Origin of the sequence: Nonomuraea typhae (genome assembly GCF_009760925.1) — a bacterium.
Classification (GTDB): domain Bacteria; phylum Actinomycetota; class Actinomycetes; order Streptosporangiales; family Streptosporangiaceae; genus Nonomuraea; species Nonomuraea typhae.
In genome coordinates this window covers 741348-797770 of the sequence record NZ_VRLV01000003.1, presented here as the reverse complement: position 1 = coordinate 797770, position 56423 = coordinate 741348, and the positions used below count along the sequence as shown (strand labels likewise).

The following is a 56423-nucleotide window of genomic DNA, read 5'->3' as shown; positions in this document are numbered from 1 at the left end:
GGGAAATAGCGATTATCGACCACGTTGACGTGGACCGGGTCAGCGCGGAGGCGCTCGTCGCGTGCGGAGTCGCGGCTGTCGTCAACGTCGCGGCGGGCATCAGCGGGCGTTATCCGAACCTGGGTCCGCAGATCCTGGTCGAGGCCGGGATCCCGTTCGTGGACAACGCCACGCCCGAGTTGTTCGAGCGGGTGGCCGACGGCGAGACGATCCGCCTGTGCGACGGGATCGTCTATGTCGGCGACGAGATGGCCGGCAAGGGCGACGTGGCCACCGAGGAGTCCGTCGAGGCCGCCATGGCCGAGGCCCGCGCCGGACTTTCCGTGCAGATCGAGGCTTTCGCCGTCAACACGATGGAGTACGTTCGTGGTGAGGGCAGGCTTCTCATCGACGGAGTCGGCGTGCCGGAGATCCGTACCCCCATCGAGGGCAGACACGTCCTCATCGTCGTGCGCGGATACCACTACAAAGAGGACATCGCCACGCTGCGGCCGTACATCCGCGAATACCGCCCCGTCCTCATCGGCGTGGACGGCGGCGCCGACGCCCTCCTGGAGGCCGGCTACCTGCCCGACGTCATCGTCGGCGACTTCGACTCCGTCTCCGCCAAGGCCCTCACCTGCGGCGCCGAGCTCGTCGTGCACGCCTACCGCGACGGCCGCGCGCCCGGCCTGGAGCGCGTGCACCAGCTCGGCCGTGAGGCCGTCCTCTTTCCGGCCACCGGCACCAGCGAGGACATCGCCATGCTGCTGGCCGACGACAAGGGCGCCGAGCTCATCGTGGCCGTCGGCACCCACTGGACGCTGGAGGAGTTCCTCGACAAGGGCCGCTCCGGCATGGCCAGCACCTTTCTGACCCGGCTGCGCATCGGCAGCAAGCTCATCGACGCCAAGGGCGTGAGCCGCCTCTACCGCAGCCGCATCTCCACGCCCCAGCTCCTGCTGCTGGTCGGCACCGCGCTCGTCACGATGGGCGTGGCCCTGTTCAGTTCACCCATCGGCAAGACCTGGCTCAACGGCCAGCAAGACCTGTGGAACGCCTTCATCTTCTGGCTGGTCGGACTCTTCTCGTGATCGATTTCCGCTATCACCTCGTCTCCATCGTCGCCATCTTCCTCGCGCTGGCGGTCGGCATCGTCATGGGCACCACGCTCCTGCAGAGCCCGGCCGTCGACTTCGCCAAGAAGACCTCGGACGAGCTGGCCAAGAGCAACGGCGAGCTGCGCGCCGAGAAGGAGGACCTGGCCAGACGCCAGGCCGGCAACGACTCCTTCGTCAAGGAGATGACCCCGGTGCTGTCGAAGGTCGAGGGCGGTCTCGGCGGGCAGAAGGTCCTGCTGGTCGACGCGCCCGGCGTCACCGCCGCCCTGCGCGAGGCCCAGCAGCAGGTGCTGGAGCTGTCCGGGGCGACCGTCATCGGGCGGGTGACGATCAGTGAGAAGTTCCTCACCGCCGACAGCGAGGCCGTCCTCGACGGCCTGGCGCTCCAGCTCAAGCCGACCGATCTCACCTACGCGACCACGGCGACGGTCTACGACAAGGTCGCCCAGCTCCTGGCCGACACGCTGATGACCACCGACCCCGCGCAGACCCTGCCGGCGAGCTCCGAGACCGTGCTGGGCGCCTTCCAGAAGGGCGGATTCCTCAGCGTCGAGGGCAAGCTCACCGAGCCGGCCACCCTCGCGGTGATGTTCGCGCCGGACAAGCCCTTCGAGGGCGAGCGCGCGGAGACGCAGGCCGCGGCGTTCGTCTCGCTCGCCGCCGGTCTCGACATCGGGAGCAGGGGCGCCCTCATCGCCGGCGCCGAGACGGCCGCGGCCCCCGGGGGCGTCATCACCGAGCTGCGCGACTCCGGCGAGATCACCCAGCGCGTCTCCAGCATCGACACGCTCGACATGCCCGCAGGCCGGGTCGTGACCGTCTACGCGCTGCGCGAGCAGCTGGCCGGGCGTGCCGGCCAGTACGGCATCGGCGCCGGAGTGACCGGTTTCCAGCCGCCGGTGCCCAGCCCCACCCCCGTCCCCTCCTCATCTGGGAGTTGAACCATGGCCCGTGCCCTGCTGTGCGCACTCGCCGGAGCCGCGCTCGGCGCCGTCGCCGCCCGCGCCGCCTACTCCGCCTTCACCGCGCGCGTGGCCGAGGCGCCGGAGAAGACGGCCACGCCGTCCGGAGAGGTCGTCGCCACCAGCGGGCTGCGCGCCGCCGCCACCTGGACCCGCACCAACCACCGCGGGGAGCCGATCACGCTGCTCGAAGGGCCCGCGTTCGTAGCGGGCGCGAGCGCCGCCGCCGCGCTGTCGCCCGGCCTGGAGCCCCGGGTACGGCTGGCCGCCCTGCTGGCCGGAGCGGGCAGCGGCGCGCTCGGCGCCTACGACGACCTCTACGGCACCACCTCCTCCAAGGGTTTCAAAGGCCACCTGACCGCGCTGGCCTGCGGTGAGGTGACCAGCGGCGCCGTCAAGATCTTCGGCATCGGCGCCACCGGCCTGGCCGCCGCCGCGCTCGTCTCCCGCGGCCCGCTCGACGTCATCGCCAACGGCGCCACCATCGCCGGGGCCGCCAACCTGGCCAACCTCTTCGACCTGCGGCCGGGCCGGGCCATCAAGGTCGCGCTGCTGACCGGCGGGCCGCTGCTGGCCGCCGCGCTGCTGCGCGGCTCGCCGTCGGGCGCGGCGCTGGCCGCCGTCCCGCTGGGCGCCGCGGCCGCGCTGCTGCCCGACGACCTGGGCGAGCGCGCCATGCTCGGCGACGCCGGCGCCAACGCGCTGGGCGCGCTGCTCGGGCTGGCCGCCGTCACCACGCTGGGCCGCCGGGGACGGCTGGCCGTGCTCGGGACCGTCGCCGTGCTGACGGCCGCCTCGGAGAAGGTCAGCTTCACCAAGGTCATCGCGGGGAACCCGGTGCTCAACCGCCTCGACATGCTCGGCCGCCGACCCGCACCGTGACGGGACGGCTGGCGCGGGGCGTCGCGGGCGGGGCGGTGCTGATCGGCGCGATCACGATCCTCGCGCGCGTCGCCGGATTCGCCAAGCAGTACGCCTTCGCCCAGACCGTCGGGACGACGTGCCTGTCCAGCGCGTACTTCACCGCCAACCAGATCCCGAACATCGTCTTCGAGGTCGTGGCCGGTGGCGCGCTGGCCGGGATGGTGGTCCCCGTGCTGGCCGGCGCCGCCGCCCGCGCCGGCGAACCGCCCCTGGAGGAGCCCGGCTCGCCGGAGGCCGCACGCGGCGCCTCCTCGCTCGCGCCCGGCGCGGACCTGTCCGGCGCCGAAGCCCACGCCTACGTCGGCCGGGTCGCCTCCGCGCTGCTCACCTGGGTGCTCGTGACGCTGGTGCCGCTCGCCGTCGCCGTCGCCGTGCTCGCCGGGCCGATCACCGGGCTCTTCTACGGCGCCGCGGTCAAGGGCTGCGGCCCAGGCGAGGACGTGGTGGCCGCCACCGCGGACATGCTCGTCGTCTTCGCCCCCCAGATCCCCCTGTACGGCGTGGCCGTCGTGTTGTACGGCGTGCTCCAGGCCCACCGGCGCTTCGCGGCGCCCGCGCTGGCGCCGCTGGTGTCCAGCATCGTGGTCATCGTCGCCTACCTGGTGTTCGTCCCGGTCAGCGGCGGCGACAGGCAGGCGGTCAGCCCGCTGACCCCGGGCGAGCTGGTGCTGTCCGCCGGTACCAGCCTGGGCGTGCTCGCGCTCGTCCTCACCGTGGCCGGTCCGGCGCTGCGCCTCGGGCTCCGGTGGCGGCCCTCGCTCCGGTTCCCCGGCGGCGTGGCCGTACAGGTGCGCGGGCTCGCGATGGCCGGGATCGCCGGTCTGCTGGCGCAGCAGGCGGCCATGATCGTGGTGGTACGGCTGGCCAACGAGATCGGGTCGGGGGCCATCGCGGTCTACAACTACGCGTGGGCCATCTACCTCGTGCCTTACGCGGTGCTGGCCGTACCGATCGCGACGAGTGCCTTTCCCGGGCTGTCGGCGCGGGCGGAGAGCGGCGACGCGGCCGGGTTCGCCGAGCTGGCGGCGCGCGGCACGCGGGCGGTGGTGCTGGTGTCCGGGCTGGCGGCCGGGGGGCTGGCGGCGATGTCCGGGCCGGGGGCCGCGGTGTTCCTGCACGGCTCCGGGACCTCGGTCGACGCGGGAGAGCTGGCGAGCACGATCGCGTGGTTCGCGCCCGGGCTGCTGGGCTATGGGCTGATCGCGCAGCTCAGCCGGGTGTTGTACGCCGCGGGCCGCGGGCGGCAGGCGGCGGCCGGGACGGTGGCCGGATGGCTGGTGGTGATGGTGGCGCAGGTCGGGTTCGTGCTGCTGCTGCCGGATGACTGGAAGATCGCGGGGATGGCGCTGGGGATGAGCGCCGGGATGAGCGTGGGCGGGGTGTGGCTGCTGGTGTCCGTGGCCCGGGCGCGAGGCCGGGGCGTGCTGGCCGGGCTGGGCCGGGCGGTGGGCGCCGCGGTCGCGGGCGGGCTGGCGGGGTTCGCGGCCGGGGCGGGCGTGGTGCGGCTGCCGGCCGGGGGCGAGGGCCTTTGGGCGCTGCTCGGGACGACGGCGCTGGGCGGAGTGGCCGCCCTGGCGGTGGGCGCGGCGGTGGCGGTGATCCTGGACCCCCGGGACGCCCGCGCGCTGGTCGGGGTGATCGGGCGCCGCGGGCCATGAGGCGTGCGGGGCAGGACAGGATGCGCCGCGGCGCGGTGTGCGGGTGGAGAGGGGAACGATCGTGCGGGTGGCCTTCGTGCTCGGGACCACGTCCGGTGGGACGGGGCGGCATGTGCTCATGCTGGCCGAAGGGCTGGTGCGGCGCGGGCATCAGGTCGTGGTGGCGGGGCCGCGGGCGGTCGAGGAGGCGTTCGGGTTCGGGGCGGCCGGGGCGCGGTTCGCGGAGGTGGCGGTGGCCGACCGGCCGCATCCGGTGCGCGACCTGGCGGCCGTCGCGGCGATCCGGCGCATCGTCCGGGGCGCCGACGTGGTGCACGCCCACGGGCTGCGGGCCGGGGCGCTGGCCGTGCTGGCCCGGGCCGGGCGCGGGCGCCCGCCGCTCGTGGTGACCCTGCACAACGCGCTGACCACCGGCGGGTTCGTGGGGGCCGTCCACGGGGCGCTGGAGCGGATCGTGGCCCGGGGCGCCGACCGGGTGCTGGTGGTGTCGCCGGACCTGGGCCGGCGGATGACCGGCCTGGGCGCGAAGGACGTGCGCGCGGCCGTGGTGCCCGCGCCGGCGCTCAGGCCGCCGCGGCGCACGCCCGAGCAGGTGCGCGCGGAACTGGGCGCCGGCGACCGGCCGATCGTGCTCACGCTCGCGCGGCTGGCGCAGCAGAAGGGACTGGAGTTCCTGCTCGACGTGGCGGCCGGGGCCTGGGGCGAGCGGGAGCCGCTGTTCGTGGTCGCGGGCGAAGGGCCGCTGCACCGGGAGCTCCAGGAGCGTATCGATCAGGACAAGCTGCCCGTGCGGCTCCTCGGCGGGCGCGACGACGTGCCCGATCTGCTGGCCGCCGCCGACGTGGTGTTCTGGCCGAGCCGCTGGGAGGGCATGCCGCTCAGCCTCAGCGAGGCGCTCATGGCGGGCCGTCCGGTGGTCGCCACCGACGTGGGCGGCATCCCTGACCTGCTGGGCGGCGCCGGGACGCTGGTGCCGTACGGAGACGCGGGCGCCGCACGCTCCGCCGTACGGGCTCTCGTGGACGATCTGGAGCAGGCCGCGCGCCAGGCCGGGGCGGCCGCGGACAGGGGTGCGGAGCTGCCGCGTGAGGGGGATGCAGTTGACGCGGTTTTGGTCGTATACGTCGCAACAAGATCCACGGGATGATTAGGCCGTGCCCAGGCGTTCTCCTATACTGCTTTGGTTAGGGGAGGGGAGTATCCCTTCGCGGCAGCCTCGTCATCACGGTGTAGCCCCGCTCCACGGGGCCCCCGGGGCTGCCGGTCGGCTGTTTACGGCCGGCGGGAGAGACCTCCGGCTGTCAGTCATGCGTGCCGGAGGTAGACAACCGTGACCGTACCCGTGTGGGCCTGGATCGCCGTGATCGGCGGATTGCTCCTGGTAGTCGCCATCGACCTATGGATCGTCGACCGGGGTGAAGCCCGCGAGTTCACCATGCGTCAGGCCACGTTCTGGGTCACCCTCTACATCGCACTCGCCGTCGCCTTCGGCGTGCTGCTGTGGGTGACCGAGGGCGGTGCGAAAGCCGGCGAGTTCTTCGCCGGATACATCACCGAATACAGCCTCAGCGTCGACAACCTGTTCATCTTCTTCATCATCATGAGCAGGTTCGCGGTGCCGAAGGAGTTCCAGCACAAGGTGCTGCTCGTCGGCATCCTCATGGCGCTGGTCATGCGGGGCATCTTCATCGCCCTCGGCTCGGCCGCCCTCGCCAACTTCAGCTGGCTCTTCTACGTCTTCGGCGCCTTCCTCGTCTACACCGCGATCAACATCGTCCGCCAGCACGTCAAGGGCGAGGACGACGACTACCAGGAGAACGCGGTGCTGCGCTGGGTGCGCCGGGCCTTCCCGACCACCCCGGACTACGTCGGCGCCAAGGTCCTGGTGCGCGTGAACGGCAAGCGCATGGTCACCCCCATGCTCATCGTGATGGTCGCCATCGGCAGCACCGACCTGCTGTTCGCCCTCGACTCGATCCCCGCCATCTTCGGCCTCACGACCGACGCCTTCATCGTCTTCACCGCCAACGCCTTCGCTCTGATGGGCCTGCGGCAGCTGTACTTCCTCCTGGGCGGCCTGCTGCAGCGCCTGGTCTACATCAGCTACGGACTGGCGTTCATCCTCGCCTTCATCGGGGTTAAGCTGGTCTTGGAGGCCCTGCACGCCAGCGGGTTCTCGTGGGCTCCTGAGGTGCCCATCTCAGTGTCCCTGTCGGTCATCGGGGCCACCATGGTCATCACCACCGTGGCGAGCCTGCTCAAGTCCCGCAGCGACGCGCGCAAGGGTGTGGAAACCAGCCAGAGCGGGGCTAGCTAAAAACGGTTCCAGGCGCTTTGCTGGTTTGGTTGCGTCGTGTCATAGTTGCGAGTTCTGTAACATCACGGCAAAGCGCCGGTACCGTCACCACTCAAAGGTTGTCCGTGTCAGACGATTCTGCTAAGACCGCCCGCGTGCGCCTCGCACGCGGGGTGTCCCCGTGGCTCCTCCCGACCGTGGCGGCCGCCGCCGCGACCTCGCTGCTCACGCGCAAGGACAAGCGATGGGCGCTGGCGGCCGTGCCGCTGGCCGCGCTCACCGGCGGGATGCTCTGGTTCTTCCGCGACCCTGACCGGGCACCCGGTCAAGGCCGCCTCCTGTCGCCCGCCGACGGCGTGGTGCAGAGCATCGACCCCTGGCCCGACGGCCGCACCCGAGTGGCGATCTTCATGAGCCCGCTGAACGTGCACGTCAACCGCGCACCTCTTGCGGGAACCGTCACCTCCGTGCAGCATGTGGCGGGTGGGTTCCTGCCGGCTTTCAACAAGGACAGCGACCAGAACGAACGCGTGGTGTGGCATTTCGCGACCACGCTCGGCGACATCGAGATGGTGCAGATCGCGGGCGCGGTGGCGCGCAGGATCGTGCCGTACCTGAGCGCGGGGGCCAAGGTCACGCAGGCCGAGCGGGTCGGCCTGATCCGGTTCGGCTCGCGCGTCGACCTCTACCTTCCCGAAGGCATCACGCCCGCGGTCGCCGTGGGCGAGAAGACGGTTGCGGGGGTGACCCGAATTGACCACGGCTGACGCAGGCAGCAGGTGGCAGGCCGACGAGGACGAGCCCAACGGGCCCGTCGGCAAGGCCTTCCGCCTGTCCGCCGCCGACTCCCTCTCGCTCGGCAACGCCCTGTGCGGCTTCCTGGCCGTGTGCGTGCTCGCCACCTCGGCGGTCACCTCCCTGCAGGCGGACGGAAGGCTCGTCATCCAGCCGGGCTTCTTCGCCACCGCCGTGGTGCTGCTGCTCATCGGCGCCACCTGTGACCTGTTCGACGGCATGGTGGCCAGGCGCTTCCGCGCCTCGGCGATGGGCGCCGAGCTCGACAACCTCGCCGACGTGATCAGCTTCGGCTTCGCGCCCGCCTTCATGGTGGTCATCTGGGGCGGGTTCAATGGATCGGTCCCGATGTGGTGGGTGCTGGCCGCCGCCGCCTCCGTGCTCATCGCCGGTGTCGTACGGCTGGCCCGCTTCGCCTGCGTCAAGACCAAGAGCGGCGACTTCATGGGCCTGCCCATCCCCATGGGGTGCATGACGGTCATCTCGATCGTCATGTTGTTCGAGCCCAACATCTGGTCGTTGCTGGCCGTGCTCGGCGTGTCCTGGCTGATGGTCAGCCGGGTCGAGTACCCCAAGCCCAAGGGCCAGCTCGCCGCGGTCGTCCTCGGCTGGATCATGGTGAACGTCGCCTTCCTGACGTTCTGGGTGGCCTTCCCGCAGGGCGGCGACCTGCCGATCAAGATCGGCGCCAGCATGCAGATCGCGCTCGTGGCGGCCATCCCCCTAAGGATGCTCTTCTACAAGCGCGAGCAGCGCAAGGAAGCGCACCGCGTCGACAATTGAGGACTCCCCAGCGCGCGGGTTTTCGGCTTACATGAAGGCATGCGCGAGCACACGCGGACGTACTACCTGGGCCGGCTGTCGGATGCGCTGGAGGTCTGGGGCCTGGACGTGAGGCTCCGGCCCGAGCTGCCGGCGTTGCGCGTCAGCGATCCGGAGACGGCGCTGCTGTCGGAGACCGTCGACTGCGTGCCCCTGCAGGGCGGCTGGTTCTACCGCTGGTCCTGGGGCGAGACGCTGGGGCGGGCCGACGACCCGGTGAGCGCGGCCCAGCGCATCGCGACCGTCTTCCGCCCCTGCTAGAGCCCCCAGGGAACCCCGGGGGCTCTCGAGAGCCTGCTACCAGCCGCGCGCCTTCCACTCCGGCAGCGCCGGCCGTTCCGCGCCGAGCGTGGAGTCCTTGCCGTGCCCGGGGTAGAACCAGGTCTCGTCCGGCAGCCGGTCGAAGAGCCGCTCGGACACGTCGGTGAAGAGCTGGGTGAAGCGCTCGGGGTCCTTCCACGTGTTGCCGACGCCGCCGGGGAACAACGAGTCGCCGGTGAACAGGTGCGGCCGGTCGCCGCCGCCGTCGAACAGCAGGGCGATCGAGCCGGGCGTGTGGCCGCGCAGGTGGATGACCTCCAGGCTGACCTCGCCGAAGGTGATCGTGTCGCCGTGCCGGACCAGGCGGTCGGGCTGGACGGGCAGTTCGGGGGCGTCCAGCGGGTGCGCGACCGTCTGCGCGCCGGTGACCTTGACGACCTGCGCCAGCGCCTGCCAGTGGTCGCCGTGCTGGTGGGTGGTGACGACGGTGCCGAGCCGGTCGTTGCCGATCAACGCCAGCAGGCGGTCGGGCTCGGCGGCCGCGTCGATGAGCAGCCCTTCCCCGGTGGCCGCGCAGCGCAGCAGGTAGGCGTTGTTGTCGAAGGGACCCACGGCGAGCTTGGCGATGCTCAGCGCGGGCAGTTCCCTGACATCGGCGGGACCGCCGACAGTGACGTCGCCGGTGTAGGTCATGGGGTCTCCTCGGGCCGGATCACGGATAGTCCTCGGGTGGCGCCGCGGGCAGGCCGGGCGGAGCCGGCCGGATCAGCCAGGGCGGCGGCGCGGGCACGGCATGCCCGTGCCGCACCACCTTAATCCCCTCGCCCCGGGAGCGACCGGTCAGCCAGGCCAGCACGTCCACCGGCCGTCCCGCCACCCCGGGCCCTTCGCCGAGGCCGGTCCAGGTGGTCTCGGGCTCGCCGAGCAGGGTGACCTCGCCGACCGTGCTCTCCTCGTACGGCCAGGCGGCCCGGCAGTCGTGCAGCTCGCGGCGGACGAACGCGGCAGGCCAGTCGGCGGGGCCGTACCCGGCGCCCAGATCGGCGTGGTGCACCTCCAGCTCGCGCACGCGCCGGACCAGCACGTACCACGCCGGGTGCTCGGGCGGGCGCAGGGCGCGCACCATCGCCTGCCAGGACGGCTCCGGCTGCTCGCGGATGGCGCGGGCCAGCCGTACCGCGCCGTCCTCGAGGTCGGCGAGGTGCTCATGGGGCGTACGGCGGGCGCCTTCCTCGATGCCGGCGTCCCGGGCGGCGAGGGAGGGGTACTGCGGCGACTCCACCCCCGTCCTGGCCCAGGCGAGGAGGTTGAGCAGGCCGTCGGCGTTGCGGGCGAGGTGGGCCAGGACGTGGCCGCGGGTCCAGCCGGGCAGGTGTGAGGGGGCGGCCAGGCCGGCGGCCGACAATCCGGCGGCCGTGGCCAGGAGGCGGTTGGTGGCGGCCGTGATCTCTGCGTGGAGCGCGGTGATGACCGTCATGCCACCCATTCCAGCAGGCGGCGGCCGGAGGGCATAAAGCCGCAGGTCGGGCGGTTAGCTGGGAAAGAGTCCCTGCCCATGCGGCGGGAGGCCGTAGTCTGGACGGGACGGATTTCCGGCGGCCCGGGGTACGGCCGCCGAAATTGTCGGAGCCCCCATCTACTATCCCCGTGGACCTATCCGTTTATCGACTTACGGGATCGCCGTGGCTGACCGCCTGATCGTGCGCGGAGCACGAGAGCACAACCTCAAAGACGTCTCGCTGGACCTGCCACGAGACTCGCTGATCGTTTTCACCGGCCTGTCCGGCTCGGGAAAGTCCAGCCTGGCCTTCGACACGATCTTCGCTGAGGGGCAGCGGCGCTATGTCGAGTCCCTGTCGGCCTATGCCCGTCAGTTCCTCGGGCAGATGGACAAGCCCGACGTCGACTTCATCGAGGGCCTGTCGCCGGCGGTGTCAATCGATCAGAAGGCGACCAGCAAGAACCCGCGCTCCACGGTCGGCACGATCACGGAGGTCTACGACTACCTGCGGCTGCTGTGGGCGCGCATCGGCAAGCCCCACTGCCCGGTGTGCGCGCGGCCGATCGCCAGGCAGATGCCACAGCAGATCGTCGACCGGGTGATGGACCTTGACGAGGGCACCAGGTTCCAGGTGCTCGCGCCGGTCATCCGGGGCCGCAAGGGCGAATACGCCGAGCTCTTCCGCGAGCTGCAGACCAAGGGCTTCGCCCGCGCCCGGGTGGACGGCACCGTCGTCCGGCTGGAAGAGCCGCCGACGCTGAAGAAGTACGAGAAGCACGACATCGAGGTCATCGTCGACCGGCTGTCGGTCAAGGACTCGGCACGGCGGCGGCTGACCGACTCGGTGGAGACGGCGCTGCAGCTGTCGGGCGGCACGATCACGCTGGAGTTCGTCGACCTGCCGGAGGACGATCCGGGCCGCGAGCGCTTCTACTCCGAGCACCTCTACTGCCCCTACGACGACCTGTCGTTCGAGGAGCTGGAGCCGCGCTCGTTCTCCTTCAACTCGCCCTTCGGCGCCTGTCCCGAGTGCACCGGCCTGGGCACCAAGATGGAGGTCGATCCCGACCTGGTGGTGCCCGACCCGGAGAAGACGCTGCGCGAGGGCGCGCTGCATCCGTGGTCAGGCGGGCACACCAGCGAGTACTTCATCCGGCTGATCGAGGCGCTCGGCCACGCCATGGGCTTCACCCTCGACACCGCGTGGGAGAAGCTGCCGAAGAAGGCGCAGAAGTCGCTGCTGTTCGGGCACGAGGAGCAGGTCCACGTCCGCTACAGCAACCGTTACGGCAGGCAGCGCTCCTACTACACCGCCTACGAGGGCGTGATCTCGTGGGTGCAGCGCCGCCACCTCGAGGCCGAGAGCGACGCCATGCGCGAGCGCTTCGAGGGCTACATGCGGGAGATCCCGTGCCCGGCCTGCAAGGGCGCCCGGCTCAAGCCGGTCACGCTGGCCGTGACCGTGGCCGAGAAGTCGATCGCCGAGGTCGCGGCGATGTCGATCGGCGAGTGCGCCAAGTTCCTGGCCGGGCTGAAGCTGTCCGACCGCGACATGCAGATCGCCGAGCGGGTGGTCAAGGAGATCAACGCCCGGATGGGCTTCCTGCTCGACGTCGGCCTCGACTACCTGACGATGGACCGCGCCGCCGCCACCCTGGCCGGCGGCGAGGCCCAGCGCATCCGGCTGGCCACGCAGATCGGCTCCGGCCTGGTGGGCGTGCTCTACGTCCTCGACGAACCCTCGATCGGGCTGCACCAGCGCGACAACATGCGCCTGCTGGAGACGCTGATCCGGCTGCGCGACATGGGCAACACCCTGATCGTGGTCGAGCACGACGAGGACACCATCGCCGCCGCCGACTGGGTCGTGGACATCGGCCCCGGCGCCGGTGAGCACGGCGGCCAGGTGGTCGTCTCCGGCACGGTCCAGGACCTGCTGGCCAGCGAGGAGTCGATGACCGGCGCCTACCTGTCCGGCCGCCGGAGCATCGCCGTACCCGCCAAGCGCCGCAAGCGCGACAAGAAGCGGCAGATCACCGTGAAGGGTGCGCGTGAGCACAATCTCAAGGGCGTTGACATCGACTTCCCGCTGGGCATGTTCACCGCGGTCACCGGCGTCTCGGGATCGGGCAAGTCGACGCTGGTCAACGACATCCTCTACACGGCGCTGGCCAAGGAGCTCAACGGCGCCCGCGCGGTGCCCGGCCGCCATTCGCGCATCGTCGGCATGGACCTCGTGGACAAGGTGGTCCACGTCGACCAGTCGCCGATCGGGCGCACGCCGCGCTCCAACCCGGCCACCTACACCGGCGTCTTCGACCACGTCCGCAAGCTGTTCGCGGCGACCACCGAGGCGAAGGTGCGCGGCTACCAGCCGGGGCGGTTCAGCTTCAACGTCAAGGGCGGGCGCTGCGAGGCGTGCGCGGGCGACGGCACCATCAAGATCGAGATGAACTTCCTGCCGGACGTCTACGTCCCCTGCGAGGTCTGCCACGGCGCCCGCTACAACCGGGAGACGCTGGAGGTCCACTACAAGGGCAAGACGATCTCCGAGGTGCTGGACATGCCGATCGAGGAGGCCCTCGGCTTCTTCGACGCGATCCCGGCGATCAAGCGCCACCTGCAGACGCTCAACGACGTCGGCCTCGGCTACGTGCGGCTGGGCCAGCCGGCGACCACGCTGTCGGGTGGCGAGGCGCAGCGGGTCAAGCTCGCCTCCGAACTGCAGCGCCGCCAGACCGGGCGGACGATCTACGTGCTCGACGAGCCGACGACCGGCCTGCACTTCGAGGACATCCGCCGCCTGCTGGGCGTGCTCGGGCGGCTGGTCGACGGCGGCAACACGGTGATCGTCATCGAGCACAACCTGGACGTCATCAAGACGGCCGACCATGTGATCGACATGGGTCCCGAGGGCGGTTCCCGGGGCGGCACGCTCGTGGCGGCCGGGACGCCCGAGGAGGTGGCCGCGGCGGAGGAGAGCCACACGGGCCGCTTCCTCCGCAAGATCCTCGGCGTCTGACGCGTCGCGGGTCCTCTGGCAGAGCCCTCCGCGCGGCCGGCACGAGCCGCACGGAGGGTCCTTTCGTACGGCCCGGCCCCGGGAACGGCGTGAGCAGGCAAGCGGCGGGTTCCGGGGGCGCGTGGGTCAGAGCGCGGCGGGTTCCGGGGGCGTGTGGGCCAGAGTGCGGCGGGTTCCGGGGTGCGGCGGCGGGAGGCGGTGTATTCCGGCCACCACTCCGCGGCCGGCAGTGGCGGCACCCCGCCGATCCAGGTGGCCGGCCCGCGACCGTGCGGGGCGACCTCCTCCGGGGGCGCGCCCAGTGGGCCGGCCGGGACAGGGATGATCGCCGGCGCGGCCCAGACGAGGTTGGTGATGGACCTGGTGCGGGCGAAGCTGCGGACCGTCCAGCGCGGTCGGCCGCCCCGGGGAACTCGGGTTGAGACACCGGCGCGGGCCCGTGGGGTTCGGGGTTGGCCCGGGCGCTGACCGTTCGCCTGCCACCCGCCGACCGGACCGGTGCCGGTGGCCAATAGATTGAGTGGCACGGGTAATGACCTGGCCTGCTGGGGGTCAGCGGCGACGCGGAAGGGTCGGGAAATGACAAGCGCTGGGCGTGATGCCACCATGCCGGAAATCGGCCGCAGGAAGGTGCTGGGCGTCGCGGGAGCGGCGGTGTGCGGGGCGGCGGTGCTGGCCGGTTGCGGTGGCGCCGAGTCGTCGGGGCCGGCGCCGGGGATCAAGGGCAAGGAGATCGTGAAGGCCGCCGACGTGCCGGTGGGCGGCGGCAAGGTGATCTCCAAGTGGAAGATCGTGGTGACGCAGCCGACGGCCGGGGTCTACAAGGCGTTCAGCGCCGCGTGCACGCACAAGGGGTGCGCGGTCGGCTCGCCGAAGGAGGGCGTGATGACCTGCCCGTGCCACGGCAGCGAGTTCGACGCCAGCGACGGCACGTGCCTCAAGGGCCCGGCCACCGCTCCGCTGGCAGCCCTGCAGGTTAAGCTCGAGGGTGACGGAATCGTCATCGTCTGAACGCGTAATTGTGCGTGGTCCCCAGGATCTCCACGCCACAGGCTGAACCGGTGCCGGTGCGCCGGCCGTACCTGAAGTGACACAACGACCTGGGAGGACCGGATATGGCGGAGACGACACGCAGGGCCGTGGTGCTGGGCGCCGGAGGAGCGGGGCTGGCGGCGGTGCTGACCGCGTGCGCGAGCTATGGGCAGCCTGCCGGGAATGACGCGGCCGCGCCCAGTTCGGAGGCGCAGCCCAGCTACAGCGGCTCGGAGCCGAAGGCGAGCAAGAAGGCGGATTCGGGGGGCAAGGCCCTGGCGGCCACCGATGACATCCCCGAGGGCGGCGGCAAGGTCTTCGAGGCGAAGAAGGTCGTGGTGACCCAGCCGAAGGCGGGGGAGTTCAAGGCGTTCAGCGCCACGTGCACCCATCAGGGCTGCACGGTGGCGGAGGTCGCCGATGGGACGATCAACTGCCCGTGTCACGGCAGCAAGTTCAGCATCGACGACGGCTCCCGTGTTGCCGGGCCCGCGCAGAAGCCGCTTCCGGAGAAGCAGATCACCGTGGACGGTGACCAGATCAAGCTGGCCTGACGGCCGTTCATGAATTTCTCAGGCGGATGCGGTTGGGTGTCCGCATGCGAGATGACCTTAAGAGCCGGAGAACGTTGATCGCCGGCGTCGGCGCGGGCGGGCTGACGCTCGCGCTGACGGCCTGCGGCGCCGGTGGGGAGCAGGTGAGCTCGGCCGCGACCGGCTCCAGCACGCCCGCGTCGAGTGCGCCGGCCGCCCAGGACGCGCCGGCCGCCGGCCTGGGCGCGGCCGGCGACGTGCCGGTCGGCGGCGGGAAGATCTTCAAAGAGCAGAAGATCGTGGTGACCCAGCCGAAGGCGGGGGAGTTCAAGGCGTTCAGCGCCACGTGCACCCATCAGGGCTGCACAGTCGGATCGGTGGCGGACGGGACGATCAACTGCCCGTGTCACAACAGCAGGTTCAGCATCGCCGACGGCTCCCCTGTCGAGGGGCCCGCCAAGCAGCCGCTGCCGGAGAAGCAGATCACCGTCGACGGTGACCAGATCAAGCTCGCCTGAACCCGGAGACGACCTCGGCCCGCCGTACTGGAGGTTTAAGCACGGCGGGCCGCGTCGGTGTGACGGGAACGTCTGTCAGGCGGCCAGGGCGGCGAGGACCTGTTCGGCCACGCCGCGGGCCGAGGCGGGATTCTGGCCGGTGACCAGTCGGCCGTCGCGGATCACCTGGGCGGCGAAGTCCGGGCCGGGCACGTGCTCGGCGCCCTCCTCCACCAGGCGGGCGGCCAGCGAGAACGGCACCACGTCCGTCAGCTTGACCGCGGCCTCCTCGGCGTCGGTGAACGCGGCCACCTTCTTGCCGGCGACCAGCGCCGCGCCGGTCGACAGCGTGAGGCCGACCAGCGCGGCGGGTCCGTGACATACGGCGGCCACGACGCCCCCGTCCTCATAGATCGCCCGGGCCAATCCAGCCAGGGCGGGATTTTCGGGAAAATCCCACATCGTGCCGTGGCCGCCGGCGAACAAGATGGCCTCGTATCGGGACGGGTCAACCTGGGCCGGGCTCAGAGTGTTGTGCACGTCGGTCTCGGCAAGAAAGCGGCGCTGGGCCGGATCGTCCACGTCCAGGCCGTCCTGCGGCGCTTTGCCGCCGGCGACGCTCACCAGGTGCACCTCGTAACCGGCGGCGGTGAAGACCTCCCACGGATGGGCGGCCTCGGAGACGTAGAAACCGGTGGAGCGGCCGGTGCGGCCCAATTCGGCATGACTGGTCAGGGCGATCAAGATGCGCTTCGTCATGGCTCGATGGTGGCGCGGCTTGCCATCAGCCACAAATAGCCAAGAGCCCGTGCATGTATCAGAATCCTGATATGCCGCTCTCGTTCGACCTGCTCAGGACCTTTCTCGCCGTCTACCGCTCGGGCTCGGTGACCCGGGCCGCGGAACTCCTGACGATCTCCCAGCCGTCCGTGACGGCGCAGGTCAAAGCGCTGGAGGCGACCCTGCGGCGGCCGTTGTTCGACCGGCTGCCGCGCGGGATGTCGCCCACCCCCGCCGCCCACCAGCTCGCCCGCAGGATCGCGGCGCCCCTCGACAACCTGGAGGAACTGGTCCTCGGCGACCTCAGCGGCCCCGCCGAGGCGTTCGGGCGGGCGGTGCACCTGGGCGGGCCCGCCGAGCTGATCTGCGAGCGCGTCCTGCCCTCGCTGGCCACGATGGCGGCCGGCGGGCTGCAGCTGCGCGTGACGCTCGGGCTCCCGGACGGCCTGCTGGCGGCGCTCGCCGACGGCGGGCTGGACCTGGTCGTCTCCAGCGTGCGGACGCGGCGCGGCGGGCTGCGGGTGGAGCCGCTGTGGGACGAGGAGTTCGTGCTGGTCGCCGCCCGCTCCTGGGCCCGACGGCTCGGGGCCGGCGGGGCCGATCTGGGGTCCGGGCATCCAGGTCAGGGGCGCGAGGGGGAGGCCGAGGCGGTACGGCGGGCCGTCGAACGCGCCCCGCTGGTGGCCTACGCCGAGAACCTGCCGATTCTGCGCAGGTACTGGCGCACCGTCTTCGGGGTCAGGCTGACCCGGTCGCCCACGGTGGTGGTACCCGACCTGCGCGGGGTGGCCGCCGCGGTGGCAGGGGGCGCCGGGGTGAGCGTGCTGCCCCGCTACCTGTGCACACGGGACCTGGTCACGCTGCACGAGCCGGAGATCGCGCCGCTCAACACCCTTTTCCTGGTCTCGCGGGCAGGCGCGCCGCACCCGGCGGCGGCAGCCGTACGGGATCATCTGCTGGAGGCCGCCCGCTCGTGGGTCGTATGAGGCCGCATGAGGTTGTCGGTCGGGTTGGCTAGGCTTCTACCGTGCCCAGCCCACTGAGTTTCCGCCCCCGATCCGGCTCCATCCCCGACTCGCCGGGGGTCTACCGGTTCCGCGACTCGCACGGCCGCGTGATCTACGTGGGCAAGGCGAAGAGCCTGCGTCAGCGGCTCAATTCCTACTTCGCCGACTTCGCCGGGCTGCACCCGCGCACCCAGACCATGCTCACCACCGCCGCCGGCGTCGACTGGACCGTGGTCGGCACCGAGGTGGAGGCGCTGCAGCTCGAGTATTCCTGGATCAAGGAGTACGACCCGCGTTTCAACGTCAAGTACCGCGACGACAAGTCCTACCCCTACCTCGCGGTCACCATGGGCGACGACTTCCCGCGCGTGCAGGTCATGCGCGGGGCCAAGAAGAAGGGCACCCGCTACTTCGGTCCCTACTCCCACGCCTGGGCCATCCGCGAGACCGTCGACCTGCTGCTGCGGGTCTTCCCGGTGCGCACCTGCTCGGCCGGGGTGTTCAAGCGGGCGGGGCAGATCGGGCGGCCGTGCCTGCTGGGCTACATCGACAAGTGCTCGGCGCCCTGCGTGGGGCGGGTCACCCCCGAGGAGCACCGCGACCTGGCCGAGGACTTCTGCGACTTCATGGCCGGCAACACCTCCCGCTTCATCAAGCGGCTGGAGCAGGACATGCGCGCCGCCGCCGGCGAGCAGGAGTACGAACGGGCCGCGCGCATCCGCGACGACATCCAGGCCCTGCAGCGGGCGCTGGAGAAGCAGGCCGTGGTGCTCGGCGACGCCACCGACGCCGACGTGATCGCGCTGGCCGAGGACCAGCTCGAGGCCGCCGTCCAGGTCTTCTACGTGCGGGGCGGGCGCATCCGCGGGCAGCGGGGCTGGGTGGTCGACAAGGTCGAGGAGACGACGCCGGGCGAGTTGGTCGAGCACTTCCTCCTGCAGATCTACGCCGAGGGCGAGATCCCGCGCGAGGTGCTGGTCCCGGCGCTGCCGCCGGAGCCCGAAGCCGTCGGCGAGCTGCTGTGCGAGCAGCGCGGCGCCCGGGTGGAGCTGCGCGTGCCGCAGCGCGGTGACAAGAAGTCGCTGATGGAGACCGTCGCGCGCAACGCCAAGGAGTCGCTGGCCCAGCACAAGGTCCGCCGCGCCAGTGACCTGACCACCCGCAGCAAGGCGCTGCAGGAGATCGCCGACGCGCTCGACCTCGACCAGGCGCCGCTGCGCATCGAGTGCTACGACGTCTCCCACCTGCAGGGCGAGAACGTCGTCGCCTCCATGGTGGTCTTCGAGGACGGCCTGGCCAGGAAGAGCGAATACCGGCGCTTCGCCGTCAAGACCAAGGAAGGCGACGTCGCCTCGATCTACGAGGTGATCAAGCGGCGGTTCCGGCGCTACCTCGAAGAGCGCTCCAACACCGGCGAGCTCACCCCCGAGGCCGGCGACGACGAGGACGTGGCCCACGGCCCCATCGATCCCGAGACCGGCAAGCCGCGCAAGTTCGCCTACCCGCCCAACCTGGTCGTCGTCGACGGCGCCGGCCCGCAGGCGGCCGCGGCCCAGCGGGCCCTGGACGAGCTCGGCGTGGACGACGTGGCCGTCTGTGGTCTGGCCAAACGCCTCGAAGAGGTCTGGCTGCCCGGCGACGACCAGCCGGTGATCATGCCGAGGTCGAGCGAGGGCCTCTACCTGCTGCAACGCGTGCGAGACGAGGCACACCGCTTCGCCATCACCTACCATCGAGCCAAGAGGTCCAAGACCGTGAAGGAGAGCGCGCTCGACGGGGTGCCCGGCCTCGGCCCCGCCAGAAAGCAGGCGCTGCTCAAGAAGTTCGGCTCGGTCAAGAAGCTCAGGGAAGCCGGCGTGGCCGAGATCAGCGAGATTCCCGGCATCGGCGCGGCCACCGCCGAGATGATCGTGTCGAGGCTGAAGGGGGAAGGACAGTGAGCACCACCGAGCCGGCGTTCGTCATCGTCACCGGCATGTCGGGGGCGGGGCGCAGCACGGCGGCCAAGGCGCTGGAGGACCTGGGCTGGTTCGTGATCGACAACCTGCCGCCCGGGTTGCTGTTCGCCATGGCCGAGGAGGCCGGCAAGGTCAAGCTCGCCGCCGACAAGGTGGCGGCCGTCGTGGACGTGCGCAGCCTGGCCTTCACCACCGACCTCAACGCCGCCATCGTCGAACTCGAAGGGCGCGGCGTGCGCGTGCGCGTGGTCTTCCTGGAGGCCAGCGACGAAGAGCTCGTGCGCCGCTTCGAGAACGTCCGGCGGCCCCACCCGCTCCAGGGCGAGGGGCGCCTGGTCGACGGCATCGCCCGCGAGCGCGGCATCCTGCGCGAGGTCCGCGCCAACGCCGACCTGGTCATCGACACCTCCGCGGACAACGTGCACGAGCTCCGCGGCAAGATCGTCGCCTACTTCGGCGGGGAGGACCGGCCCGGGCTGCGGGTCAACGTGGTCTCCTTCGGCTTCAAGTACGGCCTGCCGGTCGACGCCGACCTCGTCGTCGACTGCCGTTTCCTGCCCAATCCGCACTGGGTGCCCGACCTGCGGCCCATGAACGGGCTCGACGCCCCGGTGCGCGAATACGTCCTCAGCCAGCCCGGGGCCAAGGAGTTCCTCGACGCCTACGAGGAGGTGCTGGGGGTCGTCGCCGCCGGCTACTCACGCGAAGGCAAGAGCTATGCCACGCTTGCTGTGGGATGCACGGGCGGCAAGCATCGCAGCGTGGCCATGGCCGAGCAGGTCGCCGCCCGCCTGCGCGACCGCGGGATGGAGGTCCAGGTGAGCCACCGGGATGTGGGCCGCGAGTGACAGATGAACGTCCGGGCGCAGGAACCGCCTCCCCAGCGGCTCCAGGCGCCCCTTCGGCATTCCCTCCTTCCGGTTCCGAGCCCTGGTCCGCCGGGCGCGGGCCGGGCGCCGGCGGGGATGCGGCTGGTCGGTGGGGTGGCGCGAAGGGCATGTCCGGAGTGGTCGCTGATCTCTCACAGGAATCCGGGACGATCCCGGCGGAGCAGGACTGGAACGCCGGGCCGTACCCCAACGCGGTGGACGGGCCGCGGGTGGTGGCGCTCGGCGGCGGGCACGGGCTCTACGCCTCGCTCTCGGCGCTGCGCGGCGTGGCCGGTGAGCTGACGGCGGTGGTGACCGTCGCCGACGATGGCGGCTCCAGCGGGCGGCTGCGGCGGGAGCTGGGCGTGCTGCCGCCGGGCGACCTGCGGATGGCGCTGGCGGCGCTGTGCGGGGACGACGAGTGGGGCAGCACGTGGAGCGAGGTCGTGCAGCACCGGTTCCGCTCCGAGGGGGACCTGCACGGGCACGCCATCGGGAACCTCCTCATCGTGGCGCTCTGGGAGCTGCTCGGGGACCCGGTCGCGGGGCTGGACTGGGTCGGGCGGCTGCTCAAGGCCCACGGGCGCGTGTTGCCGATGGCGTCGGTGCCGCTGGACATCGTGGCCGAGGTGGAGCTCGACGGGAACATCTCGATCGTGCGCGGCCAGGTGGCCTGCGCGCTGACGCCGGGCAGGGTGCAGGCGATCTCGCTGGTGCCCGAGAACCCGCCGGCGCGGCCCGAGGCGGTCGCGGCGGTGCACGAGGCCGACTGGGTGGTGTTCGGGCCCGGCTCGTGGTTCACCAGCGTGCTGCCGCATCTGAAGGTGCCGGAGCTGGCCCGGGCGCTGCACGAGACGCGGGCGCGCCGCCTGGTCACGCTGAACCTGGCGCCCCAGCCGGGGGAGACCGACGACTTCTCACCCCAGCAGCACCTGGAGGTCCTGCGCCAGCACGCGCCCGACCTGTCGGTGGACGTGGTCCTGGCCGACACCGGCGTGGTCGACGACCAGGACGCGCTGGAGAAGGCCGCGGCGGCGATCGGCGCCCGGCTCGTCCTGGCCGAGGTGGCCGCCGCCGACGGCTCCCCCAAGCACGATCCACGCCGACTTGCCTCCGTCCTGGACGAGATTTTCCTCCAGAAGCGCTGATCCGGGTGACCTATCGGGAGCGGCGGCACGGAAGGTGCGAGAGACTGCTGTGAGCCGGTCTGAATGGGGGAGGACTCACGCTTATGGCGATGACGGGTGTGGTCAAGGACGAACTGAGCCGACTGCCGGTGCTGAAGCCGTGCTGCCGCAAGGCCGAGGTATCGACGCTGCTGCGGTTCGCCAGCGGCCTGCACCTGGTGGGCGGGCGCATCGTGATCGAGGCCGAACTCGACACCAATGCCACCGCGCGGCGGCTGATCAAGGACATCGGCGAGGTGTTCGGGCACAAGGCCGAGGTGCTGGTGCTCGCGCCCGCGGGGTTGCGCAAGGGCTCGCGCTACGTCGTGCGCGTCTACCGCGACGGTGAGGCGCTCGCCCGCCAGACGGGGCTGATCGACAACCACGGCCGCCCGGTCCGCGGGCTGCCGCGTCAGGTGGTGGCGGGGGCCGCCTGCGACGCGGAGGCCGCCTGGCGGGGCGCGTTCCTGGCGCACGGATCGCTGACCGAGCCGGGCCGCTCGATGTCCCTGGAGGTCACCTGCCCGGGGCCGGAGGCCGCGCTGGCGCTGGTCGGCTCGGCCCGGCGCCTGAAGATCCACGCCAAGGCCCGCGAGGTGCGCGGCGTGGACCGCGTCGTGGTCCGCGACGGCGACGCGATCAGCGCCCTGCTGACCCGGCTCGGGGCACACGACAGCGTGCTGGCCTGGGAGGAGCGTCGCATGCGCCGCGAGGTGCGCGCCACGGCCAACCGGCTGGCCAACTTCGACGACGCCAACCTGCGCCGCTCGGCCCGCGCGGCGGTGGCGGCGGGGGCGCGGGTGCAGCGGGCGCTGGAGATCCTGGGCGACGACGCGCCGGACCACCTGGTGATCGCGGGCCGCCTGCGCGTGGAGCACAAGCAGGCATCCCTCGAGGAACTCGGCCAGATCGCCGACCCGCCGCTCACCAAGGACGCGATCGCGGGCCGCATCCGCCGCCTGCTGGCCATGGCCGACAAGCGCGCCTCCGACATGGGCATCCCCAACACCGAGGCCAACCTCACCTCCGAGATGCTCGCCCCCTGACGGTGCTGCTCGCCTGACGGTGCTGCTCGCCTGACGGTGCTGCTCGCCTGACGGTGCTGCTCGCCTGACGGTCCGCGGTGGCCGGGGTCCGTCGGCACCTGTCCGTTCGTGACGGCCCATCCTGTACGGCGGAGCCGAGTCGCCACGCACGCGCCGTCGTGGGCCGGCCTCTGTCCTGGCCGGTCGTGAGGGCCCACGGGGTTGCTCGCCGTGACGAGCGCCCTGTGGGCCGCCTCCGTGGCCTGGTTGCCCGGCTGGCGCCTTCAGGCGGTGGGTCGCGAGGGCTGGCCGGGGTCGGACGGCGGTGTGGTGAACATGTCGCCTCCGGGCCGGGGCGCGGGGGCCTGCAGGGGTTCGAAGGCGCCGCGCTGCTCGGACGGCTGGGCGGGTTCGAAGGGGTCGCGTTCGCCGGCCGTCTCCGTCCTCGGCTCGGTGGGGACGGGCGGGGTTTCCCGCCGGGCGCGGCGGCGGAGCCGTACGGCTCGCAGGAGGGTGAGGAGGTAGACCGGGACGACGGCGGTCGCGACGCTGCCCCAGAAGACGAGGTTTTCACCGAAGACGGCGGGCAGGCCGGTGAGGGTGAGGACGAGATGCTCGTCGAGCACGTCGAGGGGGTAGCCGATCTGCCAGCTCAGCAGCACGGACGTGGCGACCGAGGCGATGACGCGCGCGCCGAAGGCGTAGAGCGCGGCCACGAGCGGCACGATGAGGCTGCGGGAGCGGATGAGCCAGAAGGTCAGCCCGAGGACGAGCGCGATGATCAGCCCGCCCGCGTACGGGTAGGAGACCTTGGGTTCTCCGGCGATCCAGCGGAGGTCGTAGGGGAGCCTCCAGAAGCCGTACCAGGCCGCCGTGTACGCGGCGCCGGCGACGGGCATGGCGATGAAGCCGATGACCAGCCCACGGATCAGGCCGGATCTAGGTGGTGACATCTCAGCCCCTTGAGAATGTCGCGAATTTACTCCGACGAGTCGGGCACTTTACTTCAACCGCGCAAAGTGCGCTTCCTGATCTGCAATACCCAGGGCGGGGGCTGCAGTGGTCTAAACCAATTTAGGTCCGATAGTGTTCGTCCTTGAGGTTTCAGCCCGCATCACGTTCGAGGAGATCGGTTCCCGTGAGCATCCGCGTAGGCGTCAACGGCTTCGGCCGCATCGGTCGCAACTTCTGGCGTGCGGTCGCCGCCAGCGGCAAGGACATCGAGATCGTGGCCGTCAACGATCTGACGGACAACGCGACGCTCGCCCACCTGCTGAAGTACGACAGCATCCTGGGCCGCCTGCCGTACGAGGTGAAGGCCACCGCCGACGAGATCGTCGTCGACGGGAAGTCGATCAAGGCGTTCGCCGAGCGCGACCCGGCCAAGCTGCCGTGGGGCGACCTGGGCGTGGACGTCGTGGTCGAGTCGACCGGCTTCTTCACCGACGCCAACAAGGCCAAGGTGCACGCCGAGAACGGCGCCAAGAAGGTCATCATCTCGGCCCCGGCCAAGAACGAGGACGTCACCGTCGTCATGGGCGTCAACCACGACGCCTACGACCCGGCCAGCCACACGGTCATCTCCAACGCCTCCTGCACGACCAACTGCCTGGCCCCGCTGGCCAAGGTCCTCAACGACGCCTTCGGCATCGAGAAGGGCCTGATGACCACGATCCACGCCTACACGCAGGACCAGAACCTTCAGGACGGCCCGCACGGCGACCTGCGCCGCGCCCGCGCCGCCGCGCTCAACGTGGTGCCCACCTCCACCGGCGCCGCCAAGGCGATCGGCCTGGTGCTGCCGGAGCTGAAGGGCAAGCTGGACGGCTTCGCGATGCGCGTGCCGATCCCCACGGGCTCGGCCACCGACCTCACCGTCGAGGTCCGCCGCGACGTCACCGTGGACGAGGTCAAGGCCGCCTACAAGGCCGCCGCCGAGGGCCCGCTGAAGGGTTACCTGACCTACACCGAGGACGAGATCGTCTCCGCCGACATCGTCACCGACCCGGCCTCCTGCATCTTCGACGCCGGCCTGACCAAGGTGATCGGCAACCAGGTCAAGGTCATCGGCTGGTACGACAACGAGTGGGGCTACTCCAACCGCCTGGCCGACCTCATCGAGCTGGTGGGCAAGGACCTGTGACGAACCTGCCCGACGTCCGGGGCCGGCGCGTGCTCGTGCGCGCCGACCTCAACGTGCCGCTGGACGGTGAGACGATCACCGACGACGGCCGCATCCGCGCCTCGGTCCCGACGATCAGGGAGCTGGCCGAGGCCGGCGCGAAGGTCATCGTCTGCGCTCACCTCGGCCGTCCCAAGGGAGAGCCGAACCCCACGTACTCCCTCGCGCCCGTCGCCAAGCGCCTTGGCGAGCTGCTGGGCCGGGAGGTCGCCTTCACCGGCGAGGTGATCGAGGAGTTCCCCGATCTCCAGGACGGCGGCGTGGCCCTGCTGGAGAACCTCCGCTTCGAGCCCGGCGAGGAGTCCAAGGACGACGCCGTGCGCCGCGCCTTCGCCGGGAAACTGGCGGCCCTGGCCGACTTCTACGTCGGTGACGGCTTCGGTGCGGTGCACCGCAAGCACGCCAGTGTGTACGACGTGCCGCAGCTGCTGCCGCACGCCATGGGCGGGCTGGTGGCGGCCGAGGTCGAGGTGCTGAAGAGGCTCACCGAGGACCCCGAGCGCCCCTACGTGGTCGTGCTGGGCGGCGCGAAGGTCTCCGACAAGCTCGCCGTCATCGCCAACCTCCTCACCAAGGTCGACCGGCTGCTCATCGGCGGCGGCATGGCCTACACCTTCCTCAAGGCCCAGGGCCACGAGGTGGGCGGGTCGCTGCTGCAGGAGGACCAGCTCGACCAGGTGCGCGGTTTCCTCGACGAGGCGGCCAAGCGCGGCGTGGAGCTGGTGCTCCCGGTGGACGTGCTGGCGGCCACGCACTTCGCCGAGGACGCGCCCTTCGAGGTCGTCGCGGCCGACGCGATCCCGGCCGACCGGCAGGGGCTCGACATCGGCCCGGAGACCCGCGAGCTGTTCGCCGGCAAGCTGGCCGACGCGCGCACGGTGTTCTGGAACGGCCCCATGGGCGTCTTCGAGTTCGCCGCCTTCTCCGGGGGAACCCGGGCGGTGGCCGAGGCGTTGATCGCTGCGGAGGCTTTCACGGTCGTGGGCGGCGGCGACTCCGCGGCAGCCGTACGACTGCTGGGCCTGCCCGAGGACGGCTTCTCCCACATCTCGACCGGTGGTGGCGCTAGCCTCGAGTACCTCGAAGGAAAGACCCTGCCCGGGCTGGAGGCCCTTCAGTGAGAAAGCCGCTGTTCGCCGGCAACTGGAAGATGAACCTCAACCACCTCGAGGCCATCGCTCTGGTGCAGAAGCTCGCCTTCGCCCTGAACGACAAGGACTTCGACAAGGCCGAGGTCGCGGTGCTGCCGCCGTTCACCGACCTGCGCAGCGTGCAGACGCTGGTCGACGGCGACAAGCTGCGCATCGTGTACGGCGCGCAGGACCTCAGCCGGCACGACGGAGGCGCCTACACCGGTGAGGTGTCCGGCGCCATGCTGGCCAAGCTCGGCTGCAGCTACGTGGTGATCGGGCACTCCGAGCGCCGCGAGTACCAGCAGGAGGACGACGAGCTGGTCAACGCCAAGGTCCAGGCGGCCTACCGGCACTCGATCACGCCGATTCTGTGCGTGGGCGAGGGCCTGCCGGTGCGGCAGGCGGGCGGCCAGGTGGCGTATTCCGTGTCACAACTCGATGCCGCTTTGCGCAAAATCCCGGCGGAGCAGGCAAAATCTATAGTGGTGGCCTACGAGCCGGTCTGGGCGATCGGAACGGGCGAGGTGGCCACTCCGCAGGACGCGCAGGAGGTCTGTGGGGCGCTGCGAGGGCGACTCGCGGAACTCTACGACGCCGAAGTGGCCGCTGCGGTCCGTATCCTTTACGGAGGCTCGGTCAAGTCAGGCAACATCGCTGGGATCATGGCTCAGCCGGATGTCGATGGCGCGCTGGTGGGCGGTGCCAGCATCGACGCCGGTGAGTACGTGAAGATCTGTCGTTTCGGCGAATTGTCCGGCTAACTGGGTCGTTCGGGGGGTGCGACTTGACAACAGGTCGTACCCTCTAGAGGCAAGTTTGAATCGTCACGCATCACTGAGGATTGAAGGAACAGGCATACCGTGGCAATCGGAATCTCCATCGCCCTCATCCTGGCGAGCCTTCTCATGATCTTGCTCGTCCTGCTCCACAAGGGTAAGGGTGGCGGTCTGTCTGACATGTTCGGCGGCGGTTTCACGTCGAACTTCGGCGGTTCCTCCGTGGTGGAGCGCAACCTTGACCGGCTGACCGTCATCACGGGTGTGATCTGGTTCGTCTGCATCATCGCGCTCGGCCTTCTGCTCAAGCCCTGAGTCTCAGGCGACGCGTGACAGTGATTCTCCCCCCGCTGCTCGCGGGGCGATCGAGCAAGGAGTTCATCCGTGGGTAGTGGCAACGCGATCCGTGGCAGCCGAGTCGGCGCCGGCCCGATGGGGGAGGCCGAGCGCGGCGAGGCAGCTCCGAGAGTGCGGGTCTCGTTCTGGTGCGCCAACATGCATGAGACGCGACCCAGCTTCGCCAGCGACGCGGCCGTCCCCGAGAACTGGGACTGCCCCCGCTGCGGCCTCCCGGCCGGTCAGGACGAGGCGGCGCCGCCCGCCCCGCCCAAGAACGAGCCGTACAAGACGCACCTGGCTTACGTGAAGGAGCGCAGGAGCGACAAGGACGGCAAGGCCATCCTTGAGGAGGCGCTCGAGCGCCTGCGCAACAACAAGTCGCCCTGGTAGGACGTACCCGGAAGCCCCCGCGCCCTCGCGGGGGCTTCCGCGTTTCCTGGCCCGCGCGCTCCGGGGTGGTTCGCGCAGATCCGATACTTCAGCCCGCCGGTGTCCGGAGCCGGAATTCGCGGTGAAGCCCCGTGCAACAGCCCGTCGCCGCTAAGCGGTGTGGACGGGTTCGCCGTCGACGAAGGTCTGGCGCACGCGGGTGGTCCAGATCTCGCCCTCGGGCAGCGTGAACGGGTCGCGGTCGAGCACCACCAGGTCGGCCGGGCGGCCCTGCTCGACGACTCCGGCGGGGGAGCGGTTGATCCAGGCCGAGCCTGCCGTGTAGGCGGTCAGGGCGGTGGCCAGGTCGATGCGCTGGCCGGGCAGGAAGGGCGTCTGCGCGGTCGGGTAGGAGGCGTGCACGGAGTCACCGGGCTCGGTCCGGTTGACGGCCACGTGGATGCCCTGCAGCGGGTCGGCGTTGGAGACCGGCCAGTCGCTGCCCGCGCAGAAGCGGGTGCCGTGGCGCAGCAGGTCGGCGAAGGGGTACTGCCACGACGAGCGCGGCTCGCCGAGGAACGGCAGGGTGAGCTCGTCCATCTGGGCGTGGTGGGTGGCCCACAGCGGCTGCAGGTTGGCGGTGACGCCCAGCGCGGCGAAGCGCGGCACGTCGCCCGGCTCGATGATCTGCAGGTGGGCGATGTGGTGGCGGTTGGCCGGGTCGGTTCCCTGGAAGCTGTCCAGGGCCTCGCGCACCGCCCGCTCGCCGATCGCGTGGAAGTGCACCTGGAAGCCGAGCCGGTCGAGTTCGGCGACGTACTCCTTGAGCTTGCCCGGGTCCACGTAGGACAGGCCGGTGCCGCCGCATTGGCAGTACGGCTCCAGCGTCGCGGCGGTGAAGTTCTCCGTGATGCCGTCCTGCATGATCTTGACCGAGGTGGCCTGGAAACGCTCCAGGCCCTCGGCGGAGCGGCGCCGCTCCACCAGGCCGGGGATCTGCTCGGCGCCCCGGGTGCGGTCCCACCACAGGGCGCCGACCACGCGCGCCTTCAGGCGGCCCGAGCGGGCGGCGGCCAGGTAGGTGGGCAGCTGGTCGTCGGAGCCGGCGTAGGAGCCCACGATGGCGTCCTGCCAGCCGGTGATGCCGAGGGAGAACAGGTAGCGCTGGGCGTCCTCCAGCGCGTCGGCCACGTCCTGCTCGGAGGGCCGGGGCGTGAGCAGGCCGACCAGGTCCATGGCGCCTTCGTGCAGGACGCCGCTGGGCGTGCCGTCGGGGTCGCGCTCGATGCGGCCGTCGGCCGGGTCGGGGGTGTCCTCGGTGATGCCGGCGCGCTCCAGGGCACGGGTGTTGACCCAGGCGGCGTGGTGGTCGCGCTGGATCAGGTAGACGGGCCGGTCGAGGAAGTCGAGCTGGGAGCGGTGGGGCAGGCCGCCGGGGAAGGCGGACATGTCCCAGCCGCCGCCGTCGATCCACTCCTTGTCGGGGTGGGCGGCGGCGTAGTCGCGGACCTTCCCCAGGTAGGCGTCGAGGCCGTAGACCTCGCTCAGGTCGCACTTGGCGCGCTCCAGGCCCGCCTGCACCGGGTGGATGTGGGCGTCGGTGAAGCCGGGCACCAGCAGCCCGCCGTCCAGGTCCACGCTCTCGTGGCGGGGCGCCTGCCGTACCAGGTCGGCTTCGTCGCCGACGGCGGCGATCACGCCGTCGCGCACGAGCACGGCCTCGGCGAAGCCGCCGAGCGCGGTGAAGACGCGTCCGCCGTGGAAGAGGGTCGTCATGGCGAGGGGTTCTCCTTAGTGGCCGGTGATGAGGTCGGCGAGGCGGGCCAGGGCCGAGGTGTGGGTCATGGATCGTTCGCGCTGATCGGCCATACGGTACAGCCGGTACATCGAGTGCACGCCCATCCAGCGCAGCGGCTCGGGCTCCCAGGAGCGCACCTTCCTGCCCACCCACGGCAGCGCGGTCAGCTCGCTGGGGGTGGCGAGGATCAGGTCGCGCAGGGTACGGCCGGCCAAGTTCGTGGTCGTGACCCCGTGGCCGGTGTAGCCGCCGGCCCAGCCGAGCCCGCTGGCCGGGTCCACGTGGACGGTCGAGCACCAGTCGCGCGGCACGCCCAGCACGCCGGACCAGGCGTGGGCGATCCTGGAGGTGGCGGCGGCGGGGAAGAAGTCGGTCAGCAGCTGCCACAGCGCCTCGACCGTCCAGTCGTGGGTGTTGCCGCGGGCGTCCACGCGTGAGCCGTACAGGTACGGCCGGCCGCGCCCGCCGAAGGCGATGCGGCCGTCGGCGGTGCGCTGGGCGTAGATGTAGTAGTGGGCCAGGTCGCCGAGGAGTTCGGCGCCGTCCCAGCCGGTCTGCTCCCAGAAGGAGCCGGGCAGCGGCTCGGTGACGATCATGGAGCTGTTCATGGGCAGCCACTGGCGGCGCTGGCCCTTCAGCCGCGAGGTGAAGCCTTCGGTCGCCCGGATCACGTGGGCCGCTTCGGCGGTGCCGTACGGCGTGATCGCGCGGTGCGGCACGATCTCGGTGACCGGGGTGCGCTCGTAGACGCGCACGCCGAGCTCGCGCACCACGCGCGCGAGGCCGCGCACGAGCTTGGCGGGCTGGATGCGGGCGCAGTGCGGCGTCCAGAGCGCGCCGACGGCGCCGGCCACCCGCACGTGCGCGCGGGGGTCGGCCTCGCGCAGGTCCTCCTCGCCGAGGCCGATGGAGCGCGAGTAGGCGACCAGCTCGCGCATGCGGGCGGCCTGGGCGCTGGTGCGGGCCACGGTCAGCTCGCCGCCCTTGACGATGTCGGCGTCGATGCCCTCCTCGGCGCAGACGGCGATGACCTCGTCGATCGTGGCGAACATCTGCCGCTGCAGCGCCCGCGCGGCCTGCTCGCCGTGGGTCTTGGCGTAACGCTCGTGGGAGCCGGCCAGGGCGCCGGTCAGCCAGCCGCCGTTGCGGCCCGAGGCGCCGAACCCGGCGAACTCCTGCTCCAGCACCACCACGTCCAGGGCGGGCCGGGCCTTTTTGAGGTAGTACGCGGTCCAGAGGCCGGTGAGGCCGGCGCCGACGATCACCACGTCCGCCCGGACGTCGCCGTCCAGCCTCGGCCCGGGGTCGGGGACGCCGGTGGGGCGATACCAGAAGGACACTTCGCCGTTGACGAAGTCCGCAGCGAGAGGAACGCGCACACTCATAAGGCTCATCTTTCTACACCGGAGATGTAACACGATGTCCTGAATTGGGGCATGGACGAAACAGGGTGTTAGCCCAGCCGAAACAGCATTCAGGCAGGCTGGACGCCATGGGATTCCTGCGCATTCGCACCATCGTGGATGAACGGCCCGGCAGGCTCGCCTCCCTGGCCGGCGCGCTGGCCGAGCGGGGCGGCAACATCCTCGGGCTGAGCGTCCAGACCGACGCCGACGGCACCGTCGACGAGTTCGTCGCCGACATCCCGGCCGACCCCGGCACCGTGCGTGCCGCCCTGGAGGGGGCGGGCGGGCGCCGCGTGCACGTCGTCCCCGCCACCGCCCACGAGCTCACCGACGAGCCCACCCGCGCGCTGCTGCTCGCCTCGCGCCTGCGCGCCGCGCCCTGGCGGCTGCCCGAGCTCCTGGCCGACCTGCTGCGCGCGGACGACGGCCGGTGGATCTATGGTGAAGCCGTGAGTGATCTCCCCGATCCGACGCAGCTCGTGGTGCCGGTGGCCGCCCGCCGTGCCGTACGGCTGCGCCGCGCCGGCCTGCCCTTCACGCTGACCGAGACGGCGCGGGCGGCCTCGTTCGTACGGCTGGCCCAGCCGCCTGCCGAGCACCCGGCGGCCGAGCAGGTCATCCGCCTGGCCGACGGCGCCCAGGTCCACGTCAAGCCGCTCACCGGCATCTACCGCGCGGCCGTGCGCGACCTGCACGACCGGTGCTCGCCGGAGGCGCGCAGGTTCCGCTACTTCACCTCGATGCCGGCGCTGCCGCCGCGCATGTTCGACCGGCTCTGCGACCGCACCCGGGGCCACTCGCTCGTGGCCGGGCACGACGGCCAGGTCGTCGCCATGGCCAACCTGATGTTCACCCCCGACCCGGGCATCGCCGAGATGGCCTTCCTGGTTGAAGACCGCTGGCAGGGGCGCGGTCTTGGCGCGAGGCTGGCCCGCATGCTGGTCACCGAGGCCCGCGATCTGGGGTACGCAGAGGTCAGGGCGACCATGCTGGCCGACAACGCGCGGATGCGCCGCATGCTGGTCTCGCTGGGTGCGACGCTCGGCTACACCGAGGACCCCGGCGTCGTGGAGGCCCGTCTCCCCGTCGGCGCCCTGATCACGACCTGACGGCTTCAGCCTGAGCCTGAGGCGCTCTCCCCGCCGGGCTCCTCCGGCGCGATGCCCAGATGGCGCTCGATCCGCCGCAGGCTGGCCTCGATCCGGGACAGTCGATCGTCCAGATGCGGGAGCTTCACCCCGAGCGGCAGGTCGGCGAGCGGTTCCCCGGAGCGCCCGGTGGTCCGGTCGATCACCTGCTGCCGCAGCGCGCTCAGCTGCGCGCCCTGCCTGGTCAGCACCTGGGCGGCGACTCCCGCACCCTCCCTGATCAGGCCGAGGAGGATGTGCTCGGTGCCGATGTAGTGGTGGTGCAGCTGGAGCGCCTCCCGCAGGGACAGCTCCAGCACCTTCTTGGCCCTGGGCGTGAACGGGATGTGCCCGGACGGCGCCGCGTGCCCCTGGCCGATGATCTCCTCGATCTCCTGCCGCACCTGGGGCAGGTCGAGGCCGTTCTCCTCCAGGACCAGCGCGGCCACGCCCTCGCCTTCGTGGATCAGCCCGAGGAGCAGATGCTCGGTGCCGATGTAGTTGTGATTGAGCATCCTGGCCTCTTCCTGGGCCAGAACCACGACGCGGCGGGCGCGGTCGGTGAAACGCTCGAACACTGGGTCCTCCAGTTCGAGAGGGCTGATTCCACTATGCGCTACAAAGACCGCCGTGTGGGGTAATTGACAGGTGTGGATCTTGACGAGGTGGCGGATCGCCTGTATGGGCTCCCGCCTGGCGATTTCACCGCCGCCCGGGCCGCGGAGGCCGCCGCCGCGAAGGCCGCGGGCGCGGCGGGACTGGCCCGCGAGATCGGGGGGTTGCGCAAGCCCACCGTCTCCGCCTGGGCGGTGAACCGCGCCTCCCGCGAGCACGCCTCCGAACTGGCGGACCTGCTGGCCCTGGGCGAGGACCTGCGGGCGGCGTGGGCCGCGGGAGACGCCGACGCCCTGGCCGAGCTGACCCGCCGCCGCGGCGAGGTGACCGGCCGCCTGGCCCGCCTGCTGCGCCAGGGCCTGGCCGGCGCGGCGGCCGCCGAGGTGGACCAGACGCTGGACGCGGCCGTGGCGGACGCGGAGGCGGCCGAGCTCGTCCGCCGGGGGCGGCTGGTCAAGGCGCTCAGCTACAGCGGCTTCGCCGCGCCCACCGGTGGCGGCACGCTCAGCCGTACCGGAACCCGGCGGAGCGCCAAGCCCTCCCCGGAACAGGCGGAGCAGGAGCGGCAGGCGGCCGAGGAACGCCGGGCCCGGGAACTGGCCGAGGCCGAGGCGCAGTACCTGGAGTGGCGCGACGCGCTGGCGCTGGCCGTACAGGAGCTGGACAAGCGCGCCGACAAGGCGGCGAAGCTGGAGAAGAAGCTGGCCAAGGCGCGCAAGCTGGAGAACGAGAGCCGCCAGCGCGTCGAGGTCGCCCGCCGCGAGGAGCGGCTGGCCCGTCAGCGCCTGGAGAAGGCCCGCTAGCGGGTGGCGTGGGCCAGGTGGGCGCAGACGGGAAACCCCTCCTCGGCGTACGGCGCGGCCAGCGTGAAGTACGCCTCCCGGATCTGCTCGGTCGTCTCCTGGTCCAGGTCGAGGATGAAGGCGAAGCGCGGCCCCGCGGCGGCGGTGAGGTAGTCCCACCAGGCGGCGAGCCCGACCCGGTGGCGCCAGCGCATGGTGTCGACGCCGGCGCCGGAGAAGCCCGCCCGCCTGAGCAGGGCGGTGAAGGCGGCCGGGGCGTCGTGGGGGTCGAGGTCGCGCGCCGGCATGGGGTCGTGGGGGAGGCCGGCGAGCTGGACGGCCTCGGCGAGCACGCCGGTGGCGGTCATCTCATCGCGTTTCCACCAGCTCAGGGCGAGGGTGCCGCCGGGGCGCAGGACGCGGTGGAGTTCGGCGAGGCTGGCGGGCGTGTCGGGGGCGTGGTTGATGACGAAGTTGCCGGCGATCGCGTCGAAGCTCTCGTCGGGGAAGGGGAGCTCCGGCAGGGCGGCCAGGCGGACGGTGGCGTGGGGGTGGGCGCGGGCGGTGTGCTCGAGCATGTCGAGGTCGGAGTCCACGGCGGTGACGTCGGCTCCGAGGGCCAGGGCGGCCGCGGTGACCACGCCGGTGCCGCAGCCGAGGTCCAGCAGCCGCGGGGCGCGGCTCTTGCGGACGAGGTTGAGCAGGGGGTCCACGGTGTGGGCGGTGAGGTGGGCGAAGCCGCGCGCGTACGCCTGAGGGTCGGTCACGGGCGGCAGCCTATCGCGTCAGTCGAAAAGTGACTTTCTTGTGTGAGATTTCGGGCTCAAGTCTGTCATCGCGGCGACAGAGCGGCTTATCGTCGGCGGCATGACCATCGACGCCTTCATCGACGCCCTGCCCAAGGTGGAACTCCACGTTCACCTCGTCGGCTCCGCCTCCCCGGCCACGGTGCTGGAGCTGTCCCGGCGGCACCCCGGCAGCGGCGTGCCGGTGAACGAGGAGGAGCTGCGCGCCTTCTACACCTTCACCGACTTCCCCCACTTCGCCCGCGTCTACCGGGCGGTCAACTCCCTGGTCCGCACGCCGGAGGACATCGCCACGCTGGTCGTCGGCCTGGCCCGCGACCTGGGCGCCCAGAACGCCCGCTACGCCGAACTCCAGGTGACCCCCTACGCGCACGCGATCATGGGCCTGCCGATGCGCGAGGTCACCGCCGCCCTGGACCTGGCCGCCCGCCGGTCGAAGCAGGAGTACGGCGTGGAGATGGCCTACATCTTCGACATCCCCGGCGAGTACGGCGAAGAGGCCGCCCGCGTCACCCTCGACCACGCCCTCCAGGAACCTCCCGCTGCTTTGGTAGGTTTCGGCATCGGCGGTATCGAACAGGAGCGGCCCGCCTACCGGGACGCCTTCCGCGCCGCCTTCACCGCGGCCCGCGCCGCCGGCCTGCACAGCGTCCCCCACGGCGGCGAGATGTCCGGGCCGGAGACGATCTGGGAGGTGATCGAGGGCATGGGCGCCGAGCGGATCGGCCACGGCATCCGCTGCCTGGACGACGACCGCCTGGTGGCGCACCTGCGCGAGACCCAGCTGCCCCTGGACGTCTGCCCGACCTCGAACCTGTGCACCGGCCAGATCGCCCGCATCGAGGACCACCCGCTGCCCCGCCTGCTGGAGGAGGGCCTCTACCTCACGCTGAACAGCGACGACCCGCCCATGTTCGCGACCACGCTGACCAACGAGTACCGCGTGGCGCACAGCCTCGGCCTGACGGCGAAGGACCTGGCCCGCCTGGCGAGGAACGCCGTCAACGCCTCCTTCATGACCAAGGAGTCCAAGCAGGCCGTGCTCGCCGAGATCGACGCGCTGCCCACGCCCTGACCTACATCCGGGGGCCGATCCGGTCACCCCGCGCACTACCCGCCCGGGCGTAGCGAGGAGACCGCTCCACGCCGGACGCGCCCCATCCGGCGAATCCGGACCCTGAGGGCATGAGATTCGCCCCCAGAACCCGAAAGATCGCCCTGATCGCCCACATCGTCGCCATGAGCGCGTGGATCGGCATCGACCTCGCGCTGGGCGTGCTCGTGCTGACCGCGGTCAGCACCGGCAACCCGGTGGCCTACCAGGCGGCCCACCTGATCGGCGTCTGGCCGATGCTGATCGCCAGCCTGCTCACCCTGGCCACCGGGATCCTGCTCGGCCTGGGCACCGGGTACGGCCTGATCCGCTACTGGTGGGTCGCGGTCAAGCTCGCCGTCAACGTGCTGATGTCCGCCCTGCTCTACTTCTCGCTACGCCCCGGGTTGTACACCGCGGCCGACTACGGGCGGCGGCTGGCCGCGGGTGACACCGCAGCCCAGCCGCCGGAGCAGCTGCTCTACCCGATCTTCGTGGCGCCCGCGCTGCTGTTGTTCGCCGTCGTGCTCGCCGTCGTCAAACCGTGGGGACGCCTGTCACGGCGAGGCGATCCGGCCCAGGCCCGCCGGAATCTTGGCCGCCGACGCCCGGTCTAGCAGGAAGAGGGTACGGCTGCGCCCACGGGCGCCCGCCGCCGGAACCTGCACGGGGCCGGAGTCGGACAACGCCAGCCGCACCGCCCCCGCCTTCTCCTCACCGGCCGCCACCACCCACACCTCACGCGAGCCCTGGATGGCCGGCAGAGTGAGCGAGATGCGCGTGGGCGGCGGCTTGGGCGCACCGTGTACCGCCACCACCGGGCGCGTGTCGTAGAGCGCGGGCATGCCGGGGAACAACGAGGCCACGTGCGAGTCGGGCCCCATGCCCAGCAGCATCACGTCGAACGTCGGCGCCGGCCCGTGATCCTCCGGCCGCGCCGCGGCCCGCAACTCGGCGGCGTAGGCGTCGGCCGACTCCTCGGCGGTCATCCCCGAGTCGGGGCCGCGCATCACGTGCACCCGCGCCGGATCGAGATCGACGTGGTCGAGCAGGGCCTTGCGGGCGCCGGTCTCGTTGCGCTCGGGGTCGCCGCCGGGCAGGAACCGCTCGTCACCCCACCACACGTCCAGCCGCCGCCAGTCGACGGCGTCCCGCGCGGGGGTCTCGGCGATCGCGGCCAGGGTGGCGATGCCGACCGTGCCGCCGGTCAGCACGATCGAGGCGTGCCCTTTCGCCGACTGCACGTCCACCAGCCGCGTGATGATCCGCGCGGCAACCGCCTTGGCCAGAACGTCGGCATCTCGGTGCACGACCACATGGGGAACACTCACGGTCACGATTGTCGCATCCCCCGCCGTCAGCCCTTGTAGGACTTCGCCAGCCGCTTGACCGCGGCCTCGTAGATCTCATCGGAGTCCAGGCGGCGCAGCTCCTCGGCGAGCAGCTCGGCCGTGGTCCTCCTGGCCAGCGCCACGTTGCGGTCGGGCTGGCCGGGTCGCGCGAGCGTGGCCAGGCGGGCGTCGGTGCGCACCACCGACAACTCGCCGTCGCCCAGCGACAGCCGTACCGCGGTCAGGCCGGGGCCCGCCGAGTCCGACACCTTCACCGGGGCGCCCAGCCGCTCCGACAGCCACGCCGCCAGCAGCGGCGCGCTCGGATGCCCGGCCGTGGCCTCCACGAACCCCTTCTTCACCTTGCCCGCCGGCTGGTCGAAGGCGGCGGCCAGCAGGCTGCGCCACGGCGTCAGCCGCGCCCACGACAGGTCGGTGTCGCCCGGCGTGTAGCCCTTGGCCAGCACCGCCAGCTCCTTGATGCCGTCGTGGGCGGCCTTGGCGTCGGTGATGCGGCGCTGGGCCAGCAGGCCGATCGGGTCCTTGGCCGGGACCGACGGGGCCCTGCCCGGCCACCAGGCCACCACCGGCGTGTCGGGCAGCAGCAGCGGGCTGACCACCGAGTCGGCGTGCTCGGTCAGCTCGCCGTACAACCGCAGGACGACCACCTCGCCCGGCGTGGACTCCCCGATGCGCAGCTCGGCGTCGAGCCGGTTGGCCTCGTCCGGCTCGCGGGTGATGACCACGAGGATGCGCGAGGGGTGCTCACGGGCCGCCTCGGTGGCCGCACGCAGGGAGTCGTACTGATCGCGCTCGTCACAGATCACCACCAGCGTGAGCACCATCCCGATCGCCGGCGCGCCCATCTGGTGACGCAGGCGCATCAGCTGCGCCGAGATCTTCCCGGCGGTGGTGTCCGTCAGCATGAAAGTGGTCACAGTCTTCTCCACACACGGCCGTCACGGGCCATCATCTCATCGGCCGACGGCGGGCCCCAGGAACCGGCCGGGTAGTCCTCCGGCTGGCCCTGCGTGGCCCAGAACTCCTCGATCGGGTCGAGGATCTTCCACGACAACTCCACCTCACGCTGGTGCGGGAAGAGCGGCGGGTCGCCGATCATGACGTCCAGCAGCAGCCGCTCGTACGCCTCGGGGGAGGACTCCATGAACGACTCGCCGTAGGCGAAGTCCATGGACACGTCGCGCACCTCCATGGCGGTGCCCGGCACCTTCGAGCCGAAGCGCACCGTGATGCCCTCGTCCGGCTGCACCCGGACCACCAGCGCGTTCTGGCCCAGGATCTCGGTGTCGTCCTTGCTGAAGGGCAGGTGCGGCGCCCGCTGGAAGACCACGGCGACCTCCGTCACCCGGCGCCCCAGGCGCTTGCCGGTGCGCAGGTAGAACGGCACGCCGGCCCAGCGCCGGTTGGCGATCTCCAGCTTGATGGCCGCGTAGGTCTCGGTCGTGGAGTCGGCCGGGATGCCCTCCTCCTCCAGGTAGCCGACGACCTTCTCGCCGCCCTGCCAGCCCGCCGCGTACTTGCCGCGGGCGGTGTTGTTCTTCAGGTCGAGCGGCAGCCGTACCGCCTTGAGGACCTTCTCCTTCTCCCGCCGCAGCGAGGACGCCTCGAAGGAGGTCGGATCCTCCATCGCCACCAGCGCCAGCAACTGCAGCAGGTGGTTCTGGATCACGTCACGGGCCGCGCCGATGCCGTCGTAGTAGCCCGCGCGCCCGGCCAGGCCGATGTCCTCGGCCATGGTGATCTGCACGTGGTCGACGTAGGAGCGGTTCCAGATCGGCTCGTACAGGTTGTTGGCGAAGCGCAGCGCCATGATGTTCTGGACGGTCTCCTTGCCCAGGTAGTGGTCGATCCGGAAGATCGACGACTCCGGGAATGCCTCGTTGGTGATCTCGTTCAGCTCGTGCGCGCTCTGCAGGTCGTGCCCGAACGGCTTCTCGATCACCACCCGCCGCCACGAACCCTCCGGCGCGTCGGCCAGCCCGGTCCGCTTGAGCTGCTTGACCACCGCGGGGAAGAACTTCGGCGGCACCGACAGATAGAAGGCGTAGTTGCCGCCCGTGCCCCGCGTCTGGTCGATCTCCTTCAACGCCATCGCCAGCGCGTCGAACGCCCCGTCGTCGGAGAACTCGCCGGGTACGAAGTGGATCCCCTCGGCCAGCTGCTTCCACACTTCCTCACGGAACGGCGTCCTGGCGTTGGCCTTCACCGAGTCATGCGTCAGCTGGGCGAAGTCCTGGTCCTTCCAGTCGCGGCGGGCGAACCCGACCAGCGAGAACCCCGGCGGCAGCAGCCCCCGGTTCCCCAGGTCGTAGATGGCCGGCAACAGCTTGCGCTTGGCCAGGTCGCCCGTCACGCCGAACAACACCATCACACACGGTCCCGCCACCCTGGGCAGCCGCTTGTCGCGCGGATCGCGCAGCGGATTGGCGGCCGCCACCTCAAGGGTGGTGGCCGTGCCCGCAACGGCCGCCGCCACGGTGACGGCCTCCTCCGCGGGCGCTGCCGGGTCTGTCATCTCAAGCCTCCTGTGCGGCTGCGAGCAAATGCGCGACTCCCGTCACGCGGTCGGTCAAATGCAGGCGTACGGCGGGCCGCCCCAGGCCCGCCAGCGCCTCAAGGTCGCCCAACGCCTGGGCATGCTGCAACGCACCCAGCGTGAACGGGCGGCCGGGCACCGGGACGTCGTCGGTCACCACGCCGGTGATCTGCAGAAAGACGCCGTTGTCCGGCCCGCCCTTGTGGTACTGCCCGGTGGAGTGCAGGTAGCGCGGCCCCCAGCCGAAGGTCACCGGCCGGTCGGTGCGCAGCGCCAGCAGCGCGCGCAGCGTGGCCGCGTCCGCCGCCATCCAGGCGTCGGTCATCTCCTCGAAGTCGGCGCCCTCGCGCACCGGGGCGTCGAAGGCGGCCAGCCGGTCGAGATAGGCCAGCACGGCCAGGTACCCGTCGCCGGGCACCGCGTTCAGCAGTTCGTTCAGCAGCCCGGGCAGGTCACGGGCGCTCGTCTGGCCGTAGACCTCGACGGGCCCGTCGGTGAAGGCCGGGCTCTGCGCGGGAGCGGGCGCCTCCAGCAGCGCGGCGGTGTTGCGCTTGGCCCCGGCCACGTCCGGCTGGTCGAACGGGTTGACCTCCAGCAGCCTCCCGGCCACCGCGGTCGCGTACTCCCACACCAGGAACTGCGCCCCGAGCCGCCCGTCCACGCGCACGTCGCCGTTGTCGGAGCCGATGCCCACGACCAGCTCGTCGCTGACGCCGTTCGGGTCGGCGCCGACGACCGGCAGCACGCCGCGGCCGTCCTTGCCCAGCGACTCGGCGACCAGCTGCTCGATCCAGTCCGGCAGGCCGTTGATCTCCGAGAGCTGGTCCTCCAGGATCAGCTTGTCGCGCCCGTTGAGCGCCGCCCCGCCGAGCACCGCGCCGAGCTCCAGGCCCGGGTTGCCCTCGGGCAGCGCCAGCAGCGGCGCTACCTCGCCGGCCTGCTCCAGCAGCTTCTCGATCTCCACCCCGGCCAGCGCGCTCGGCACCAGGCCGAAGGCCGACAGCGCGGAGTACCGGCCGCCGACGTCCGGGCGGGCCAGCACGAGCTGGTACCCGGCGTCGATCGCCGCCTGCTCCAGCGGCGAGTCGGGGTCGGTCACCGCCACGATCCGGTCGCCCGGGTCGATGCCCGCCGCCCGGAAGGCCGCCTCGAAGATGCGGAGGTGGCTGTCGGTCTCCACGGTCGCGCCGCTCTTGCTCGCCACCACCAGGACCGTCGTGTCCAGCCCTTCGGCCAGCGCCCGCCGTACCTGATGGGCGTCGGTGGTGTCGAGCACCGTCAGCGGGACGTCGTAGGTGTCGCAGATGACCTCGGCGGCGAGGGACGAGCCGCCCATCCCGGCCAGCACGACGTTGGTCAGGCCCTGCGCCCGCGCCCACTCGACCAGTTTGCCGATCTCCGGCAGCAGCTCGCGCGAGGTCAGGGGCAGGGTCAGCCAGCCGAGGCGGGCAGCCGCCTCGGCCGTCGCCTCCTCGCCCCACAGCGCGGGGTCGCCGGCGGCCAGCCGTTGCGGCACCCCGTCGTCGAGGAGCCGCCCCGCGACGGAGGAGGCGGCGAACGCCGCCCCCTCCTCGCGGATCGTGACTTCCACTATCCGGCCAGTTTCTTGGCCACGCTGTCGAGCAGCTCGTTCCAGGAGACCTCGAACTTGTCCACGCCCTCGTCCTCCAGCACCCGCACGACGTCGTCGTAGTCGACGCCGGCGTCCTTGAGCGCGGCCATGGTGTTCCACGCCTGCTCGTAGAAGGGGCGGATGGTGTCGCCGCTGACGACGCCGTGGCCGGCCGCCGCGTCCAGCGTCTTCTCCGGCATGGTGTTGACCGTGCCCGGCGCGACCAGGTCGTCGACGTACATCGTGTCGCGGTACTCGGGGTTCTTCACCCCGGTCGAGGCCCACAGCGGACGCTGCGCGCGGGCGCCCGCGGCGCGCAGGCGCTGCCAGCGCTCGGAGTTCATGACCTCCTCGAAGGCGGCGTAGGCCAGGCGCGCGTTCGCCACGCCCGCCTTGCCCTTGAGCTCCGGCTTGCCGGCCGCGTCCAGGCGCTTGTCGATCTCGGTGTCCACGCGGCTGACGAAGAACGAGGCCACCGACTCGATGCCGGCCAGGTTCAGGCCCTTGGCCTGCGCGGCCTCCAGACCGGTCAGCCAGGCGTCCATCACCGCGCGGTAGCGCTCCAGCGAGAAGATCAGCGTGACGTTGACGCTGATGCCCTCGGAGATCGCCTGCGTGATCGCCGGCAGGCCCTCCAGGGTCGCCGGGATCTTGATGAACAGGTTGGGCCGGTCCACCGCCCACCACAGCGCGCGGGCCTCGGCGACCGTCTTCTCCGTCTCGCGGGCCAGGCGCGGGTCCACCTCCAGCGACACCCTGCCGTCCACCCCGCCGGTGGCGTCGAAGACCGGGCGCAGCACGTCGGCGGCCCAGCGGATGTCGTAGGTGGTGATCGCGCGCACCGCCTCGCCCACGTCCACGCCGCGGATCTTCAGGTCGTGCATCTGGCTGTCGTAGGCGTCGCCCTTGCTCAGCGCGCCGGCGAAGATGGTCGGGTTGGAGGTGACGCCGACCACGTTCTTCTCGCGGATCAGCTGCTCCAGGTTGCCCGAGCGCAGCCGCTCGCGGCTGATGTCGTCCAGCCAGATGGACACGCCCTGGCCGGACAGCTTGTTCAGGTTCTCGCTGCTCATCTCAGTTTCCCGTCGTCTCGCCCTTGTCATGACCGAGCTTGGCGAGGCTGGCCTTGGCCGCCGCCGCCACCCGCTCGGCCGTCAGGCCGAACTGCTCGTACAGCGTCTTGTAGGGTGCCGAGGCCCCGAAGTGCTCAAGGCTGACCGTCTCGCCCGCCTCACCCACAAACTCGCGCCAGCCGAGCCCGATTCCCGCCTCGACCGCGACACGGGCCTTCACGGCCGGAGGCAGCACGCTCTGCCGGTAAGCGGAGTCCTGCCCGTGGAACCACTCGACACACGGCATCGACACCACCCGGGTCGCGATGCCCTGGGCCTCCAGCAGGTCACGGCCGCCCACGGCCAGCTCCACCTCGGAGCCGGTGGCGATGAGGATCACCTGCGGCTGCCCGCCGGACGCCTCCCGCAGCACGTACCCGCCGCGCTTGACGCCCTCGGCGCTGGTGCCCTCGTAGACCGGCAGATTCTGCCGGGTCAGCGCCAGCGCGGCCGGGCGGTCGGTGTGCTCCAGCACCGCCCGCCAGGCGTGGACCGTCTCGTTGGCGTCGGCCGGGCGCACCACGTCCAGGCCCGGGATCGCGCGCAGCGCCCACAGGTGCTCGACGGGCTGGTGGGTCGGGCCGTCCTCGCCCAGGCCGATCGAGTCGTGCGTCCAGACGTAGGTGACCGGCAGCTTCATCAGCGCCGCCAGCCGTACGGCCGGCCGCATGTAGTCGGAGAAGACCAGGAACGTGCCGCCGTAGGGCCGGGTGCCGCCGTGCAGGGCGATGCCGTTGAGGATCGCGCCCATGCCGTGCTCGCGGATGCCGAAGTGCAGCGTGCGGCCGTAGCGGTTACCGGGGAACTCCTTGGTCTGGTACTCCTCCGGGATGAAGGACGGCTCGCCCTTCATCGTGGTGTTGTTGGACTCGGCCAGGTCGGCCGAGCCGCCCCACAGCTCGGGAAGCACGCGGGAGACGGAGTTGAGGAACTCGCCGGAGGCCTTGCGGGTGGCGACCGAGGCACCGGGCTCGAACTCCGGCAGCGCGCTGGTCCAGTCGGCGGGCAGCTCGCGGGCGGAGATGCGGTCGAACTCGGCCGCGCGCTCGGGGTTGGCCAGGCGCCACTCGGCGAAGGACTTCTCCCACTCGGCGTGCGCCTCACGGCCGCGCTCGGCCACCAGGCGGGCGTGCGCCAGCACCTCGGCCGGGACGTCGAAGGACTTCGCCGGGTCCAGGCCCAGGACCTTCTTCGCGGCGGCGACCTCGTCGGCGCCCAGGGCGGAGCCGTGGATCTTGCCGGTGTTCTTCTTGTTCGGCGCGGGCCAGCCGATGATCGTGCGCAGCATGATGAAGGACGGCTTGCCGGTCTCGGCGCGCGCGGCCTCCAGGGCGGCGTTCAGGGCCGCGACGTCCTCGACGTAGTCACCGGTCTTGGTCCAGTCGACCTTCTGCACGTGCCAGCCGTACGCCTCGTAGCGCTTGAGGATGTCCTCCGACAGCGCGATCTGCGTGTCGTCCTCGATCGAGATGTGGTTGGAGTCGAAGACCACGGTCAGGTTGCCGAGCTTCTGGTGGCCGGCGATCGCGCTGACCTCGTGGCTGATGCCCTCCTCGATGTCCCCCTCGGAGGCGAAGCACCAGATGTGGTGGTCGAACGGGCTGGCGCCCGGCTCGGCGTGCGGGTCGAACAGGCCGCGCTCGCGGCGGGCGGCCATCGCCATGCCGACCGCGTTGCCGAGCCCCTGGCCCAGCGGGCCGGTCGTGGTCTCCACGCCGACGGTGTGCCCGTGCTCGGGGTGGCCGGGAGTGAGGCTGTCCCAGGTGCGCAGGCTCTCGATGTCACCGAGGCTGAGCCCGTAGCCCGACAGGTACAGCTGGATGTAGAGCGTCAGGCTGGAGTGGCCACAGGAGAGGACGAAACGGTCGCGGCCCGCCCAGCTCGCGTCGGTCGGGTCGTGCCGCATCGTGCGCTGGAAGAGCAGGTAGGCGGCCGGAGCCAGGCTCATCGCCGTGCCGGGGTGGCCGGAGCCGGCCTTCTCCACCGCGTCCATTGCCAGTGCTCGGACGACGTCGACCGCCTGCTTGTCGAGGTCGGTCCATTCAAAGGTGCTCAACTGCTCGATCTCCGGAATCTCGTTGTCATAGGTGGTGCCGGTTGGCATTTCCCGCCCACACCGGACCCTAACGGAGCGGTGGTCAAGATCGATTCCCTTCCCGCCCCGAGCGTGTCCGGGAGCGGGCCACGCCCCCCATTGGCCGGACCGGCCGACCCTGCGACTACAGTTTGTTTGTTCGCAGAGACGCCACGGCGTCCAAATCACGGATCCGCTCTAATCAGAGGTTACGCGTTGACTCCGCACGTGCTGGAAGCGCCTTGACGGTGCTGACGAACAGGCAGACGACGGCCCCGGCCCCCCAGCCCGCGCCGCGGCGCTCCCTCGGCGCCGTGGTCAAGGCGTACGTGGCGCTGACCAAGCCGCGGGTCATCGAGTTGCTTCTGATCACGACCCTGCCGGTGATGTTCCTCGCGGCAGGCGGCCTTCCGCCGCTGTGGACGGCCCTCGGGGTCATGTTGTTCGGCACGCTGTCGGCCGGCAGCGCCAACGCGCTCAACTGCTACATCGACCGCGACATCGACGTGAAGATGCGGCGCACCCGCAAGCGCCCGCTCGCCCGTCACCAGGTGACACCGCGCAACGCACTGATCTTCGGAATCGTGCTCGGAGTTTTGTCCGTCCTTGGCATGTGGCTCACGGCCAACCTCGTGGCGGCGGCGCTCAACCTCTCGGCGATCCTGTTCTACGTCTTCGTCTACTCGATGTTCCTCAAGCGGCGCACCTCGCAGAACATCGTCTGGGGCGGGCTGGCCGGGTGCATGCCGGTCGTCATCGGCTGGTCGGGCATCACCGGCGGCCTGGAGTGGACGCCGCTGGTGCTCTTCGGCGTGGTGTTCTTCTGGACGCCGCCGCACACCTGGACCCTCGCCATGCGCTACAAGGAGGACTACGCCGCCGCCGGGGTGCCCATGCTGCCCGTGGTCGCCACCGAGCGCCGCGTGCTGGTGCACTCCATCGTCTACACGTGGCTGACCGTGCTCTGCTCGCTGCTGCTGTGGCCGGTGGCCGGCACCACCCTGCTCTACCCGGTGGTGGCGATCGTGCTCGGCGTCGTGTGCCTGTGGGAGATCCACCGCATGCTGGCCAGGCTCAACGCCGGCAAGACCGGCGTCGATCTGCGCCCGATGCGCTTCTTCCACTGGTCCAACGCCTACCTGGCGCTGTTGTTCCTGGCCGTCGCGATCGACCCCCTGCTCGCCTGACGGCGTGCGGCGGGACACCACGATCGCTTTCCGTTACAGTCACCGTATGGCGTCCCGTGATCCACGCTGGGTGTTCAAGGACCGGCCGTCCTTCGCGTTGATCATCGGTCTGGTTGTCACCGGTATCTGCGCGCTCGTCTCGCTCTCCTTCGACGTGATCAACGGCGCTCCGGTGGACTTCCTGGTCGCGCTCCTGCTCGCCCTGGCCCCGGTGCCCGTGCTGCTGGCCGCGGTCCTCGCCCTGGACCGGATGGAGCCCGAGCCGCGCAGCAACCTGATCTTCGCCTTCGCCTGGGGCGCGGGCGTCGCCGTCCTGGTCGCGGGCGTGGTCAACTCGCTCAACCTGCACTACATCGTCGACGCGGCCAACCTGTCGCCCGACAACGCGCGCAACATCGCCGCGACCTTCGGCGCGCCGGTCGTCGAGGAGACGATGAAGGGCCTGGTCCTGCTCGGCCTCCTGCGCTTCCGCCGGGCCGAGCTCGACGGCCCCACCGACGGCATCATCTACGCCAGCATGGTGGGGCTCGGCTTCGCCATGAGCGAGAACGTGAGCTACTATGTCTCCGCCCTCACCGAGCGCGGCGTCGAAGGGCTGGCGGTGACGGTGGTGCTGCGCGGCATCCTGTCGCCGTTCGCGCACCCGCTGTTCACCTCGATGATCGGCATCGCGGTGGCCTACGCCGCCCAGCGCAGCGGCACGGTCCGCGTCGGCTACATCCTGGTCGGCTGGATCGGCGCCATGGTGCTGCACGGGCTGTGGAACGGCATGGCCTCCTACGGCGGCTTCGGCGGCCTGCTGATCGCCTACCTGATCCTGCTGCTCGTCCTGCTGGTGCTCATCGGCGTCGTCATCAAGGACCGCCGCCGCATCGTCGCCCTCATCCAGCGCTACCTGCCGCCCTACGAGCCGACCCGGCTGGTGGACGCCCACGACATCCACATGCTGTCGGCGTTGTCGCGCCGCCGCCGGGCCCGCCAGTGGGCCAGCGCCCACGGGGGCAAGCGGGGGCTGCGGGCGATGAGCGACTACCAGCTGGCCGCGACGGAGCTGGGGCTGCTGCACGACCGCGCCGCCCGCCGCGTGGTGGACGAGCACACCTTCCACGAGGAGCAGCGGGCGCTGCTGGAGTGCATGAGCGCCGCCCGCGCCGGTTTCCCCGTGCCTCAGCGGTGACCGCCGTGCCCGCCTGAGCCGGGGCGCCCGCCCGCCAGGATCGTCTCCAGGGAGGTCTCCCTGGGGCCGGGGAAGACGGGCGGCGAGCGCAGGACGACGGAGTCGGCGAACGCCTTGGCGGTGGCCAGGAGTTCCCTGGTGGCGTAGGTGTAGGTGGCGGCGGCCCACTGCTTCGTGGAGTCGTCGCCCACCCCGAAGGTCTCCAGACCGGCGGTACGGCACAGCGTCACGGCCCTGGGCAGGTGGAAGACCTGGGTGACGACCGTCAGGCGTTCGGCGCCGAAGACCTGGCGGGCCCGGACGCAGGAGTCCCAGGTGTCGAATCCGGCGTAGTCCAGCACCATCACCTCGTGCGGCACGCCTTTGGCCGCGAGGTAGTCGTGCATGGCCGTGGGCTCGTCGTAGTCCTTGCTGCCGTTGTCGCCGGACAGCAGGAGCGCCTTGACCTTGCCGGCCCGGTAGAGCTCGGCGGCGAGGTCCAGGCGCCGGGCGAGCATGGGGGAGGGCCGCCCGCCGTACAGACCGGCGCCGAGCACGAGCGCGGCCTGGGAGTCCGGCACCCGCGCCAGCCAGCCGCCGGTGCCGGCCACGGCGCGGTGGGGGGAGCTGTCGAGCCAGGCCCAGGTCATGGGGGCCAGGGCGAGCACGCTGGTCAGCACGAGCGCCTGGAAGAGCCGCCTCTGGAGCTTCCGGCTATTTCCCGTTCTTACCGACAAGGGGGACCTTTCGGTGGTGGGGGAGTGGCGGACTTATCGTGTCATACCCGGTCGGCTGTGGCGGGCTCCCGCGCGGGGGAGGGGAGGACGCCTGCGGGGCCGCGCGTGCGGGTGGCGGTCGCGGCGCGCAAGGCGAAGATCCAGACCAGGGTCGAGCCCAGCACGTGCAGGCCCACGAGGAAGGCGGGCACGGCCAGGAAGTACTGGGTGTAGCCGATGGCGCCCTGCAGCAGCACGATGCCCAGCAGCCCCAGCGCGGCCCGGCGCGCGGACCGGGCCGCGTCGGTGACGTGCAGGGCGAGCAGCAGCGCGAAGGTCAGGCCGACCACCACGTAGGCGATGTCGGCGTGGATCCTGGCCACCGTCTCGATGTTGAAGTCGAAGCGGGAGGCGATGTCGTCACCGGAGTGCGGCCCGGTGCCGCTGACCAGCACGCCCGCCACCAGCAGCGCCAGGACGGCGGCGACCAGAGCCTGGGCCAGGCGCCTGATGTCGCGGTGGACCAGGCGCTGGACCGGTCCGTCGCCCTCGCCCGCGCGGGCGTAGAGCATCCAGCAGGCCGCCATCAGGCCGACCGAGAAGATGTAGTGCATGCCGACGGTCACCGGATGCAGCGCGCTCTGGACCACCAGCCCGCCCCACAGCGCCTGCACGACGATGCCGACCGGCTGCAGCCAGGCCAGGCGCAGGAGGCCGGGGCGGCGGGGCGCCAGCCGCATCGCCGCCACCACGCAGGCGAAGCCGACGGCCAGCACCAGGAACGTGAGCAGCCGGTTGCCGAACTCCACGGTCATGTGCAGGGGCGAGATCTCGGGATGGGCGATCGGGATGTAGCTGTCGCTGGTGCACGTGGGCCAGGTGGGGCAGCCGAGACCCGACTTCGTCACCCGCACGGTGGCGCCGGTGACCGTGATGCCGGCGTTGACCACGACCGAGGCCAGGGCCCAGCCGCGCATGGAGGCCGGGGTGGGCGCCCAGAAGGAGAGCAGGCCCCTGACGATCGGGTTCCTGTGGTCGGTTAGCTTCACGTCATCGATGGTAGGGGCGCTGTAGGCCGGTCCCGTCACCGGATGCCGCGTGCCCTTCTGGCGTGACCCATATGGTTGAGTGTAGTGTGACATATTACTGAAGGGAGGCCGATGTCCGACGTGATCGTCATCGGCGCCGGAGTGGTCGGCGCCGCCTGCGCCTACTACGCGGCGCGTGCCGGGCTGGACGTGACCGTCGTCGATCGCGGCCCCGTGGCCGGCGGCACCACCGGTGCCGGCGAGGGCAACATCCTGGTCTCCGACAAGGAGCCGGGACCCGAACTGGACCTGGCGCTGCTGTCCAACCGCCTCTGGCGCGACCTCGCCGCCCACGGCGGCTTCGAGTTCGAGGCCAAGGGCGGGCTCGTCGTCGCCGAGACCGCCGACGTCCTGCGGCAGCTCACCGATCTGGCCGCCAAGCAGGGCGTGGAGCACACGGCGGTACCCGGCGAGGCGCTGGGCGGCTACGAGCCGCACCTGGCGCCCGGGCTGGCCGGCGGCGTCCACTACCCCCAGGACGCCCAGGTCCAGCCCATGCTCGCCGCCGCCCGCCTGCTCAGGATCGGCGCCGACTCCTACGGCCACGGCACCCTCCACCTGCGCACCGGCGTCACCGTCCACGGCCTGCTGCGCGCCGGCGGACGCGTCACCGGCGTGCGCACCTCCCACGGCGACATCCTCGGCGGCGCCGTCGTCAACGCCGCCGGCACCTGGGGCGGCGAGATCGCCGCGCTGGCCGGCGTCCACCTGCCCGTCCTGCCCAGGCGCGGCTTCATCCTCGTCACCGAACCGCTGCCGTCGCCGCTGATCCGGCACAAGGTGTACACGGCGGCCTACGTCACCAACGTCGCCAGCGACTCCGAAGGACTCGAGACCTCCGCCGTCGTCGAGGGCACCCCCGCGGGGCCCGTCCTCATCGGCGCCAGCCGCGAGCGCGTCGGCTTCGACCGGACCACCTCCGTGCCCGTGCTGTCGAGGCTCGCCGCCCAGGCCGTGGCGTTGTTCCCGGCGCTGCGCGAGGTGCGGGCCATCCGCTCCTACTGCGGATTCCGCCCCTACTGCCCCGACCACCTGCCGGTCATCGGCGAGGATCCCCGGGTCCCGGGGCTCTACCACGCGTGCGGCCACGAGGGCGCGGGCATCGGCCTGGCCCCCGCCACCGGGTACCTGCTGGCCCAGCGCCTGTCCGGGCAGCACGCCGGGCTGGACCTGCGCCCCTTCCGGCCGGACCGCTTCGCCGCCACCGCCACGCCCACCCCCAGCCTCACCGGAGAGGAGCTCGGCTGATGGAACCGGGCCACAGCACCGCCGCCGAGCATGGGGTGTTCGAGATCTTCGTCGACGGACGCCCGGTGCCCGTCACGGCGGGCCAGACCGTCGGCGCCGCGCTGCACGCGGCCGGGATCCGCTCCTGGCGCACCACCCGCTTCGGCGGCCGGCCGCGCGGCCTGTTCTGCGGCATCGGCGTCTGCTTCGACTGTCTCATCGTGGTCAACGGCCGACCGGCCGAACGCGCCTGCCGCCTCGAGGCCCGCCCCGGTGACGAGGTGAGCACCTCGTGAGCGGCGACCTGACCCACGACCTGGCCGTGGTCGGCGGCGGCCCCGCCGGTGTGGCCGGGGCGCTGACCGCCGCCCTCGCCGGGCGGCGGGTGGTCCTCCTGGACAGCGGCCCGCGCCTCGGCGGCCAGTACTTCCGCCACGCCCACGGCGCGAGCCCGGAACCCCGCTTCGCCCGCCAGGCCCACGCCCTGCTCCAGCGGGCCGACGTCCTGCTCGGCCACCAGGTGTGGGCGCTGGCCCGGGAGGACGACGGCCTCGTGGTCCACACGCACACCCGAGCGGGCCGCCAGGAGGTGCGGGCCCGCAACGTCCTCATCGCCACCGGCGCGCACGACCGCCCCCTGCCCTTCCCCGGCTGGACCCTGCCCGGCGTGCTCACCGCCGGAGGCGCCCAGGCGCTGCTCAAGGGCGAGAACGTGCTGGCCGGCAAGCGGGTGGCCGTCGCCGGGACCGGGCCGTTCCTGCTGCCGGTCGCGGCCGGCCTGGCCAGGGCGGGCGCGCACGTGGTGGGGCTGTTCGAGGCATCCGGCGGGCTCGGGCTGGCCCGGCACCCGGTCATGGCCCTCGGCAAGGCCGGGGAGGCCGCCGGATACGCCCTCGCGCTGGCCGCGCACCGCGTGCCGTACCGGAGAAACCACGCGGTCGTCGCCGCGCACGGCGACGACGAGCTGCGCGCCGTCACGGTGGCCGGGCTCGATCGCGACTGGAACGTTCTGGGCACCGAGGAGGTGGCCTGCGACGCCCTCGCGACGGGCTACGGGTTCGTGCCGCAGCTCGAGCTGGCCCTTCAGCTCGGCTGCCGCACCCGGGCCGACGCCGACGGCACGCCGGTCGTCGAGGTGGACGCCCGGCAGCGCACCAGCGTCCCCGGCGTGTGGGCGGCCGGCGAGCCGACCGGCGTCGGCGGGTGGACGCTGGCCGAGATCGAGGGCAGGATCGCCGGGCTGGCCGTCGCGGGCGCCCGTGAGGTCCCCGGGCTGCTGCGCAGGCGCGCCCGGCTGCGGGCCTTCGCCGCCGCGCTGCAGGCCGCCTACCCGGTGAAGGCGGGCTGGCAGTCCTGGCTGACCGAGGACACCCTCGTGTGCCGCTGCGAGGAGGTGCCCCTGGCCCGCGTGCGCGAGGCCCGGGAGCTCGGCGCCACCGACGCCCGTTCGATCAAGCTGCTGGCCCGGCCCGGCATGGGCTGGTGCCAGGGCCGCATGTGCGGTTTCGCGCTGTCCTGCCTGGCGGGCGAGACCCAGCAGCCCCCACGACGCCCCATCGCCCAGCCGATCACCCTTGGCGCCCTAGCGGAGCCCCCACAGAAGGAACGCTGATGACAACTCGCACACAACCCTGGCACGGCGTCATGGTGGCCACCGCGCTTCCCCTGCACGACGACCTGACCGTGGACTACGACGGCTTCGCCGAGCACTGCCGCTGGCTGGTCGCCGGCGGCTGTGACGGCGTGGTGCCCAACGGCTCGCTCGGCGAGTACCAGACGCTCACCCCCGAAGAGCGCGCCAAGGTCGTCGAGACCGCCGTCGCCGCGATCGGCGGCGAGCGCGTCATGGCCGGAGTGGGCGCGTACGGCGCGGCCGAGTCGCGCCGCTGGGCCGAACACGCCCGCGACCTCGGCTGCGGCTCGGTGCTGGCGCTGCCGCCCAACACCTACCGCGCCGGCGAGAGCACCGTGATCGAGCACTATCGCCAGGTGGCCGCCGCGGGGCTGCCCGTCGTGGCCTACAACAACCCCTACGACACGAAGGTCGACCTCACCCCGGCGCTGCTGGCCAAGCTGCACGCCGAGGGGCTGATCGTCGCGGTCAAGGAGTTCACCGGCGACCCCCGCCGCGCCTACGAGCTCGCCGAGCTGGCCCCCGGCCTGGACCTGCTGGTCGGCTCCGACGACGTGCTGCTCGAGCTGGGCATCGCCGGCGCCGTCGGCTGGATCGCGGGCTTCCCGAACTCGCTGCCCGCCGCCAACGTCGCCCTCTACCGGGCCGCGCTCGCCGGGGACCTCGAGACGGCCCTGCCGCTGTACCGCACGCTCCACCCGTTGCTGCGCTGGGACTCCAAGGTCGAGTTCGTGCAGGCCATCAAGCTGTCCATGGACGTGGTGGGACGCCGCGGCGGCCCCTGCCGCCAGCCGCGCGCGCCGCTCACCGAGGAACAAGCCGCCGCCGTCCGCTCCGCCACCGAGAAAGCCCTCGCCGAGGGGATTAGGTAGGTTTTCTTTACGGCGGGCCGTCCTTACGCCACCCATCGACGTGCGCCGGCGCAGGTCGGGGGGGTCGCTTCTCACGTCGGACGTGGTTCCCGCCGTCACGGGTGGCTTTCACCGGGTAAGTGGTTCTTTCTAAGGGGCTGCATGAGGACTACGCGGGTTTTTCACGCTGTCGACTCCCATACCGAAGGGATGCCCACCAGGGTGATCACCGGTGGCTTCGGGGTTATCCCGGGCGCGACCATGGGTGAGCGGCGGGTTTATTTTCGTGATCATCTTGACCGTTTTCGGCATCTGCTGATGCGGGAGCCGCGTGGGCATTCGGCCATGAGTGGGGCGATCCTGCAGCCGCCCACGCGGGCCGACGCCGACTGGGGTGTGCTGTTCATCGAGGTTTCCGGGCTGCTGCCCATGTGCGGGCACGGGACCATCGGGGTGGCGACCGTGCTGGTGGAGACCGGCATGGTGGAGGTGACCGAGCCGGTGACCACGATCCGGCTGGAGGTGCCGGCCGGGCTGGTCACGGTGGACGTCGCGGTCTCGGACGGCGTGGCCGAGTCGGTCACGCTGCGGAACGTGGCCTCCTTCAGCGACCGGCTGGACGCCGCCGTTGAGGTGCCCGGGTTCGGGAGCATCCGGTATGACCTGGCCTACGGCGGCAACTTCTATGCCATCGTCGAGCTGGACGACTACAAGCTGCCCTTCGACCGCGCCGCCAAGAACGAGATCATCGCCGCCGGGCTGGCCACCATGCGCGCGATCAACGAGGCCGGCGAGCCCGTTCATCCGGAGGACTCCCGGATCCGCGGCTGCCACCACGTCTACTTCACCGCGCCCGGCTCCACCGCCCGGCATTCCCGGCACGCCATGGCCATCCACCCCGGCTGGTTCGACCGCTCTCCGTGCGGCACCGGCACCAGCGCCCGCATGGCCCAGTTGCACGCCCGCGGCGAACTGGCCCTCGGCGCCGACTTCCGCAACGAGTCGTTCATCGGCACCCACTTCATCGGCCGCCTCCTGGGCGAGACGACGGCCGGCGGGCGCACGGCCGTCCTGCCGTCGATCACCGGCCGCGCCTGGATCACCGGGACCGCCCAGTACTTCCTCGACCCCCGCGATCCCTTCCCCGAAGGCTTCGAACTGTGATCACCACGATCGACTACCACACCGGCGGCGAGCCGTTCCGGATCGTCACCGGCGGCGTCCCCGACATTCCCGGCACGAGCGTCCTCGACCGCCGGGAGAACGCGGGCGTCGTCGATCACGTGCGCCGCCTGTTGTGCCATGAGCCGCGCGGTCATGCCGACATGTACGGATGCTTCCTGGTTCCGGCGGACGGCCCGGGGGCGGACCTGGGTGTCCTGTTCTGGCACAAGGACGGCTATTCGACCGCCTGCGGCCACGGGACCATCGCCCTGGGCGTTCACGCCGTCCAGGAGGGACTGGTGAAGGCCGATCCGGACGGAGAGACCGATGTGGTGGTCGACGCCCCGTCCGGGCGGGTGAGGGCGCGTGTGCGGTGTTCTGGGGGGAAGGTGGTCAACGTCACCTTCCGCAACGTGCCCTCCTACGTGCTCGCCCGCGCCGTCGAGGCGGGCGGGGTGAAGGCCGACGTGTCCTACGGCGGCGCCATCTACGCCAGCCTGCCCGCCTCCGCCGTCGGCCTGTCCGTCACCCCGGACGACCTGCCCGCGCTCATCGCCCACGCCCGCCGCATCAAGGCGGCCCTGGCCGGCCACCCGGCCGCCCGCCACCCGGGCGACGACCGCCTGTCCGGCATCTACGGCGTCATCTTCCACGACGAACTGTCCGCCTCCGGCGCCGACCTGCACCAGCGCAACGTCACCGTCTTCGCCGACGGCGAGGTGGACCGCTCGCCCTGCGGCTCCGGCACCGCCGCCCGCCTCGCCCTCCTGGCCGAGGAGTACGGCCACGCCGTCCGGCTGACCCACGACAGCGTGATCGGCACCCGCTTCACCGCCCGCGTCGCCGGGCACACCGAGCACGGCATCATCCCGGAGATCGACGGCATGGCCTACCGTACCGGCCGCCACACCTTCGACCTCGACCCGGACGACCCCCTGGGCACGGGCTTCGTGCTCCGGTAAGACCGTACTTTCGGCCGGTACAACCGGGCCGGGGCGGGCTTCTAGCCTGGCCGGGTGCGTGTACTGAATGCCGGGCTGGCCGTGGTGTTCGCCGTCGTGCTGGCCTTCTGGGCCGACCGGATCGGCGGCAGCTGGGGCGGCGGCTACTGGGCGTTCGACCTGGTGGCGGGCTGGCTCGTCTGCGCGGCCGCCGTTTCCCGCGAGCACCGGCTGTGGGAGCACCGGCTGTGGGAGCACCGGCTGTGGGCGCGGGCCGCCGCCTGGCTCGGTGGTGGAGTCGGGAGGCTTCGGGGGCAGGGTGTGGCGGCGGTGGCCGGGTGTCTGGTGGCCGTTGCGGCCGTGGTGGTGTCGCGGCTGGCGGAGCTGCCGTCAGAACCCGGGCCGGCCATGGCTCTGGCGCTGGGTGTGCTGGTCGCCTCCGCGGTCAGGACGCTTCCGGCGGCGCAGGCTCGCGTCGTGGCGGTGGCCGGGCTGGTGGTCGTCCTGGCCACCCTGCTGCCCTACGGGACGGCGGCGCCGTCCCTTCCCGCCCCGGCGACCACTCTCGCCGCCGCCACCTGGACCTGCGCCCTGGCCGCCGGGCTGACGCCACGGGTGCTCGCGGCCCGGCGGCGGGCGGCGGCCGGGCGGGTCCGTGCCGAGGTGCGCCGCCAGGTGGCCAGGGAACTGCACGACGTGGTGGCCCACCACGTCACCGGCATCGTGCTCCAGTCGCAGGCCGCCCGGGTCCTGGCCCGCAAGCGGCCGGAACACCTGGAGGGCACGCTGGCCGGGATCGAGGCGTCCGGGGCCGAGGCGATGGCCGCCACACGACGCCTGGTCGGCCTCCTCCGGAACCTGGGGGATGGGCACCGGGGTCAGGGGCTGCCGGGCGAGGGGCTGCCGGGTGAGGGGTTCTCGGGCGAGGGGCTGCTGGGCGAGGGGCCGCGGGGTGAGGGGGTGCCGGGTCAGGGGTTGTCGGCCGTACTCACGGTGGAGGAACTGAAAGCCCTGGCCGCCCGTCTGCCCGGCCCCGAGGTGCGCTGGGATCTGCCCGAGGCGCCCGACTGGCCGCCCGAGGTGGCCGCCACCGTCTACCGGACGGTCCAGGAGTCGCTGACCAACATCGCCCGCCACGCGCCGAGGGCCCGACTGGTCACCGTCGGCGTCCGCCGTACCCGGGACACGCTGACCGTCGAGGTCACCGACGACGGCCCGCCCGCCCGGCGACGTCCCGGCCACCGCTCCGGGTACGGCCTGATCGGCATGCGCGAACGCCTCCACGCCCTGGGCGGTCACCTGCACGCCGCCCCGCGCGAAGGGCGCGGCTGGGCCGTCCGCGCCACCCTCCCGCTGCGGGCGACACCATGATCACGATCATGGTCGCCGACGACCAGGAGCTGGTCCGCGCCAGCCTGCGGGTCATCCTCGGCGACGCCCCCGACCTGACCGTGATCGCCGAGGCCGCCGACGGCCACGAGGCGATCCGCCTGGCCAGGCGCCTGCGCCCGGACGTGTGCCTGCTCGACATCCGGATGCCCGGCGCCGACGGCGTGGAGGTCACGCGGGCGCTGGCCGGTCCCGGCGTCGAGGACCCGCTCCGGGTGGTCGCCGTGACCGCGTTCGGCCTGGACGAGTACGTGGACGGCGCGCTCCGCGCCGGCGCCAAGGGGTACGTGCTCAAGGACGCCGGTCCCGCCCTGCTCGTCGAGGCGGTGCGGGCCGCCCACGCCGGGCAGGCCCTCCTGTCGCCGTCCGTCGCGCCCCGTCTGCTGGCTCGCCTGCGCGACGTCGTACGGCCCGGCCGCGTGCCCGCCTCCCGCCTGTCGCCCCGGGAGAACGAGATCACCCGGGCCATCGCCCGAGGGCGGACCAACCAGGAGATCGCCGGTGAGCTGTACATCTCCCTGAGCACGGTCAAGGGCTACGTCTCGGGCATCCAGGGCAAGCTCGGCGTGCGCAACCGGACCGAGATCGCCGCCTGGGCCTGGGGGCAACGCCTGCTCGATCCCTGAACCCCTTCCCCGGGCGGGCCCGTGACCAGGATGCTTGCCCCATGAACGCGCTGCCCTACATCGACGCGGAAGCCCTCGACCGCCTGGTCCCGGTACGGCGGGCCGTACACCTCCTGGAACAGGCGCTGCGGGACGGCCTGGACCCCGAGGAGACACCCCAGCGACCGGCGATCGGCCTGCCCGGCGGCCAACTGCTGCTGATGCCCGCCGCCACCCGCGCCTATGCAGGAGTGAAGGCGGTCACGATCGCGCCCGGCAACCCGGACCGCGGCCTGCCCCGCATCCAGGGCACGTACCTGCTGTTCGACGGCGACACCCTCACCCCGCTGGCCGCCATGGACGGCATCGCCCTGACCAACCTGCGCACCCCGGCCGTCTCCGCGCTGGCCGCCGCCCACCTGGCGCCCGAGGACGCCGCGTCGCTGGTGGTGTTCGGCTCGGGGCCGCAGGCGTGGGGGCACGTGCTGGCGCTGCGCGAGGTCCGGCCGCTGGAGCGGGTCACCGTGATCGCCCGCGACCGCGGACGCGCCGAGGCGCTGGCCGGCCGGTGCGCCGCCCTCGGGCTGAGCGCAGGAGTCGGTGAAGGGCCGGAGGCCGTGGCCGAGGCCGGCATCGTGGCCTGCTGCACCACTGCCCGCGAGCCGTTGTTCCCCGGTAAGCTCGCCCGCGACGGCGCCCTCGTCATCGCCGTCGGCTCCCACGAACCCGACGTCCGCGAGGTGGACGACGACCTCGTGGCGCGCTCGGCCGTGGTCGTGGAGTCGAGGGCGAGCGCCCTGGTGGAGGCGGGAGATGTGATCGTCCCGATCCGCCACGGTACGATCACGACTGGTCACCTCGCCGGAAACCTCGCCGAGCTGATCACCGGCCGCGTCGCCGCGGGTCCCGGGCCCCGGCTGTTCAAGAGCACCGGCATGGCGTGGGAGGACCTCGTGGTGGCGGCGGCCGCCTACGAGGCGTGGACGTAAGGAAGCCGCCTACGAGGCGAGGACGTGTGGACGCAAGGAAAGGGATGCGCGCGATGGCTGCGGAGGATCGGCTCGACCTGCCCATGGTGGGGGAGCGGCAGAGCCTGCGCGAGCAGGTCGCGCACGCGCTGCGGGCCGCGCTCGTCACGGGTGAGAT

General features: G+C 71.8%; 54 protein-coding genes and 1 pseudogene (2 of these 55 cut by a window edge). 39 read left to right on the top strand and 16 right to left on the bottom strand.

The features are described 5' to 3' along the window. The 9 genes from steA to FVE25_RS15810 form a co-directional block, all read left to right on the top strand. Window positions 1–1073, top strand: partial view of a putative cytokinetic ring protein SteA gene (gene steA / locus FVE25_RS15850; protein WP_157247646.1) — the 3' portion only. 124 nt of this gene lie to the left of the window's left edge; the window shows 1073 of its 1197 coding nt (coding positions 125–1197); the start codon falls outside the window, past its left edge; it ends in the stop codon at window positions 1071–1073. Next, on the top strand, window positions 1070–2041 hold the full coding sequence (locus FVE25_RS15845; RefSeq protein WP_157247645.1) for a copper transporter: 972 nt from the start codon (window positions 1070–1072) through the stop codon (window positions 2039–2041). The genes steA and FVE25_RS15845 overlap by 4 nt, the downstream gene beginning before the upstream one ends. 3 nt (window positions 2042–2044) lie before the next feature. Next, a complete protein-coding gene (locus FVE25_RS15840; protein ID WP_157247644.1) occupies window positions 2045–2944 on the top strand; it encodes a hypothetical protein in 900 nt (299 codons plus the stop codon). After that, window positions 2941–4644, top strand: a complete 1704-nt coding sequence (murJ, locus tag FVE25_RS15835) for a murein biosynthesis integral membrane protein MurJ (RefSeq protein WP_157247643.1) — start codon at window positions 2941–2943, stop codon at window positions 4642–4644. The genes FVE25_RS15840 and murJ overlap by 4 nt, the downstream gene beginning before the upstream one ends. Window positions 4645–4687: 43 nt before the next feature. After that, complete coding sequence (locus FVE25_RS15830; protein WP_343046141.1) at window positions 4688–5791, top strand: glycosyltransferase family 4 protein; 1104 nt, start codon at window positions 4688–4690, stop codon at window positions 5789–5791. Between the two features lie 183 nt (window positions 5792–5974). After that, a complete protein-coding gene (locus FVE25_RS15825) occupies window positions 5975–6961 on the top strand; it encodes a TerC family protein (protein ID WP_157247642.1) in 987 nt (328 codons plus the stop codon). Between the two features lie 104 nt (window positions 6962–7065). After that, window positions 7066–7707 (top strand): phosphatidylserine decarboxylase, encoded by a 642-nt coding sequence (locus FVE25_RS15820; protein ID WP_181019600.1) that lies wholly within the window; start codon window positions 7066–7068, stop codon window positions 7705–7707. Next, on the top strand, window positions 7694–8518 hold the full coding sequence (gene pssA, locus FVE25_RS15815) for a CDP-diacylglycerol--serine O-phosphatidyltransferase (RefSeq protein WP_157247640.1): 825 nt from the start codon (window positions 7694–7696) through the stop codon (window positions 8516–8518). The genes FVE25_RS15820 and pssA overlap by 14 nt, the downstream gene beginning before the upstream one ends. 39 nt (window positions 8519–8557) lie before the next feature. Further along, a complete protein-coding gene (locus FVE25_RS15810) occupies window positions 8558–8818 on the top strand; it encodes a hypothetical protein (protein ID WP_157247639.1) in 261 nt (86 codons plus the stop codon). Window positions 8819–8854: 36 nt separating this feature from the next. On the opposite strand, the gene FVE25_RS15805 is transcribed toward FVE25_RS15810, so the two are convergent. Together FVE25_RS15805 and FVE25_RS15800 are read right to left on the bottom strand one after the other, a co-directional pair. Next, a complete protein-coding gene (locus FVE25_RS15805) occupies window positions 8855–9511 on the bottom strand; it encodes an MBL fold metallo-hydrolase (RefSeq protein WP_157247638.1) in 657 nt (218 codons plus the stop codon). 19 nt (window positions 9512–9530) lie between these two features. After that, a complete protein-coding gene (locus FVE25_RS15800) occupies window positions 9531–10295 on the bottom strand; it encodes a maleylpyruvate isomerase family mycothiol-dependent enzyme (RefSeq protein ID WP_157247637.1) in 765 nt (254 codons plus the stop codon). 205 nt (window positions 10296–10500) lie between these two features. Between FVE25_RS15800 and uvrA the strand changes: the two genes are divergently transcribed. The 4 genes from uvrA (at window position 10501) to FVE25_RS15780 (ending at window position 15424) form a co-directional block, all read left to right on the top strand. Then, window positions 10501–13341: an excinuclease ABC subunit UvrA gene (gene uvrA, locus FVE25_RS15795; RefSeq protein ID WP_157247636.1), complete on the top strand. Its 2841-nt coding sequence runs from the start codon at window positions 10501–10503 to the stop codon at window positions 13339–13341. Between the two features lie 606 nt (window positions 13342–13947). Next, window positions 13948–14352, top strand: coding sequence for a Rieske (2Fe-2S) protein (locus FVE25_RS15790; protein ID WP_157247635.1), 405 nt, complete (start codon window positions 13948–13950; stop codon window positions 14350–14352). A gap of 104 nt (window positions 14353–14456) precedes the next feature. Next, window positions 14457–14927: a Rieske (2Fe-2S) protein gene (locus FVE25_RS15785; RefSeq protein ID WP_157247634.1), complete on the top strand. Its 471-nt coding sequence runs from the start codon at window positions 14457–14459 to the stop codon at window positions 14925–14927. A 44-nt stretch (window positions 14928–14971) separates the two neighbouring features. After that, window positions 14972–15424 carry a Rieske (2Fe-2S) protein gene (locus FVE25_RS15780; protein ID WP_157247633.1) on the top strand — a complete coding sequence of 151 codons (453 nt, stop codon included), beginning with the start codon at window positions 14972–14974 and terminating at the stop codon, window positions 15422–15424. Between the two features lie 75 nt (window positions 15425–15499). Here the strand turns inward: FVE25_RS15780 and FVE25_RS15775 are convergent, their stop codons facing one another. After that, entirely contained in the window at window positions 15500–16162 is a 663-nt protein-coding gene (locus FVE25_RS15775) for a type 1 glutamine amidotransferase domain-containing protein (RefSeq protein ID WP_157247632.1), read from the bottom strand. A gap of 71 nt (window positions 16163–16233) precedes the next feature. Between FVE25_RS15775 and FVE25_RS15770 the strand changes: the two genes are divergently transcribed. The 5 genes from FVE25_RS15770 (at window position 16234) to whiA (ending at window position 22229) form a co-directional block, all read left to right on the top strand. Further along, complete coding sequence (locus tag FVE25_RS15770; protein ID WP_157247631.1) at window positions 16234–17169, top strand: LysR family transcriptional regulator; 936 nt, start codon at window positions 16234–16236, stop codon at window positions 17167–17169. A 41-nt stretch (window positions 17170–17210) separates the two neighbouring features. Next, entirely contained in the window at window positions 17211–19130 is a 1920-nt protein-coding gene (uvrC, locus tag FVE25_RS15765) for an excinuclease ABC subunit UvrC (RefSeq protein ID WP_157247630.1), read from the top strand. Further along, complete coding sequence (gene rapZ, locus FVE25_RS15760) at window positions 19127–19996, top strand: RNase adapter RapZ (RefSeq protein WP_157247629.1); 870 nt, start codon at window positions 19127–19129, stop codon at window positions 19994–19996. Before uvrC ends, rapZ begins: the two co-directional genes overlap by 4 nt. 251 nt (window positions 19997–20247) lie before the next feature. Continuing rightward, on the top strand, window positions 20248–21165 hold the full coding sequence (locus tag FVE25_RS15755; protein WP_157247728.1) for a gluconeogenesis factor YvcK family protein: 918 nt from the start codon (window positions 20248–20250) through the stop codon (window positions 21163–21165). Window positions 21166–21248: 83 nt separating this feature from the next. Beyond that, the gene (whiA, locus tag FVE25_RS15750) at window positions 21249–22229 is read left to right on the top strand and encodes a DNA-binding protein WhiA (RefSeq protein ID WP_157247628.1); all 981 of its coding nucleotides are present in this window, start codon (window positions 21249–21251) and stop codon (window positions 22227–22229) included. 263 nt (window positions 22230–22492) lie between these two features. Here the strand turns inward: whiA and FVE25_RS15745 are convergent, their stop codons facing one another. Continuing rightward, window positions 22493–23161, bottom strand: coding sequence for a hypothetical protein (locus FVE25_RS15745; protein WP_157247627.1), 669 nt, complete (start codon window positions 23159–23161; stop codon window positions 22493–22495). A gap of 185 nt (window positions 23162–23346) precedes the next feature. Between FVE25_RS15745 and gap the strand changes: the two genes are divergently transcribed. The 5 genes from gap to FVE25_RS15720 all read left to right on the top strand — a co-directional run bounded on the left by gap (window position 23347) and on the right by FVE25_RS15720 (window position 27028). Further along, entirely contained in the window at window positions 23347–24351 is a 1005-nt protein-coding gene (gap, locus tag FVE25_RS15740; RefSeq protein WP_157247626.1) for a type I glyceraldehyde-3-phosphate dehydrogenase, read from the top strand. Further along, a complete protein-coding gene (locus FVE25_RS15735; RefSeq protein ID WP_157247625.1) occupies window positions 24348–25511 on the top strand; it encodes a phosphoglycerate kinase in 1164 nt (387 codons plus the stop codon). The genes gap and FVE25_RS15735 overlap by 4 nt, the downstream gene beginning before the upstream one ends. Next, on the top strand, window positions 25508–26284 hold the full coding sequence (gene tpiA, locus FVE25_RS15730; protein WP_281367852.1) for a triose-phosphate isomerase: 777 nt from the start codon (window positions 25508–25510) through the stop codon (window positions 26282–26284). The genes FVE25_RS15735 and tpiA overlap by 4 nt, the downstream gene beginning before the upstream one ends. 99 nt (window positions 26285–26383) lie before the next feature. Continuing rightward, window positions 26384–26614, top strand: coding sequence for a preprotein translocase subunit SecG (gene secG / locus FVE25_RS15725; protein WP_157247624.1), 231 nt, complete (start codon window positions 26384–26386; stop codon window positions 26612–26614). A gap of 69 nt (window positions 26615–26683) precedes the next feature. Continuing rightward, on the top strand, window positions 26684–27028 hold the full coding sequence (locus FVE25_RS15720) for an RNA polymerase-binding protein RbpA (RefSeq protein ID WP_157247623.1): 345 nt from the start codon (window positions 26684–26686) through the stop codon (window positions 27026–27028). Between the two features lie 150 nt (window positions 27029–27178). On the opposite strand, the gene FVE25_RS15715 is transcribed toward FVE25_RS15720, so the two are convergent. Next, complete coding sequence (locus FVE25_RS15715; RefSeq protein ID WP_157247622.1) at window positions 27179–28783, bottom strand: amidohydrolase; 1605 nt, start codon at window positions 28781–28783, stop codon at window positions 27179–27181. A gap of 15 nt (window positions 28784–28798) precedes the next feature. Continuing rightward, on the bottom strand, window positions 28799–30190 hold the full coding sequence (locus FVE25_RS15710; protein ID WP_157247621.1) for an NAD(P)/FAD-dependent oxidoreductase: 1392 nt from the start codon (window positions 30188–30190) through the stop codon (window positions 28799–28801). A 107-nt stretch (window positions 30191–30297) separates the two neighbouring features. Between FVE25_RS15710 and FVE25_RS15705 the strand changes: the two genes are divergently transcribed. Further along, on the top strand, window positions 30298–31320 hold the full coding sequence (locus FVE25_RS15705) for a GNAT family N-acetyltransferase (protein WP_157247620.1): 1023 nt from the start codon (window positions 30298–30300) through the stop codon (window positions 31318–31320). 143 nt (window positions 31321–31463) lie between these two features. Here the strand turns inward: FVE25_RS15705 and FVE25_RS15700 are convergent. After that, a pseudogene (locus FVE25_RS15700) lies at window positions 31464–31916 on the bottom strand (Clp protease N-terminal domain-containing protein); the annotation flags it as partial. Window positions 31917–32003: 87 nt separating this feature from the next. Here FVE25_RS15700 and FVE25_RS15695 point away from each other — a divergent pair. Continuing rightward, window positions 32004–32756: a hypothetical protein gene (locus tag FVE25_RS15695; RefSeq protein WP_157247618.1), complete on the top strand. Its 753-nt coding sequence runs from the start codon at window positions 32004–32006 to the stop codon at window positions 32754–32756. Here FVE25_RS15695 and FVE25_RS15690 read toward each other — a convergent pair. After that, complete coding sequence (locus tag FVE25_RS15690) at window positions 32753–33502, bottom strand: class I SAM-dependent methyltransferase (protein ID WP_157247617.1); 750 nt, start codon at window positions 33500–33502, stop codon at window positions 32753–32755. The genes FVE25_RS15695 and FVE25_RS15690 overlap by 4 nt on opposite strands. A 100-nt stretch (window positions 33503–33602) precedes the next feature. Between FVE25_RS15690 and add the strand changes: the two genes are divergently transcribed. Together add and FVE25_RS15680 are read left to right on the top strand one after the other, a co-directional pair. Further along, on the top strand, window positions 33603–34616 hold the full coding sequence (gene add / locus FVE25_RS15685; RefSeq protein ID WP_157247616.1) for an adenosine deaminase: 1014 nt from the start codon (window positions 33603–33605) through the stop codon (window positions 34614–34616). Window positions 34617–34726: 110 nt separating this feature from the next. Further along, the gene (locus FVE25_RS15680) at window positions 34727–35251 is read left to right on the top strand and encodes a hypothetical protein (RefSeq protein ID WP_157247615.1); all 525 of its coding nucleotides are present in this window, start codon (window positions 34727–34729) and stop codon (window positions 35249–35251) included. On the opposite strand, the gene pgl is transcribed toward FVE25_RS15680, so the two are convergent. From pgl to tkt, 6 genes are read right to left on the bottom strand one after another with little or no spacing between them, the layout of a single operon-like run. After that, the gene (gene pgl / locus FVE25_RS15675) at window positions 35192–35965 is read right to left on the bottom strand and encodes a 6-phosphogluconolactonase (protein ID WP_157247614.1); all 774 of its coding nucleotides are present in this window, start codon (window positions 35963–35965) and stop codon (window positions 35192–35194) included. The genes FVE25_RS15680 and pgl overlap by 60 nt on opposite strands. Window positions 35966–35991: 26 nt before the next feature. After that, on the bottom strand, window positions 35992–36903 hold the full coding sequence (locus FVE25_RS15670) for a glucose-6-phosphate dehydrogenase assembly protein OpcA (RefSeq protein ID WP_181019599.1): 912 nt from the start codon (window positions 36901–36903) through the stop codon (window positions 35992–35994). Next, window positions 36900–38501 (bottom strand): glucose-6-phosphate dehydrogenase, encoded by a 1602-nt coding sequence (gene zwf, locus FVE25_RS15665; RefSeq protein WP_181019598.1) that lies wholly within the window; start codon window positions 38499–38501, stop codon window positions 36900–36902. The genes FVE25_RS15670 and zwf overlap by 4 nt, the downstream gene beginning before the upstream one ends. A gap of 1 nt (window position 38502) precedes the next feature. Next, a complete protein-coding gene (locus FVE25_RS15660) occupies window positions 38503–40113 on the bottom strand; it encodes a glucose-6-phosphate isomerase (RefSeq protein ID WP_157247613.1) in 1611 nt (536 codons plus the stop codon). Next, entirely contained in the window at window positions 40113–41207 is a 1095-nt protein-coding gene (gene tal, locus FVE25_RS15655; RefSeq protein WP_157247612.1) for a transaldolase, read from the bottom strand. Before tal ends, FVE25_RS15660 begins: the two co-directional genes overlap by 1 nt. A 1-nt stretch (window position 41208) precedes the next feature. Continuing rightward, window positions 41209–43350, bottom strand: coding sequence for a transketolase (tkt, locus tag FVE25_RS15650; protein WP_157247611.1), 2142 nt, complete (start codon window positions 43348–43350; stop codon window positions 41209–41211). Between the two features lie 212 nt (window positions 43351–43562). On the opposite strand from tkt, the gene FVE25_RS15645 reads away from it, so the two are divergent. Both FVE25_RS15645 and FVE25_RS15640 read left to right on the top strand, forming a co-directional pair. After that, window positions 43563–44507, top strand: coding sequence for a heme o synthase (locus tag FVE25_RS15645; RefSeq protein WP_157247610.1), 945 nt, complete (start codon window positions 43563–43565; stop codon window positions 44505–44507). 46 nt (window positions 44508–44553) lie between these two features. Beyond that, on the top strand, window positions 44554–45684 hold the full coding sequence (locus tag FVE25_RS15640; protein WP_157247609.1) for a PrsW family intramembrane metalloprotease: 1131 nt from the start codon (window positions 44554–44556) through the stop codon (window positions 45682–45684). Here the strand turns inward: FVE25_RS15640 and FVE25_RS15635 are convergent. Continuing rightward, entirely contained in the window at window positions 45675–46400 is a 726-nt protein-coding gene (locus tag FVE25_RS15635; protein ID WP_246267054.1) for a SanA/YdcF family protein, read from the bottom strand. The two genes, FVE25_RS15640 and FVE25_RS15635, sit on opposite strands and share 10 nt — an antisense overlap. Before the next feature lie 41 nt (window positions 46401–46441). Continuing rightward, window positions 46442–47428, bottom strand: coding sequence for a COX15/CtaA family protein (locus FVE25_RS15630; RefSeq protein WP_246267052.1), 987 nt, complete (start codon window positions 47426–47428; stop codon window positions 46442–46444). Window positions 47429–47539: 111 nt separating this feature from the next. Between FVE25_RS15630 and FVE25_RS15625 the strand changes: the two genes are divergently transcribed. From FVE25_RS15625 to FVE25_RS15580, 10 genes are all read left to right on the top strand, one after another. Next, window positions 47540–48715: an NAD(P)/FAD-dependent oxidoreductase gene (locus tag FVE25_RS15625; protein ID WP_181019597.1), complete on the top strand. Its 1176-nt coding sequence runs from the start codon at window positions 47540–47542 to the stop codon at window positions 48713–48715. Further along, window positions 48715–48990 (top strand): (2Fe-2S)-binding protein, encoded by a 276-nt coding sequence (locus tag FVE25_RS15620; protein WP_157247606.1) that lies wholly within the window; start codon window positions 48715–48717, stop codon window positions 48988–48990. The genes FVE25_RS15625 and FVE25_RS15620 overlap by 1 nt, the downstream gene beginning before the upstream one ends. Further along, the gene (locus FVE25_RS15615; RefSeq protein WP_246267050.1) at window positions 48987–50306 is read left to right on the top strand and encodes an FAD/NAD(P)-dependent oxidoreductase; all 1320 of its coding nucleotides are present in this window, start codon (window positions 48987–48989) and stop codon (window positions 50304–50306) included. The genes FVE25_RS15620 and FVE25_RS15615 overlap by 4 nt, the downstream gene beginning before the upstream one ends. Next, a complete protein-coding gene (locus FVE25_RS15610; RefSeq protein WP_219825506.1) occupies window positions 50306–51199 on the top strand; it encodes a dihydrodipicolinate synthase family protein in 894 nt (297 codons plus the stop codon). Before FVE25_RS15615 ends, FVE25_RS15610 begins: the two co-directional genes overlap by 1 nt. Window positions 51200–51340: 141 nt before the next feature. After that, on the top strand, window positions 51341–52342 hold the full coding sequence (locus FVE25_RS15605) for a proline racemase family protein (RefSeq protein ID WP_157247604.1): 1002 nt from the start codon (window positions 51341–51343) through the stop codon (window positions 52340–52342). After that, window positions 52339–53304, top strand: a complete 966-nt coding sequence (locus FVE25_RS15600; protein ID WP_157247602.1) for a proline racemase family protein — start codon at window positions 52339–52341, stop codon at window positions 53302–53304. The genes FVE25_RS15605 and FVE25_RS15600 overlap by 4 nt, the downstream gene beginning before the upstream one ends. Window positions 53305–53358: 54 nt before the next feature. Next, window positions 53359–54654, top strand: coding sequence for a sensor histidine kinase (locus FVE25_RS15595; protein WP_157247600.1), 1296 nt, complete (start codon window positions 53359–53361; stop codon window positions 54652–54654). Continuing rightward, window positions 54651–55298 (top strand): response regulator, encoded by a 648-nt coding sequence (locus FVE25_RS15590; RefSeq protein ID WP_157247598.1) that lies wholly within the window; start codon window positions 54651–54653, stop codon window positions 55296–55298. Before FVE25_RS15595 ends, FVE25_RS15590 begins: the two co-directional genes overlap by 4 nt. 41 nt (window positions 55299–55339) lie before the next feature. Beyond that, window positions 55340–56266 (top strand): ornithine cyclodeaminase family protein, encoded by a 927-nt coding sequence (locus tag FVE25_RS15585; RefSeq protein WP_157247597.1) that lies wholly within the window; start codon window positions 55340–55342, stop codon window positions 56264–56266. Window positions 56267–56319: 53 nt separating this feature from the next. After that, window positions 56320–56423, top strand: partial view of a GntR family transcriptional regulator gene (locus tag FVE25_RS15580; protein ID WP_157247595.1) — the start only. 571 nt of this gene lie beyond the right edge of the window; the window shows 104 of its 675 coding nt (coding positions 1–104); it begins with the start codon at window positions 56320–56322; the stop codon falls past the right edge of the window.

What these genes read in the sequence shown, in the direction of transcription:
- FVE25_RS15710 (WP_157247621.1), bottom strand. Translation starts at nt 30,190, where the DNA reads ATGAGTGTGCGCGTTCCTCTCGCTGCGGACTTCGTCAACGGCGAAGTG.
- FVE25_RS15620 (WP_157247606.1), top strand. Translation starts at nt 48,715, where the DNA reads ATGGAACCGGGCCACAGCACCGCCGCCGAGCATGGGGTGTTCGAGATC.
- whiA (WP_157247628.1), top strand. Translation starts at nt 21,249, where the DNA reads ATGGCGATGACGGGTGTGGTCAAGGACGAACTGAGCCGACTGCCGGTG.
- FVE25_RS15625 (WP_181019597.1), top strand. Translation starts at nt 47,540, where the DNA reads ATGTCCGACGTGATCGTCATCGGCGCCGGAGTGGTCGGCGCCGCCTGC.
- tal (WP_157247612.1), bottom strand. Translation starts at nt 41,207, where the DNA reads ATGAGCAGCGAGAACCTGAACAAGCTGTCCGGCCAGGGCGTGTCCATC.
- FVE25_RS15745 (WP_157247627.1), bottom strand. Translation starts at nt 23,161, where the DNA reads ATGTCACCACCTAGATCCGGCCTGATCCGTGGGCTGGTCATCGGCTTC.
- FVE25_RS15770 (WP_157247631.1), top strand. Translation starts at nt 16,234, where the DNA reads ATGCCGCTCTCGTTCGACCTGCTCAGGACCTTTCTCGCCGTCTACCGC.
- zwf (WP_181019598.1), bottom strand. Translation starts at nt 38,501, where the DNA reads ATGACAGACCCGGCAGCGCCCGCGGAGGAGGCCGTCACCGTGGCGGCG.
- FVE25_RS15800 (WP_157247637.1), bottom strand. Translation starts at nt 10,295, where the DNA reads ATGACGGTCATCACCGCGCTCCACGCAGAGATCACGGCCGCCACCAAC.
- FVE25_RS15585 (WP_157247597.1), top strand. Translation starts at nt 55,340, where the DNA reads ATGAACGCGCTGCCCTACATCGACGCGGAAGCCCTCGACCGCCTGGTC.
- FVE25_RS15790 (WP_157247635.1), top strand. Translation starts at nt 13,948, where the DNA reads ATGCCGGAAATCGGCCGCAGGAAGGTGCTGGGCGTCGCGGGAGCGGCG.
- add (WP_157247616.1), top strand. Translation starts at nt 33,603, where the DNA reads ATGACCATCGACGCCTTCATCGACGCCCTGCCCAAGGTGGAACTCCAC.
- FVE25_RS15605 (WP_157247604.1), top strand. Translation starts at nt 51,341, where the DNA reads ATGAGGACTACGCGGGTTTTTCACGCTGTCGACTCCCATACCGAAGGG.
- FVE25_RS15805 (WP_157247638.1), bottom strand. Translation starts at nt 9,511, where the DNA reads ATGACCTACACCGGCGACGTCACTGTCGGCGGTCCCGCCGATGTCAGG.
- FVE25_RS15775 (WP_157247632.1), bottom strand. Translation starts at nt 16,162, where the DNA reads ATGACGAAGCGCATCTTGATCGCCCTGACCAGTCATGCCGAATTGGGC.
- FVE25_RS15705 (WP_157247620.1), top strand. Translation starts at nt 30,298, where the DNA reads ATGGGATTCCTGCGCATTCGCACCATCGTGGATGAACGGCCCGGCAGG.
- FVE25_RS15780 (WP_157247633.1), top strand. Translation starts at nt 14,972, where the DNA reads ATGCGAGATGACCTTAAGAGCCGGAGAACGTTGATCGCCGGCGTCGGC.
- FVE25_RS15680 (WP_157247615.1), top strand. Translation starts at nt 34,727, where the DNA reads ATGAGATTCGCCCCCAGAACCCGAAAGATCGCCCTGATCGCCCACATC.
- FVE25_RS15715 (WP_157247622.1), bottom strand. Translation starts at nt 28,783, where the DNA reads ATGACGACCCTCTTCCACGGCGGACGCGTCTTCACCGCGCTCGGCGGC.
- FVE25_RS15590 (WP_157247598.1), top strand. Translation starts at nt 54,651, where the DNA reads ATGATCACGATCATGGTCGCCGACGACCAGGAGCTGGTCCGCGCCAGC.
- tkt (WP_157247611.1), bottom strand. Translation starts at nt 43,350, where the DNA reads ATGCCAACCGGCACCACCTATGACAACGAGATTCCGGAGATCGAGCAG.
- FVE25_RS15785 (WP_157247634.1), top strand. Translation starts at nt 14,457, where the DNA reads ATGGCGGAGACGACACGCAGGGCCGTGGTGCTGGGCGCCGGAGGAGCG.
- FVE25_RS15640 (WP_157247609.1), top strand. Translation starts at nt 44,554, where the DNA reads ATGGCGTCCCGTGATCCACGCTGGGTGTTCAAGGACCGGCCGTCCTTC.
- FVE25_RS15610 (WP_219825506.1), top strand. Translation starts at nt 50,306, where the DNA reads ATGACAACTCGCACACAACCCTGGCACGGCGTCATGGTGGCCACCGCG.
- FVE25_RS15810 (WP_157247639.1), top strand. Translation starts at nt 8,558, where the DNA reads ATGCGCGAGCACACGCGGACGTACTACCTGGGCCGGCTGTCGGATGCG.
- FVE25_RS15840 (WP_157247644.1), top strand. Translation starts at nt 2,045, where the DNA reads ATGGCCCGTGCCCTGCTGTGCGCACTCGCCGGAGCCGCGCTCGGCGCC.